We start from the raw sequence: 54,440 nt of genomic DNA on the forward strand, positions 1-54,440 counted from the left end.
AAGAACAGGTGAGCCGCCGCCTGCAATACGGCTCGGCGGGTTTCTTCTGCCCGATCCTGCACGTGTGTTCCCTTGTCTGTCGGTGGAGCGCGAGAGGAATGTAGCCGTCCCACCGGCTGGGCACGAGGCCGCGCGTGCGGAACCAACAATTGTCTTATTAGCTGTATTACATGGACTCTCGGCAGCGGGCGCAGGGTGCTCAGGAATCGGTCGACGGGTGCGCCCGGCACGGTTCCGGAATCTGCTGTCCCTCGCTGAGTTGGTCCAGGACCGTGGACCGCGCATGGGTACACAGGATTTCGGTGGCCGAGGTCCTGCTGACGGATGTCCGCCGCTGCGGACCTCTCAGCTTCTGCGCGGCGGCCGCCTGGACCCGCTCGCACCCCACATTCCCCCGGGGGCGCGACGACCGGCACAGCCCGTGGATGGTCGTCGAGACGCTACGCCAACTCGGCATCTGCATTCCGCTGCGCCACTTCGGCGTGCCGCCCACGGCCCGCTTTCTGATCAGCGACCTGGCCTACGAACTCGACCCTGCGGCAGAGCCCAGGGCACCCCACGGCGCTAGCGAGATCACCTGTCGGGCAACCGTCGGCGAGATCCGCACCGACCGAAGCGGGACGACGGTGACCGGCCTGCGGATGCGGGTCGCGTTCCTCGCCGGGGACCGGTCGTTCGCGCACGCGGCCGGCGGGGCGCGGTTCCTCGACGCCGGACGGTACGCGGCCCTGCGATCCGGCGCCGTCACGACCGCGACGGCCAGCCGACGGCCTCGGCCCGAACCGGCCCTGCTGGGGCTCGAGTCGGCGTCGGACGTCGCCATCTCCCTGGAGGGCGAGGACGTCCTCCTGGATCCCGCCGATCCCCGCCATCCCTTCCTCTTCGACCACGGCGCGGACCATGTGCCGGGGATGGCCGTGCTGGAGGCGGCACGGCAGACCGTCGCCCTGCGCAGCGGAGGACGGCTGATCCGACCGATCTCCTGCCGTATGACGGCCCTGCGATTCACCGAACACACTCCGCCCGCCGTCATTCACTGCTCCGCATACGGCAGTTCCGTCCTCTTCCATTGCCGTCAGGGCGCCGAGCGGACAGTCCGGGGAATGCTGCGCTATCGCTGAGATGTCACCCACACGTGCGTATTGCGTCGGCAAATCTCCCCAACCTGTCAAACAGAGCGTAGCGTTCATTATGTTTCTGGTTCCGGACGCAATCGGGACCATCGCAGTGTGCGGTGCGCGACCTCCGCAGCAGTGAACGGGCGACCTCCGCACTGCACTTCACACTTTCCCGCAGTGAACGAAGTCCACCCTGCGTACCGGAACCTCCCCTTGGCGGATCGCCGCCTTCCGGCAGTTCCGTCCCGCACCAGAACGGCAAGCAAGCACATGACGACCCATCGCATCTTCGACTGGACACCCCAAGCCGTCGTCTTCGACTGCGACGGCACCTTGGTGGACTCCGAGCGCCACTGGCAACAGGCACGCGACATCGTTCTGCGTGACAACGGTGCCGCGCCCGACCCGGAGTTCACGCAAAGCAGCAAGGGTCTGCACTACACCGAGTGCGGCGCCCTCATGGCGCGCCTGGCCGGAAAACCGGAGGCCGCCGAGGAGATGACCCGCCAACTCCTGGCCGGCTTCCGCGCACTCGTGGCACAGTGCCCCGTGGCCGTGCGCGGAGCACCGGGCCTGGTGACAAGCCTGAGCCGGTTCGCTCCCCTGGCGGTCGCCAGCAACTGCCCGGCCGACGTCGTGGAGTTCAGCCTCCAGTCGGTGGGCCTGAGACAGCGCTTCCGGCACATCGTCGTACCCGGGCCGGGCGTTCGCCCCAAGCCGTCTCCGGACACCTACGTCGAGGCCGTACGGCGGCTGGGCGCGGAGTGCGGCGAAGCCCTGGCGGTCGAGGACTCCCTCAACGGCCTCAAGGCGGCCGTCGACGCGGGTCTGCGGGTGATCGGGGTCGGCCGGAATCCCGGCCCCAAGGCCCTCGCCCTCGCCGATCTGTGGGTGGACACGCTGGAGGACCCGACGCTGATGGCCTGGGCGAAGAGCCGGCCCACGGCCCCTCGGGACGAGGCGGACGGCACGCCGGTACGGCCGAAGGTTCCCCGGCAGGGCGGCCGGAACCAGTCCGGGACGAGGGCCGTTCCCTGACGGCGCCAGGGCGCTCCGGGCGAGCGCCTCAGCACTCCGGCGCCCGCCACGGGAACGCTCCGGCGCCCGGTCGGCCCGGGTGCGGCCCCCGAGCGCGACGGTGCGCACGGAGCGATGCGCGGCCCTGCCCGGCGGCGGACGGTCCGGACTCAGTCCGGCGCCGGGCCGGACGCGCCGGCGGGCAGCGGCTCGTGCACGTGCAGGTGGTAGACGCGAAAGGCCCGCCCGATGACCGGCTGGGCCACGTTGCGCACCTTGACACCACCACTGGTCATGCCGTGTTCCGTCCCGGCATGAGCGTGCCCGTGCACCGCGAGGTCGGCCCCGGCCGTGTCGATCGCCTCGGCCAGCAGATAGCTGCCCAGGAACGGGTAGATCTCCAGCGGCTCACCGGCCAGCGTCTCCGGCACGGGGGAATAGTGAGTGAGGGCGATACGCACATCACAGCCCTGCTCGTCCAGCTCCTCCAGGGCCCCCCGCAGGGCATCGGCGCACCGCCGTGAGCAGCGTACGAACTCCTTCATCAGCGGCTCACCGAATTCGCCGGCGCTGCGACCGACGAAACCGCCGCCGAATCCCTTGGTACCCGCCACGCCGACCCGGGTGTCCCCGAGGGTCAGGACGGTTCCACGACCCTCCAGGACCCGGGCACCCGCGTCCTCCAGGACGGCAGCGACCTCTTCGGGCCGCTCGTCGTGGTGATCGTGGTTGCCCAGCACCGCCACCACCGGCACCGCCAGGTCCTGGACCTCCTGTGCCACCACCCGGGCCTCCTCCGTGGTGCCGTGACGGGTGAGGTCCCCGGCCAGCAGCAGCACGTCGGCGCACTCGGGAAGGGACTCGAAGGCCGGACGCAGCGCGCCCTTGCTCTCCGGCCCCATATGGATGTCCCCGACCGCCGCCACCCGGATCATGCGAGTTCCTCCGCGTGGCCGGGCGCGGAGTTCTCCGCCACCAGGATGTCGCTGTGGACCGGGACTCCGGCCAGTTCCTCGCGCACCATGCGCAGGATCTCCTCACGGCACTGCGCGGAGGCGACCGTGCCGGTCAGCTTCACCGCCTCGCCGCGGACCTCCACCCGGACGCCCAGCTCACCGGGATGCCCGGCGGCAAGGTGCTCGATGAGGTGGGCGACTCGGTACTCCGTGTTCCCGGCTGCCGGAGCACCCGAGGGTGCCGGCCCTGCGCCGTGGCTGCTCATGGCGCCTCCTTCCGGGGGGCGATGACGTTCAGGCGTTCGAGAAGAAAGAAGAAGGCGGCGGGCATCGGCTCCTCCCCGCAGTCCCGCCGCACCTGCTCCCAGTCGACCCTCTCGCGCAGCGCGCGGGCGACGGGGAGGACCGCGCCGAAGTCGCAGTGATGCTCGGAGAAAGCGGCGATCAGGCTCCACACCAGATCGGTGGGCGACAGCACGGGCATCCGCACCGAGGCGACGGGGAGTTCCTGAGCCCGGCCGAGCATCTCCGTGGTGACCGGCCGGTGCGCCAGCTCGAAGATGACGTCGATGTCCTGGTCGAAGCACTTGGCCTTCAGCAGCCAGTCCTCCGGCGGCTTGTAGACCGTCAGGCCCGCGTTGTCCAGCGTGGCCGCCACCGCCTCGGCGTCCTCGGGCCGCACGCAGAAGTCCGCGTCGTGCTGAAGGTGCTCGCTGCCGCCGTGGGCGTAGACAGCCACGCTTCCGGCCAGCGCGAACATGTGCCCCTCCCGCTTCAGCAGGGCGCCCACGCGCTTCGTCGCCTCGAGGATCGCCTGGCTGTGATCGGGGGGCAGGTCGTGCAGCTGCGGCGGCCGCGGGTGGCACGCCTGCTGCTCCGCCGGCCGCGCCGCCAGACGGAGTTCAGGTGTCTCGGCCTGCCGGGCGGGCTTCACGTCGTCCCCGTTCTGCGTCATGACCACTCCATATGCCGCACCGGGCAGCCCCTGCCCGGCTGTCCGGTCCCGGACCCCTTGGGTGCTCCTCTGAGTACCCGATACCCCCTCTTCGACACCGCACGTCCCGACCGGGGCGCGTGGGGGGCCGGCGGGCGCCCGGTGGGCCCTCTCGCGCCCCGTTCGAGACCGTCTCGCGCCCGCGTACGGCGACGTCTCGGAAGGAGTCAGGTGCCGACGAGCGAGGGGCCTCGGCGCCGGATGGCGATGGCCGCGGCGTCGTCCCCCAGGCGGCCACGGGCATGAGCGACGAGGTCGTCGCGCAGGCAGCCCAGCAGCCGGTCGGGGGGCTCGTCACCCCAGGCGCGCACGCGGGCCGTCAGCGGGTAGAACTCACCCCGGGCATCCCGCGCCTCCAGGACGGCGTCGGTGTACAGGAGCAGCAGGTCACCGCGCGCGAAGGGGAAGGTCTCCACCTCGTAGTCGCAGTCGCCGCACAGATCCCCCCTACCCAGGGGCGGTGCGGTGTGCCCCACGAGGAGCGGTCCCGCCCAGTCGTCGCCGAGGAGCAGGGGCGGCGGGTGACCGCACGTCACGAGGTGCAGCGCCGACTCGTCGTCGGGGATGTCCTGAAGAGCAGGGCCCCGACGGCCAGGCCGCTGATCGCGGTGGTCAGCCGGGGTCCTGCGAACGCCGCGGTGACGGCGGGCGCCGCGACCAGGAGCGGGCCCAGGTGGATGTCCGGTGGGGCCAGCACGTCTCCGGTGCACACGACGACGAGTGCCGACGGGATGAGCACGAACGCCGGGCCGGATCGCGAACCACGCAGGTCCAGCAGTCGTCCAAGGGCCACACGTCTTGACCTCACCACCGCCGGGACCCCACCACTACCCGGATCGGTACGGTGCCGGAGCCCGACGGTCAGTGCGGGGACGGACGGTCAGTGCGACGAGGGCTGACCGGCGACGCCGGGGGTGGGGAACAGGGCCAACTGATCCATGATCCAGGCGTCGTACGTCCCCGGCCGGTCCCCGACCCAGTGGCCGGCCATCGCCAGCTGGTCCGCGACCCACGGGTCGATGCGACCGTTCACCCGCACATGCCCGGCGGCGTCACCGTGGGCGCCCTGGACCACGACGGCCCGGGCGGGGGTGTGCCCGGCCGACTGGGGGGTGGCCGCCGAAGCGGGGCCGCCGGTGGCGAAGAGAGCGCCTCCGACGAACACCGCGGAAACGCCCGCGGTGGTGATGCCCCGCACGAGCTTGTTCATGGTCTTTCCTCCTTGCACCGCCCGGCGTTCCACGACTGTGGCCGCCGGCGCCTGCCGTTGTTCCGGCGTGTGCCAGGCTACGCACGCGGCATGTAGTTGAACAATGAACTACCGAGGTGAGACGCGTCACCCGCCGGGCTTCACCGGGCACCGAGTGTGTGCCGCCGAGCGGGCGGCGCGAGTGCCTGCCAATCTGAAAGACGACCCGGTCGTCCGGCATTCCCCGGCCGACGGGAGCACTGGGCGGTCGGCACGGAGCACCGGTCGAACGGAGGGGTGCGATGACCACTCCAGACGAGGTGCCGGGCAACGGTGGCGTCCCGGCGACCCCGCGGGCGAGAGTCCTCCTGGACTCCGACGGCCTGATCACCGAGTGGAGCGAGGGGGCCGAGGCCCTGCTGGGGTACGGCCCCGAAGAGATGGTGAGCCGACCCCTGTGGTCGCTCCTCGTCCGGCCCGATCCGGCCGCCGAACCAGCCGGTCCCGACGCGCCGCCGGCCGGTGACGACCGCCTGGTGCTCCTGCGCGACCGGGCCGGCCGGCCGGTCGAGACCACATGGCACATGTACCCGCGCCTCACCCCCGAAGGCCCCCTGACATGGGTGGTCCTCCTCGCACGGGCGGACGCAGCGGACCCGGGCGACTTCGACTGCGCCGTGCTCGACGCGCTGCTGACCGAGGCACCGATCGGACTGCACCTTTTCGACACCGACCTGAGGCTGGTGCGGTTCAACACCGCCTCACCCGGTATGCGCCACGTCCGCCCCGAGGACGTCATCGGGCAGCGGGGCGCCGTTGTCGCGCCCCGCCTGGTGACCGGCGACCTCGAGGAGCTGCTGCGGCACGTACTGGACACCGGACAACCACTCATCGACTTCGTCCAGCAGGGTTATCCGCCGGCCGACCTCGGCCACGAGCACGTCTTCTCGATGTCCGCCTTCCGGCTGTGCGACCGCAGCGAACAGGTCCTCGGAGCGGGACCCTCGCCATCGACGTGACGGAGCGCCACCGGGACCGGGCTCGCCTCGAACTGCTCCACGACGTCGGCACGCGCATCGGCACCACCCTGGACATCACCCGTACCGCGGACGAGCTCGCCGAGGTCGCCGTCGGCCGCGTGGCCGACGGCGTCGCGGTGGACGTGCTCGACTGCGTCTGCCAGGGTGAGGCGCCCGAACCTGGCCCGGTACGGGACGAGATCACCTTCCAGCGCGTGGCCTTCCGGTCGACCCAGGCGGCCGGCCTGCCGCCCGCCTACCCCGTCGGCCAGAAAGCCTCCTACGGCTTCCCGTCGCCGCTCACCCAGACCCTGGCCGATCTTCGACCCCGCCTGATCCAGCGGATCGACGAAGCCGACGACTGGCTCACGCACGATCCGGTCAGAGCGGACCGCATCCGCGCCGACCGGGTGCACTCGCTGGTCGTGGTACCACTGGCCGCCCGCGGGACCGTGCTGGGCGTGGCGAGCCTCTACCGGTCCGTGACGTCCGCGCCCTTCGACGAGGACGACCTGACCGTCGCCGCGGAACTCGCCGCGCAGACGGGGCTGTGCGTGGACAACGCCCGCCGCTACACACGCGAGCGGAACGCGGCCCTCACCCTCCAGAACAGCCTGCTGCCAAGGCACCTGCCCGCGCAGAGTGCCGTCGACGTGGCGTTCAGCTATCTGCCGGGACACGCCAGCGGAACCTGGTACGACGTCATCCCGCTGTCCGGCGCGCGCGTGGCGCTCGCGGTCGGCGACGTGGCGGGCCAAGGCCTGCGCGCCGTCGCCACCATGGGCCGGCTGCGCGCCGCGACCCACAGCCTGGCGGCCCTGGACCTGGCACCCGAGGAGATGCTCGCCCACCTTGACGATCTGATGGTCCGACTGGTCGACGAGGGCCGGTCGGACGCCTGCCCACCCGTGGACGGTCAGCCCTCCACCGCCGGCTGTGCCTATGTCGTCTACGACCCCGCGAGCCGCCGCATCGACGTGGCCTGCGCCGGGCACCCGATCCTCCTCCACCCCGACGGCCATGCGCAGCCGGTGGACGTGCCCTGCGGGCCACCCCTCGGCAGCGGCGGTCCGCCACACGACACCTGGGAGACCCGGCTGCCCGAAGGGAGTCTGATCGCCCTCTACACCAAGGGGCTCGTCGGTGCGCGCGGCCGACGGCGTCTCACGGCTGACGAGCCTCCTCGGCCAGCCGCACGCGAGCGTGCAGGAGGCGTGTGACGCGGTCATCTACTCCGAGCTGTCCGGGCGGCCCGACGAGGACGTCGTGCTGGTGCTGGCTCGCACACGCGTCCTGAGCGACGACCAGGTCGCCTCGTGGATCTTCCCCAGCGATCCGGAGATCGTGTCCACCGCCCGCACCTGGTCGACCGCCAGCTCGCCTCCTGGGGGCTGTCCGCTCTGTCCTTCACGACCGAACTGGTGATCAGTGAGCTGGTCACCAACGCCATCCGCTACGCGCGCGGCACGATCCAGGTACGGCTGATCCGGGACCGCTCCCTGATCTGCGAGGTCACCGACGGCAGCAGCGCGGCCCCGCACCTGCGCCACGCGCGCGCCACCGACGAGGGCGGTCGCGGACTGCTGCTCGTCGCCCAGCTCGCGCACCGCTGGGGCACCCGCCACACCGACCGGGGCAAGACCATCTGGGCCGAGCAGACGCTGCGCTCCGAGCCGGACGACGAGCTGACCGTCACCGCGGACGCCTGAGCCGAGCGGTGTGCCCAGGCATCGCCCGCGGTTCCCTACGCGTCGTCCCGCGAGTCCGGTGGCTCGGAGGAGTCCTCGTCGGCGACGACCCCGGCGTCGAGGTGTGCGCCGGGCTGCCCGCCGTCGCGCGGCAGTGCCTGCTCGGCCCAGATCACCTTGCCCTGCGGCGTGTACCGGGTGCCCCAGCGCTCGGTCATCTGCGAGACCAGGAACAGGCCCCGGCCTCCCTCGTCGGTCGTCGCGGCGTACCGCAGGTGCGGCGAGGTACTGCTGCCGTCGGCCACCTCGCAGATCAGTGTGCGGTCACGGATCAGCCGTACGTGGATCGGCTCGGAGCCGTAACGGATCGCATTGGTGATCAGCTCGCTCAGGACGAGTTCCATGAGGAAGCCGATCTCGGTCAGGCCCCACTCGTCGAGCTTCTCGGACACGGCCTCACGCATCCGCGCGACGGCGGCCGGGTCGAGCGGTACGTCCCAGTCGGCGATCCGGTCGGGCGACAGCGGGCAGGTGCGGGCGATGAGCAGGGCGACGTCGTCCTTGGGCCGATCGGGCAGCAGGTCGTCCAGGACGGCCTGGCAGCTCTCCTCGGGCGAGCGTTCGGGATGGCCCGCCAGCGCCTCGCGCAGCAGTTCCATACCCACGTCCAGGTCCCGGGCGCGGTCCTCGATGAGGCCGTCGGTGTAGAGGACGAGCTGGGTCCCCTCCGGCAGGGCCAGCTCGGCCGTCTGGAACGGCATGCCGCCGAGGCCGAGCGGCGGCCCGGCCGGGAGGTCGGCGAAGGTGACGCTTCCGTCCGGATGAACCAGCGCGGGCGCCAGATGGCCCGCGCGCGCCATGGCGCAGCGGCGCGCGACAGGATCGTAGATCGCGTACAGGCAGGTGGCACCGACCACGCCCGCGGCGCTCTCCTCACCCGACTCGTCCTGGTCGATACGGCCGACCAGATCGTCCAGGTGGCTCAGCAGCTCGTCCGGTGGCATGTCGAGGGTGGAGAAGTTGTGCACCGCGGTACGCAGCCGGCCCATTGTGGCGGCGGCGTGCAGACCGTGGCCGACCACGTCCCCCACGGCCAGCGCCACCCGGCTTCCCGACAGGGTGATGACGTCGAACCAGTCGCCGCTCACACCGGACTGGGCGGGAAGGTAGCGGTAGCCGACCTCGAGGGCGGTCTGCTCGGGCAGGGCCCGCGGCAGCAGGCTGCGCTGGAGCGTGACCGCGAGGGCGTGCTCACGGGTGTAGCGGCGGGCGTTGTCGATGCTGACCGCGGCACGGGCCACCAGCTCCTCCGCCAGCGACAGCTCCTCGTCGTCGAACGGTTCGTGCTGCTTGGAACGCCAGAAGTTGGCCATGCCGAGCACGACGCCCCGGGCCTGGATGGGCGCGGCGATGAGGGAGTGGATGCCGTAGTCCATGATCTCCTTGGTCCGCCTGGGGTCCTGCGCGTGCCAGCCCGCGGCGGTCGACAGATCCGTCACCAGCACCGAGCGGCCGCTGCCGTAGCCGCGCGCCTGGGGTGTGGAGGGCAGGAAGTCGATCAGCCGGCCCTTCTCGTACAGCGGATGGTCGTCGCGCACTCCGGCCACGGCGACGCGTCGCATGGCCGTGGCCGCACCGCCCGGCTCCTCGCCGTGCAGCACGGCGTCGGCGAGGTCCACGGTGACGAAGTCGGCGAAGCGGGGCACGGCGACCCGGCCCAGCTCGTCAGCGGTGCGGACCACGTCGAGCGTGGTGCCTACGCACAGCCCGGCGTCGTACAACAGCTTCAGCCGCTCGCGTGCGACCTGCGCCCGGCCCGACAGCGCCTGTAGCTCGGTCGTGTCGCGCAGCGTGACCACGGTCCCCATGGGGCCTTGGCCGCGGTCCGTGGGCCGCTGGTTGACCGCCAGCAGCCGCTCCCCGGCGAAGTGCACCTCGTCGGTGGCCTCCCGGCCGGAGGCGAGCAGCGCGGTCGTTTCCGGGTCCAGGCCCGACAGCTCCGACACATGCCGCCCCTCGACGTCCGGGGGGAGCTCCAGCAGCCGCCGGGCCTCGTCGTTGGCCAGCAGCAGCCGTCCGTCGTCACCGATGATGAGGACCCCTTCCCGTACGGAGTGCAGCACCGCGTCATGGTGCTCGTACATCCGGGTCATCTCGTCCGGGGCGAGGCTGTGGGTCTGCCGTTGCAGCCGTCTGCTCATCAGTGCCGTCCCGCCGGTGGCCACGGCGAGCGCCCCGGCCCCGGCGCCGAAAATGATCGGCAGCTGGCGGTCCACCTCACTGACCACGTTCTTGACCTTGAGGCCCGCGGAGACCAGGGCCACCACCTTTCCCTGGGGGTTCTCGACGGGGACGATGGCCTGGACCTCGTGCCCGAGCGGGCCGTTGACGCTCTCGGTGTAGACCTTGCCCGCGAGCGAGGGCTCGATCGTGCCCACGAACCGCTGTCCGATCTTGCTCGGCAGGGGGTGGGTGTAGCGAATGCCGTGGGTGTTCATGACCACGATGAAGTCGACTCCGGCGGACTTGCGCCCGGCCTCGGTCATGGGCTGGAGCACTTTCGACGGATCGGGTGTCTGGAGCGCCGCGAGAAGGCCCGGGGAATGCGCGAAGGTCTGTGCCACGGCCACGGAACGGCGCTTGGCCTCGGCGCTGGTGTCGCGCTCCGATTGCAGGACAAGGGCGATCACGGCACAGGCCACGAGTAGCACGACCAGCGCCACCTGCAGAACGAAGACCTGCCCGGCGACGCTTCGCGGGCTTTTGCCTGTCAGTGACCGCAGCGACACGCGTCGGAACCGGGCGAAACGGTCCGCCATGGGACCTTTGTAGCACTGGTGATCCCAGGTGGCCATGGCCGGGACCTGAGGAGGGGCCCCCGGGCGCGTGACCCGCGGGTCACGCGCCCGGGCGCACGGTCCGTGCCAAGGCCTGGTCGCGGCGGGTGGTCAGAGGGCGATCTCGTCCAGGAGCCGGGGGCCGTCGTTGTGCACGTCGTTGACCGCCGTGGAGACCGGACGGGCGTCCAGGCGGCCGTCCCCGGGCCGGGTGAGCAGGGCGCGGAGGCCGTCGGGATCCCTGCGGTGCGGGTCGAGCCAGGCGTCGTAGTGCTCCGGGGCGATGGCGAGCGGCATGCGCGGGTGGATCCGGCCGGCCGCGTCGGTGGCATCGGTGGTGATGATGGTGCAGGTCGTCAGCCATGCGGCGGGGTCGTCGTCGTGCTCGACGGCCGGGTCGCGCCAGTACGCGTAGAGCCCGGCGAGCGCCATGACCCGGCCGTCCTCGGGGTGAACGAAGTACGGCTGTTTGCGGGTCCTGCCCCTCTCCTGGGCCCGCGTCTCCTGCCACTCGTAGAAGCCGTCGGCCGGGAGCAGACAGCGGTGCTTGACGAAGGCGCGGCGGAAGGCGGGTTTCTCGTGCACGCTCTCCATCCGTGCGTTGATCATCCGCGCGCCGCTCTTCACGTCCTTCGCCCAGGACGGGACCAGGCCCCAGCGCACCGGCCGCAGCTCCCGCCGCACCGGCGCCTCGTCGTCAGCGGTGCGCGGTGCGCGCTCGAGGACGGCCCACACGTCGTCGGTCGGGGCGACGTTCCAGCTCGGCGCCAGGGCCTCGTCGGGGCGCCAGTCGGTGACGTGGAAGAGCCGGGCCAGGTCCTCGGGACCACGGCTGGAGACGTAACGGCCGCACATACCGCCACTGTGCCATGGCCGTCGCGCGAGGGCCCGTCACCGCCTCGGGCACCCGCGCCGCCCGTTCCCCGGCCGCCGGCAGTCGCTCGACGTAGCGCTGGAAGTACCACTGGCTGCGGTGGCGCTCGGTCGGCTTGGGGAGCGAGGCGATGGCGTGCCGCCGCCGGTGCTCGAGCTGCCGGAGCGGCCGCCGTCGACCCGCTACGAGCGCACGCCAGGCGATCCCAGGACTATGTGCCCGACCACGCGGCGGGGCTGTGACGGGAACGGGTTCGCGGTCGGCCCCGGCCCGGGCGCCTTTCCCGGCCGGTCGCCGTTGTTCCGTCACTCCAGGCGACGCCGGTCCTCCTCGTCCCAGGCGCGGGTGTCGCGCGGCTCGGTGTACGGCTCCTGGTCGGGTGGAAGGCCACCGGCGATCGCCCGCTGCCGCGCGGCCTCGGCGTCGAACTCCAGGCCCAGCAAGATCGCCAGATTGCCGATCCACAGCCAGATCAGGAAGACGATGACGCCCGCCATGGTGCCGTATGCCTTGTTGTAGGCGGCGAAGTTGGTGACATAGACGGCGAACCCGGCGGAAGCGGCCAGCCAGATCACGAGGGCGAGGAAGCTGCCCGGGGTGATCCAGCGGAAGCCGGGGACCTTCGCGTTCGGCGCGGCCCAGTACAGGATCCCGATCATGAGTGTCACCAGCACGGCGAGGACGGGCCACTTGGCGATCGACCACACCGTGAGCGCCGTGTGCCCGATGCCCAGCGCCCTGCCCGCCTGGCGGGCCAGCCCGCCGGTGAAGACCACGATCAGCGCGCTGACCACGGCCAGCACCATGAGCACCACGGTGACGGCTACGCGGATGGGCAGCACCTTCCAGATGGGCCTGCCCTCGGGCATGTCGTAGACGGCGTTGGCGGCGCGGATGAACGCGGCGATGTAGCCGGACGCCGACCACACCGCCAGGGCCAGGCCTACGACCGCCATGACGGACCCGACGCCGCTGTGGGCCTGGAGTTGTTCCACGGCCCGCGTGATGATGTCCCGGGCCGAGCCGGGGGCGAACCTCTTGAGGTTGTCCAGCACCGTGTTGGTCGTCGACCGGCCCATGACGCCCAGCAGGGACACCAGCACCAGCAGGGCCGGGAAGAGGGACAGCACACCGTAGTACGTGAGGGCCGCCGCCCTGTCGGTCAGCTCGTCGTTCTGGAATTCGCGCAGCGTGCCCTTGAGCACCGCCCACCACGACCGTCCGGTCAGCTCGGTGGGCGCGTCCGGCGCCCTGCGTTCGACCTCCGGACCGGGGCCGGGTGACGCGTCCAAGGTGTCCGGGCCGGGCTCGGGCTCCCGGTCCTCCCCTGCCGATCCGGCCGCCGCGGCTGACGTGGCCGACCCTGCCGATCCCCGGCCGTGGCGGTCCTCGTGATCCTTGCGTGCCCGTTTCCGTAGCCATGTCATGCCTCGACGGGTATCCCGGACCCACATCCTCACTCGACTAGGGCGGGAACCGGCTTGCCGGCGGGGACGCCACGGCTCTTCGACGGGCTCGCCACAGCCCGGAGGCCGGGTCCGTGTGCCCAGGGCATGCTGGAGGGGTGATCGTCCTCGCCGCGCTGTTCGCCGTGGTCGGCGCTGCCAGTAACGCGATGGGCACCGCCTTTCAGCGCAAGGCGGCGTCCACGGTGGCGAGTGGTGGCGGCCTGCGGCTCGTGCTCGCACTCGCCCATCGACCTGCCTGGCTGCTCGGCATCGCCGGGGTCGTCGGCGCGGCGCTGTTCCAGGCGCTCGCCCTGGTGAACGGGCCGATGGCACTGGTGCAGCCCCTGTTCGTCCTGGAACTGCCGTTCGCCCTGATGATCGCCGCTCCCCTGATGCACCGGCGCCTGCCGAACGCGGGCTGGTGGGCGATCACGTGCGTGGTGACAGGCCTCGCGCTGGTCCTCGGCTCCGCCGCCCCTTCCGGCGCCCGGGACCAGGCGTCCATGGTCCGCTGGCTCCCGGTCCTGGTGCTCTGCCTGGGCAGCATGGGGGCGGCCGTCGCCCTGGCCCGCCCCGGGCGACCGCCCCTGCTCCGGGCCGCCGTGCTGGCCACGGGCTCGGCCATCGGCAACGCCCTGACCGCCGCGTTGCTGAAGTCCGCGACGGGCAGGTTCGCGGCGGGCGGGCTGCCCGCGTTCCTCACCTCCTGGCAGACCTACGGCTTCGCGCTGACCGGTGTCTGCGCCATCCTGCTGCTGGAGAACGCTCTCCAGGCGGGCCAGCTCGCGGCGTCCCAGCCGGCCCTCACCATCGGGGACGCCACGGTGAGTCTGCTGCTCGGCATCACGCTCTTCGGCGAGCGCGTCCGCACCGGCTGGTGGCTTCTGCCGGAGACCATCGGGGTGGGGCTCATCGTGTACGGCGTGGTGCGGCTGAGTCATGTGGTGCCCGGCATCCAGGAAGGGAGGCAGGGCAGCGGCGACACGCTGCGCCGCACCCCGCCGCACCCCGCCTCGTGAACGGTCGCCGCACGGCCGGCCTGGGCTGCCGCCACGCCGGGCCTCTCCGGCGTGAGTGCCGCGGTACGCGAGTTTGCCTGTGGGGCGCCAGGGCACTCGGGGCGCAGAAGGTGGTCACGTGCCCGGACCCGGGAAGCGACAGGTTACGCGTCCGGGTGCCGCCGGCTCACCGACGGCCTCGGTGGGAAGGAGGCAGGAGCGTGGAGGAGCCACGCTACGACGAGACGGGTGATGTGCCGCTCGGGGGTTATGCGCTCCTCGCCACGGTCTTCGCATCGGGAGCCGCGCTGTTCGCTCTCGCGGCGCGGCGCCGCGGGGTGCGGTTGCCCGCGCGAGTGCCGCCCTGGGACGTGGCGCTCCTGGGAACGGCGACGTTCAAGGCGTCCCGTCTGCTCACCAAGGACAAGATCACCAGCTTTCTGCGGGCGCCCTTCACCCACCGGGAGTCCGAGGGCACGGCGAGCGAGGTGCTGGAGCGGCCGCGCGGCAGCGGCGTCCGACGCGCCGTGGGCGACCTGGTGTCCTGTCCGTTCTGCGCATCCGGTTGGGTGGCCGGAGCCCTGGCCTGCTCCTACGTCTCCGCGCCACGGGCCACACGCGTGGTCTGTGCGGGCCTGAGCGCGCTCACGGTCGCGGACATGCTCCAGTTCGCCTGGAGCCGGACGGCCCAGCGGGCCGAAGGCTGAAGTCGCCTTGCGAGGGGACCGCCCTCGCTCTGCGTGAGTCACCCGGATGCCGTACACCACCGAGCCACCGGCGCCCGCCCGACGGACGCTGATCGGGTACTCGCCTGCCTTCCGCGACTCCAGCGATCCGGCGTCGGCAGCAGGGGCCCGACGCCCGGTCGCCCCACAGGGAGGAGACATGAATGGCCACCGCTCTCTCACGAAAATGGGAACACGCCGTCGTCACCGGCGGCGCGGGCTTCGTAGGGTCCCACCTGTGCGCCGCGCTGCTGGACTCGGGCGCGGCGGTCACCTGTGTGGACGACTTCAGCACCGGGCGGCGCGAGAACGTGGCCGCCTTGCTCGACCGGCCGCGATTCACCCTGGTGCAGGCCAATGTGGCGGAGGGGCTCGACATCGAGCGGCCGCCTGATCTGGTACTCCACTTCGCCTCCCCGGCGTCCCCCGCCGACTACCTGCGCCTGCCCCTGCACACCATGGACACCGGCAGCCTCGGCACGCGCCACGCGCTGGAGCTGGCCCGGCACAGCGGAGCCCGTTTCCTTCTGGCCTCGACCTCCGAGGTCTACGGCGATCCCCAGCAGCACCCACAGGACGAGCGGTACTGGGGCCATGTGAACCCGGTCGGCCCGCGGAGCGTCTACGACGAGGCCAAACGGTTCGGTGAGGCCCTCACCACCGCTCACGCCGAAGCCAAGGGCACCGACACCGCCATCGTGCGGCTGTTCAACACCTACGGTCCGCGGATGCGCGGCCACGACGGCCGGGCGGTCCCGACCTTCATCCGCCAGGCCCTGGACGGGGATCCCCTCACGGTCACCGGCGACGGACGCCAGACGCGGTCGCTGTGCTACGTCGACGACACCGTCCGCGGCATCCTCGCGGCAGCGGCCCACGGCATGCGCGGCCCGGTCAACATCGGCAACCCCACCGAGATCACCATGCTGGACCTCGCCCGCCTCGTCATCGAGCTCACCGGATCACGGTCGGAGATCCGCTTCATCGAACGGCCGACGGATGACCCGGCCGTCCGCTGCCCGGACATCACGCTGGCCCGCGACAAGCTCGGCTGGGAACCCCAGGTGCACGCCGAGGAGGGCCTGCGCCGCACGATCGAGTGGTTCCGTGCCACCGCCGGTCGCTGACCCGGCGCGAGCGTTCGCCTCCCGCCCGCACCGGCACCCTCCGGGATCCGGCCGGCTGCCGCCCGACCCGGCCCGCACCCGGCTTCGACCCGGACCCGTACCGACCGCCCCCCGGTTTCACTCGGACCGCACCGGCCCCGCCCCCACACCCCCACCCGTAGCCACCCCACCGCACTCCAGACCAGGACCCGTACCGGCCACCCCCGCCGAGATCCGACCCCCGCAGTTCACCGCGTCGTCGAAAGACCTGGGATCCCCCTATGCGCATCCTCGGAATCAACGCTCTCTTCCACGACCCCGCCGCCGCCCTGGTGATCGACGGCCGGACCGTCGCCGCCACCGAGGAGGAACGGTTCTCGCGGCGCAAGCACGGGAAACGGCCGGTGCCCTTCTCCGCCTGGGAACTCCCCGAGAAGGCCGCCGCCTGGTGCCTGCGCAGGGCGGGCCTGCGCCCCGAGGACCTCGACGCCGTCGCCTACTCCTACGATCCGCAGCTGGCCCGGCCCGCCGAGGCGATGGGGCTCGACGACCCCTGGGACCATCTGCGGCAGACCTACGCCCGCGAGGCGCCCCGCTTCCTCCAGGCCGCGCTGCCGGGCCTCGATCCCGGCATCGTCCGCTTCGTACCGCACCACATGGCCCACGCCGCGTCCGGTGCCTTCGCCGCGCCCGGGGCCGAGGACTCGTCCGTGCTGGTCCTGGACGGCCGCGGCGAGCGGGCGTCCCATCTCGCCGCCCGCCGCACCCGAGACCGGCTCGAACCCATGTACGCCCAGGAGCTGCCCCATTCGCTGGGCCTGGTCTACGAGGAGCTCACCGACCACCTGGGGTTCCTGCGCTCCTCCGACGAGTTCAAGGTGATGGCCCTCGCCTCGCACGGCAGGCCGCGCATGCTGGCGGAGCTGCGCCGTCATGTGTACCCCACGGGCGACGGTGGCTTCCGGGCCACCGCGGTGCCCTGGCACGAGCTGTGCCCGCCGCGCGGGGCCGAGGAGGCCTGGACACAGGACCACGCGGACGTGGCCGCCAGCGCCCAGGCGGTGCTGGAGGAAACGCTGCTGGACCTCGTGCGCTGGCTGCACGGGAAGACGCACCACAGTGTGCTCACGCTCGCCGGAGGCGTCGCCCTCAACTGCGTGGCCAACTCCCGCATCGCCCGGGAGGGACCCTTCGCCCGGGTGTGGGTGCAGCCGGCGGCCGGTGACGCGGGGACGGCACTGGGCGGCGCGCTGCTGCTGGCGGCCGGCCAGGGTGACGGCCCGGAGCCCATGACCGGCGCCGATCTGGGCCGGGACTGGTCCGACGCGGAGCTCGGGGCGTGGCTGAAGACGGCGGCCGTGCCGTTCGAAAGGCCGCCGGACATCGCCGCCACCGTGGCCCGGGTCCTCGCGGACAACGGGATCGTCGCCTGGTTCCAGGGCCGGTCCGAGTACGGTCCCCGGGCTCTCGGGCACCGCTCGCTGCTCGCCCACCCCGGCCACGCGGGCAACCTGGAACGGCTCAATGACGTCAAGGGCCGGGAGCAGTTCCGGCCGGTGGCGCCCATGGTGTCGGTCGACCGCGCCGCCGAGATATTCGACGGTCCGCTGCCCAGCCCGTACATGCTGTTCGTCCACGACGTGGCCAGGCAGTGGCGGGACCGCATCCCGGCCGTGGTGCACGTCGACGGAACGGCCCGCATCCAGACGGTGGACCCGGCGACGGAGCCGTTGGTGGCCCGGATGCTCGGCGAGTTCGAACGGCTGACGGGGCTGCCCGTGGTGGTCAACACCAGCCTGAACACGGCGGGCCGGCCCATGGTGGACGATCCCCGCGACGCCCTGGAGTGCTTCGGCTCCTCCCCCGTCGACCTGCTCGCCATCGGCCCCTACGCGGTCCGGCGCGGCGATCTCTTCCGCGGCGCCGAGGAAAGGGAGGTGTGATGGGCGGGAGAAGGCAGCGAACGGTGGGCCCCGACCTCGGTGACGACGCGTACGCGGTGGTCATACCGACGCTCGGCCGGCCCAGTCTGGGCGCCTGTCTGCGGGCGCTGGCCGAGGCCGGCGGCCCGCGACCGGTCCGGGTGGTCCTCGTCGACGACCGTCGCGGACCCGGAGACGCACCGCTCACGGTCGACGTGCCCGCCCCCTTGCGCGGGGTGACGACCGTCGTGCGGGGCCGTGCGCTGGGCCCGGCGGCGGCCCGCAACGACGGATGGCGGGCGGCCGGTGACGTGCCCTGGATCGTGTTCCTCGACGACGACGTGGTGCCCGGCCCCACCTGGGGCGACGACCTCGCCCTGGACCTGGCCGGGGCGACGGACGACACGGCCGCGTTCACCGCCCGTATCGACGTACCGCTGCCGCCCGACCGGCGGCCCACAGACTGGGAGCGCAACACCGCAGGGCTCGCCACCGCCTGCTGGATCACCGCCGACATGGCGTACCGGCGCGCGGCCCTGGAAGCCGTCGGCGGGTTCGACGAACGGTTCCGGCGCGCCTTCCGGGAGGACGCGGACCTGGCACTGCGGGTGGTCGGCGCCGGATGGACGGTGACCGCGGGCGCCCGCACCACGACGCACCCGGTACGGCCCGCCGACCGCTGGGTCTCCGTGCGCCTCCAGGCGGGCAACGCGGACGACGTACTGATGACGCGGCTGCACGGCCCCGACTGGTGGAGCCGGGCGGGCGCGCCGCGCGGGCGCCTGCCCGGGCACCTCGCAGTGACGGCGACGGCTGCGGCGGCGCTCTGCTGCGCCGTCCTGGGCCGCCCACGGGCCGCCGCGGTGTGCGCGGCGGCCTGGCTGGCCGGGACCGCCGAATTCGCCCTGGCGCGGATCGGCCCGGGGCCGCGCACCCGGGACGAGATCACCACCATGACACTGACCAGTGTGGCGATCCCACCGGCCGCCGTCTGGCACTGGCTGCGCGGGCAGATCGTGCACCGGCGCACACCGTCACTCGTCGGCTACGAGGCAGGTGCGCCGCCGCGGGTGCGGCACCGGCCGGTCCGGGAACGGGTGCGCCCATGACCGGACCTTCCTCGCTGCCCCGGCACCGGACGGCCGTCGCCCGCCCGGTGACCGGGCCCTGGCTGTCCGCCGGGCCGCGGCATGCTCCCGTCCTCCCGGACTCCCGCCCGGCCGCGGTGCTCTTCGACCGCGACGGCACGCTCGTCCGCGATGTCCCCTACAACGGCGACCCGGCGCGGGTCGAGCCGATGCCCACGGCGCGGGAGGCGGTGGACGCCCTGCGGGCGCGGGGCATCCCGGTCGGGGTCGTGAGCAATCAGTCGGGCGTGTCCCGGGGGTTGCTGACCCGCCACCAGGTCGAGGCGGTACGGCTGCGGGTGGAACAACTGCTCGGCCCGTTCGACGTGTGGGCGGTCTGCCCGCACGGGCCGGACGACGGCTGCGGCTGCCGTAAGCCCGCGCCCGGCCTGGTGACGGCGGCGTGCGCACGACTCGGTGTCCCGGTGGAGGGCACCGTCGTCATCGGCGACATCGGCGCCGATGTGGTGGCCGCACGTTCCGCGGGAGCCCGCGGTGTGCTGGTCCCGACGCCCGTCACCCTGCCCGAGGAGATCGAGGCCGCCGGCGTCACGGCCCATGATCTGCTCGCGGCGGTCCACCTCGTGCTGGAGTCCGGGGCCCCGGCCGTCCGGGGGGCAGGGCCCGCGTCGCCCGCGGCGGGTGCCGCGCCGCCCGGGGCCGACGGGACGCGGACGGCGGACCGCAGCGGGCCCGGGGGCCGCTGCGCGCCCCGGGACCGAAGCGAGACCCCGGAGCCGGCCCGGGATCCGGACTGGAGCCGGGACCGAAGCGAAACCCGAGATCCGGCCCGGGATCCGGACTCGTCCCGGGGCCCGAACGAGGCCTGGGATCCGGGCCGTACCCGGGACCGGAGCGAGACCGAGCCCGAGGGCGGCGTCGGCGGTCTCGGCCCGATCGGGGGCGAGACACGATGAGCGCCCCCCGTGTGCTCCCCCGCACCCTGGTCGTCCGCCTGGACAGCGCCGGGGACGTACTCCTGGCGGGGCCCGCCGTGCGTGCCGTAGCGGCCGGATCCGCGTACACCGCGCTGCTGTGCGGGCCACGGGGGGTCCAGGCGGGCGAACTGCTGCCCGGCGTGGACGAGGTGCTCGAGTACGACGCCCCGTGGGTGGGCCTCGAGCCTCCGCAGGTCTCCCGTACGGCGACGCGGCAGGTGCTCGAGGCGCTGACCGCCGGCCGTTTCGACCGGGCCTTGGTGCTGGTCTCGTATCACCAGAGCCCGCTGCCTATCGCGCTGCTGCTGAAGCTGGCCGGGGTCGGCTGGACGGCGGCCGACAGCGAGGACTACGCGGGCGCCCTGCTGGATCTGCGCCACCGCCGGCTGCCGAACCGGCACGAGGCCCTGGCGGCGCTGGACCTGGCGCGGGACGCCGGATTCGCGCTGCCGCCCGGCGACGACGGGGCGTTGCGGGTGAGGACTCCGCCGGACACCACGCACCTCACGGGTGCCGAGCCGTATGTGGTGGTGCATCCCGGTGCCGCGGTGCCGGCCCGGGCATGGAGCCCCGAACGCGCGGCGCGGGCCGCGGCCGCCCTCGCCGCCGAGGGCCACCGGGTGGTGGTCACGGGAGGCCCCGGGGAGCGGGACCTGACCGCCAAGGTGGCGGGCGACCACGGGCTGGATCTCGGCGGTGCCACGGATCTGCGGCATCTGGCGGGGGTCCTGGCCGGGGCGCGCGCGGCGGTGGTCGGCAACACGGGCCCCGCGCATCTGGCCGCCGCGGTGGGAACCCCGGTGGTCTCGGTGTTCGCGCCGGTCGTACCCGCCGAGCGGTGGGGGCCGTACGGAGTGCCCCATGTGCTGCTCGGGGACCAGCAGGCGGAGTGCGCGGGCAGCAGGGCACGCCGGTGCCCCGTACCGGGTCATCCGTGTCTCGACGGGGTGAGCGACGCCGAGGTGCTCGCCGCCGTGGCCGCGCTCTTGGAGAACCGGCCGGCCGGAGTGCCCTCCACGGGCCGGACACGAAACGACACACGTAACCCGACACGAAAGAAGAACCGGGCGAATCCTGACGCGGGTGGGCCGCCTGAGCCGGGGGACCTGCCCGGCCCGGGCGGCGGATCCGGAACGGAACGAGGAGCGACCGTATGAACATCCTGTTGTGGCATGTGCACGGCTCCTGGACGACGGCGTTCGTCCAGGGCCCCCACACCTACCTCGTTCCTGTGACACCGAGCCGCGACCCGGACGGGCTCGGGCGGGCCCGTACGTTCTCCTGGCCCGCCTCGGTACGGGAGGTGACGCCGGAGGAACTGCGGGACACCGAGGTGGACCTGGTCCTGATGCAACGGCCGCACGAGCTGGAGCTGGCCGAGCGCTGGCTCGGCGGCCGTCGTCCCGGCCGTGACGTGCCCGCCGTCTACCTCGAGCACAACGCGCCGGACGGAGACGTCCCCCTCACCCGGCACCCGTTCGCCGACCGGTCGGATCTGACGCTCATTCATGTCACCCACTTCAACCGGCTGTTCTGGGACTCCGGCGACACCCGCACCGAGGTGATCGAACACGGCATCGTCGACCCGGGTCACCGGTATACCGGCCGCCTGGCCCGCGCGGCCGTCGTCGTCAACGACCCGGTGCGACGCGGCCGTCACACCGGTACGGACCTGCTGCCCGCCCTCGCCGAGGCCGCTCCCCTGGACGTGTTCGGCATGGCCACCGAGGGCCTGGCCGCCCGCCTCGGCCTGACCGAGGAGCGGTGCCGCAGCGCCGATCTGCCGCAGGCGGAGCTGCACCGGGCGATGGCCGAGCGCCGGTTCTATCTGCACCCGGTGCGCTGGACGTCCCTCGGTCTGTCGCTGCTCGAGGCCATGCACCTCGGCATGCCCGTGGTGGCGCTCGCCACCACGGAGGTGGCCGAGGCGGTTCCGCCCGGCGCCGGCACCCTGTCCACCCGCCCCGACGTCCTGGCCCGCACCGCCCGGCACTATCTGCACGAACCGGAAGCCGCGGCCGCCGACGGGGCCCGCGCCCGGCAGGCGGCCCTCGGCCGGTACGGGCTCAAGCGTTTCCTCGCCGACTGGGAGCGCGTGATGACGGAGGCCCGCTCATGACCTCATCCCTCCGCCCCCTCGGTGCCGGCACCTTCGACCCGGAGGGCCCCGGCTCCCTCTCCGTGGCACTCGTCTCGGAACACGCGAGCCCGCTCGCCACGCTCGGCGGGGTCGACGCCGGCGGACAGAACGTCCACGTCGCCCATCTCGCCGGCGCGCTCGCCGACCGGGGCCATCGGGTGACCGTCTACACCCGCCGCGACGACCCCGACCTGCCGGACCGGGTGGCGCTACGCGACGGGGTCGAGGTGCGCCATGTTCCGGCGGGGCCCCCCGAGCCCATACCCAAGGACGAACTCCTTCCCCACATGGGGGAGTTCGGACGTCACCTCGCCAAGACCTGGCGGGTGAGCCCTCCCGACGTGGTGCACTCGCACTTCTGGATGTCCGGGATCGCCTCCCTGCGGGCCGTGCGCGAGCTGGGGCTGCCGCTGCTGCACACCTATCACGCCCTCGGAACCGTGAAGCGACGGCATCAGCAGCTGGCGGACACCAGCCCCCCGAAGCGCATCGCCCTCGAGACGGAGGTCGGCCTCGGCTGCGACCGCGTCATCGCCACCTGCCGGGACGAGGCCGTCGAACTGGGCCGCATGGGCATCCCCAGCGGCAAGATCAGCATCGTGCCGTGCGGGGTCGACGCCGAACTGTTCACCCCGCGCGGACCGGTCGCCGCGCCCGGTACCGCCCGGCATCGGCTGCTCCAGCTGGGCCGCCTGGTTCCACGCAAGGGCGCGGCGGTCTCCATCGCCGCGCTCGCCCTGCTCCCCGGCACCGAGCTCGTCGTCGTCGGCGGGCCTCCGGCGGACCGGCTCGACGACGACCCGGAGGTGCGCCGGCTGCGCCGTATCGCCGCGGACGCCGGGGTCGCCGACCGGGTGCGCTTCATCGGCGGGGTGCCCAGCCACGAGGTACCCGCGCTGCTGCGGGGGGCCGACGTGGTGGTGTGCCCAGCGGACTACGAACCGTTCGGCATCGTGCCGCTGGAGGCGATGGCCTGCGGCAGGCCGGTCGTCGCCAGCGCGGTGGGCGGCCAGCTGGACACCGTCGCGGACCCGAGCACCGGGCGGCTGGTGCCGCCCCGCGACCCGGACGCCCTCGCCCGGGCCGTCGGCGAGCTGCTCGCCGACCCCGGGACCCGTCAGGCGTGCGGCGAGGCGGGCCGCCGCCGCGTTCTGCGCAGGTACGGCTGGGGCCGCGTCGCCGCGGCCACCGAGGCGGCGTACTGCGCGGTCCTGGACGCCCAGCCCGCCGTCACGGGGGTGGTCTGACACGCTCCCCGCCCGCCCGGGCCGGGGCAGCGCGCCCGGCCCACGACAGCGTTCCCGACCGACCGCGGAGCACCGACGTCCGAAGGAGGTGCGGGTCCGGCCGCCGTCGCCCGCGACGCGGTACGCCCGAGCAACATGACGGAACCCACGGAATCCCCTGCACTCGATGCCGCATATCTGCACTGCCGGTCACTGGAGCGGGCGCTCGTCCGGCTGCGCCGGGACCACCTGCACCGGATCGCGGACTGGGGTGCGCGGCTCGCGGCCGTCCTCCCCGCCGGCGGCCGGCTGCTGGCGGCGGGCAACGGCGGCAGCGCCGCCCAGGCCCAGCACCTGACCGCCGAACTCGTGGGCCGGTACCGCAGGGAGCGGCCGGCCTTCTCGGCGATCTCCCTGCACGCGGAGACCTCCAGCGTGACCGCCATCGCCAACGACTACGGCTTCGACCACGTGTACGCACGTCAGGTGACGGCGCACGGCCGGCCCGGGGATGTACTCGTGCTCCTGTCCACCTCCGGCCGCAGCACCAATCTGATCACCGCGGCCATGGCGGGCCGGTCGGGCGGGCTGCGCGTCTGGGCACTGACCGGGCCGGGCCCGAATCCGCTGACGGAGGCGGCGGACGAGGCGCTGTGCATCGACGCCGAGACCACCGCGACCGTCCAGGAGGCCCACCTCGTCGCCGTGCATCTGCTCTGCGAGGGCTTCGACGCGGCACTCGCCGGGCCCGCGGGCAGCACGGGGCACCAGACGGCGCCCCGCCCGGTGGGAGCCCACCGGAGGGCGTCGTGAAGGGGCCGGGTCCGCTCGTGGTCGTAGGGGACGTGCTGCTCGACGAGGACATCGAGGGCGTCGCCACCCGGCTGTCCCCCGAGGCCCCCGCCCCCGTGGTCGACGTCACCGAGGACCGGCGCCATCCCGGCGGAGCGGGGCTGGCCGCCGCGCTGGCGGCCCGGGGCGGCCGGGAGGTGATCCTGGTCAGCGCGCTCGGCGACGACTCCGCCAGTGAGGCCGTACGCCGTGCGCTGCGCGGCCGGGTCCGGCTGGTGGAGATACCCCTCAGGGGCAGTCTGCCGGTGAAGACCCGGGTGCTGGCGAGTGGTCGACCCCTGGTCCGGATCGACCGGGGCGGCGGCACGCCCGGCGAACCGGACGGCGCGGTACGGGACGCGCTCGCGGGAGCCCATGCCGTGCTCGTCGCCGACTACGGGCGCCGCACGGCGAGCGCGGTCCGGGAGCATCTGACGGTCGTGGCCGCCCGCACGCCCCTGGTGTGGGATCCCCACCCGAGGGGCGAAGTGCCCGTGTCGGGAGCCCGGCTGGTCACGCCGAACGCGGCCGAGGCACGCGCCCTGTGCCCGGGCGAGGGCGAATCGCTGCGGGCCTACGCCGAGCGGGGGGTGGAACTCGCGGAGCGCTGGCAGGCGGTCGGCGTCGCGGTGACGCTGGGGGACCGCGGTGCCCTGCTGGCCAGGCCGGGCGCCGGCACGCCGATGCTGGTCCCGGCTCCCTACCGGGCCCAGGGGGATCCGTGCGGCGCGGGCGACTGCTTCGCCGCTACGACGGCGGCCGCGCTGGCCGACGGGGCGCTGCCGGAGGAGGCGGTGCAGCTGGGCGTCGCCGAGGCCGCCGCGTTCGTGGCGGCGGGCGGTGCCGGGAACCCGGCGCTGTGGCGGACGGCGCCCGCGCCGCCCGTGGACGTGCCACGGACCGACGCGTTCGCTCTCGCGGAGCGTGTACGCGCCCGTGGAGGCACGGTCGTGGCCACCGGCGGCTGCTTCGACCTGCTGCACGCCGGGCACGTCGGCCTGCTCGAGAGCGCGCGACGCATCGGCGACTGCCTCATCGTCTGCCTGAACTCCGACACGTCCCTCGCCCGTCTCAAGGGCCCGGGGCGCCCGATCAACCCGGTGGCGGACCGTGTCCGGGTCCTGGAGGCGCTCGGCAGCGTCGACGCCGTCGCCGTCTTCGAGGAGGACACGCCCGAGTCGCTGCTGGGGCGGCTGCGGCCCGATGTATGGGTCAAGGGCGGCGACTACTCGGTACAGGAGCTCCCCGAGGCCGAGGCCCTGCGGGCCTGGGGCGGGCAGGCGGTCGTACTGCCCTATCTCGACGGTCGCTCCACCACCCGTCTGGCACTGCGCGCGGCGCAGGCGGCCGTACCCCCGGGTTCCCCGGGGCCGTCGTAGGCCCGAAGCGGCCCGAGACCTCACTTCCACCCGCCCGCAGATCCGGAGAGGCATCCGTGGACGCAACGCCTCGGCAAGAAGCACCGACGCGACCTGTCCGGCCCCGGGCGCTGGTGCTGCGCGCGCTCGGGCTCGGGGATCTGCTGACCGTGGTGCCCGCGCTGCGGGCACTCCGGCGGCATCTGCCCCGGCACGAGATCGTGCTCGCCGCACCCGAGCGGCTGTCCGAGGCGGCCGCCGCGACCGGCCTGGTGGACCGGCTCCTGCCGGCGTCGGCGGCCGGCCGGGCGGTGCCCGCCGGCCTGGAGTGGGCCGGGCCGCCCCCCGACCTCGCCGTGGACCTGCACGGGAACGGACCGCCGAGCCATCTGCTGCTCCAGCGGCTGCGGCCCGGGCGGCTCCTCGCCTACGCGCATCCGGCGACGCCCGGCGTCCCCGGTCCAGAGTGGCGGGAGGACGAGCACGAACGGGAACGGTGGTGCCGGCTGCTGGGCTGGTACGGCATCCCGGCCGACCCGGAAGAGCTGAGGATTCCGGTGCCCGCGGTCCCCTCCCCCGCGCCGGGCGCCGTCGTGGTGCACCCGGGCGCCGACGCCGCCGCCCGGTGTTGGCCGAAGGAGCGGTTCGCGGCCGTGGCGAGGGAGGTGCGCCGGTGGGGCCACGAGGTGGTCGTGACCGCGGGCGCCGGGGAGGGTGAGCTCGCGCGGTTCGTGGCGGCGGAGGCCGGACTGCCATCGGCCGCGGTGCTGGGCGGCGCGGGCGACGTGCCGTTCGACCGGCTGGCCGCGCTCGTCGCGGGGGCCCGCTGTGTGCTGGTCGGGGACACCGGACTCGCTCATCTGGCCACGGCGCTCGGCACCGCGTCGGTGGTGCTGTTCGGCCCGGTCGCCCCTCGGCTGTGGGGGCCTCCGGCGGACGCCCGGCACCGGGTGCTGTGGCATCCCGCGGGCGACGACTCGCCCCGCCCGGGGGACGCGCACGGGCGGGTGCCGGACCACCGGCTGCTGAGGATCACGGTCGGCGAGGTCGTCGAGGCGGTCCGCGGGCTGCTGGAGCCTCAGCGGGGACCGGTCGCGGGCACCCGGCGCGAGGAGTCCGCGTCCGGCTCGGGCGCCGCCCTCACACCGGGCCTGCGCACCCCCGGCTGACAGCACTCGCCGCACCGCTCCGAGTCCCGCGGTCCCAGCCCGTGCCGGGGCCGGAAGGGGCGGGGGGCCGACGCCGCGCCTCGGCGGCCGGGGCGGACGGCAGCCGCCCCGGTCCATCCCGGTCAGGCGGTCTGGCCCAGTCCCGTCAGGCGGCCTGGCTCAGTGCCGGCCGCGCCGGGACGGCGTCGCGCGGCCCGGTGCGCAGGAGCACCGGCCGTGCGCTTCGGCGGCCCCGCAGCGCGAAGCCCGCTGCGACGGAACCGGCGATGATCAGCCCGCCGGCCACGAGGGCGCCGCGCGCTCCGGCCAGCTGCATCAGAAGGCCGAGGGCGGGCGGGCCGGCCAGGCCCCAGGCCGTGCGGATGGTGCCCCATACGCCGAGCACACGTCCGCGCAGATGGGCGGGCGGGTCGGTCTGAAGCACGGTCGTCCCGGCGGTGTCGGAGACGGTCTCCACCACGGCCATGGGCAGGACCAGCACCAGCAGGACGGCGAGCGACGGCGACACCCCGGCAACGGCCTGGAGCAGACCGCCGACGGCGGCCAGGGTGCACACGAGGCGCACGGACGGCCGGCGCAGCCGGGCGCCGAGGACCGCGCCGATGATGCCTCCGACGGCGAGGACGGTGGACACCGTGCCGAACGCTCCGGCACCACCGGCGAGCGGCCCGGTCACGAGCACGGCGAGGGTCAGGCCGTAGTTCCGTCCGAAGACCGCGCTGAGACCGGTGATACCGGCGAGGGCGACGAGCCGGGGCCGGCGCACGAAGAAGGCCAGTCCCTCGCGGACGGTCATGTCCTCGGCGGGGGCCCGGGTGCTGCGCTGCGCGGGGATCGCGGGTGCGCCCGGCTTCTCGCGTGGTCCGGCACCGGGGGCCGGACGGAGGAACGGGATGACCGACGCCACGAACAGGAAGGACACCCCGTTGGCGGCATAGGCGGCGGCCGTGCCGAAGAACCCGACCGCCACACCGGCGAGCGCGGTGCCGGCCAGCCGGCCCGCACTGTGCACGAGTGAGCCCACCCCGATGGCGGAGGGGACGTCCTCGGCCCGGACGAGGTCGTTGCCCAGCAGGGCGCACGCGGGAGCGTCGACGGTGGCGACGAGACCGGTGACGGCGGCCAGCGCCAGCAGCACCGGAAGGTCGAGCCGCCCGAAGGCGACCAGCAGGGCCGTCACGAAGGCGACGACTCCGAGCAGCGCCTGGCTGACCGCGGCCGTGAGCTTCCGGGGCAGACGGTCGACGGCGGCACCGCCCAGAAGGCTCACCAGCAGGGCGGGAGCGGCCTGCACGGAGATGGACAGTCCCGTGGCGGCGGCGGAGCCGGTGATCTTCAGCACCAGCAGGTTCTGCACGGTGAGCTGCATCCACGTGCCGGAGTTGGACACGAAGTTCGCGAGGGACCACCAGCGCATGCTGCGGTACCGCAGGGAACGCCACGGCGAGGCGGACTCGGTCGGCGGCGGTACGGGAGCGGACTCCGGGACGGAAGACGGCGGAAGGGAGGCAGGGCGGGGTATGGAAACGGCAGGGGAAGAAGGCACAGTGACGACTCGGTTACGGTCCCGGGGGACTTACAGAGAAGGAATCGGCGAGAGCTCGGGAAACCGGGCTGCGCTGCGCGGTCGCTCCACCAGATCTTGCGGTGTGCCGTACTCGGCTCTGCGCCCCTCGCGGAGGCCCCGCCGAATACGACCTGTTCATCGTGGGGAACGGACCACCGAGTCGTCCACCGAGTGGTCTCGGCCGGGGCGCACGAAGAGTGGCAAGTCCCCGACAGTGTCGGGGACTTGCCACTGCTTGTGCACTTGCTCACAAGGGGCGGCCGACCGCCGTGGGTCAGCCCTCCAGTTCCTCCTGGATCGGTGGCTTGGGGGTGTCACGCAGGTGCTGCGAGAGCCCTGGCTTGCCGCCCTCGCGTGCCTGCTCGGCCCGCTGGCCGGCGGTGTGTCCGAGGTCGGAGTCCGGGTCCACCCGGACCGACCGTGCCACGTCCTCCCGGCTGGTGTACTGCTCGGGCGGAATGCCGCGCAGTGCCTTGATCACCTCGTCGGAGGCGCCTGCCGAGCGGGCTGCCGTCAGCAGCTCGTCCTTGCCGGCCGGGAAGTCGACGTCCTTGATCGCGTCCAGCACCTCCGGGACGCTGGTGTGTGCCATGAGGGGTCTCCCTACCGGTCCTCGAAGTCCTCTCGCTTGATTCCCGCCTCGTCCATGGCCTCACGGATGGTGCGGCCCGAGGGCCCAGGGGTGGTGCGGGACTTCTCGTCCTGGTCGTCCCCCCGCTTCGAGACCACCTCGTCGGTTGTGTCCGTCTTCGGCCGGTTCTCCTCGGGAACAGTCATCGCGGCATTTCCTCACGTGTGCCTTCCTTGTCCTGCGCGAGGGCGAGTACCCGGGACCCGCCGCTGGAACCCCGGAGACATCGGGAACAGCGGAAACATCGGGAACACCGGTGGTGGCCCTCTCAGCCCCCGGCATCGTCCGCGGCGGTACCGACGTCCTCCTGACCGGCCTCGTCCGCCTCGCCCTCGGCCTGCGAAGGCGTGGTGCGCGGGGGCTGGTCGGCTTCGCCCATCTCGTCCGGGAACCGCTCGCCCTCCGCCTGGGAAGGTGTGCTCTCGCTCATCGGTGCCTCCTCCGGAACGTGGTCAGCCCGGGACGTGGTCAGCCCGGGACGTGGTCAGCCCGGGACGTGGTCAGCCGGCCAGGAATGTCTCCCGCGACTGCCGCAGGCGCAGATCCTCCAGCGTCCGCAGCTGTCTCACGGCTCGTTCGATCAGTTGGTCGAGCTGCTCGGGGTCCAGGCGTGCGTCACTGTCCGCGACCAGGCGCAGCGTCCGCCATCCGGCGGCCTTGCCCTCCACCCCGAGCCGGAGCAGCTCCAGCTCGACCAGCGTGGTGAGCGGTGAGCGGCCGACGAGACGGCCGTTGGGCTTCAGACGCCCCGCCAGCTCGAGCGCACCCGCCGCCCAGGTTTTGTAGCGGCGCGCCGGAACCCCGAGCCTCCTCATCAGCCGGAGCAGGGCCTCGCGGTCCTCCGCGATCTCGGCCGCGATCGGTTGCAGAGGCGCACCGAGCGGGGAGCCGCGCAGCGACCTGGCCAGGTACGCGGCACGGCGGGACCCGACGGTGGAGCCCGCCAGATGGTCGTTGAGATAGATGCCCAGCAGGTCCGTCCGGATCCGGCCGGCCTGGCGCGCGGCGTCCGCGCCGACGCTCCGTACATCGCCCATCCCGCCTCACCCCTTTCTCCACGGCGTGTCCGTGGGTGGATGCGGGCCCGTCGAGTACCCGCGCCACCTGCGCCCCATCCGCCCCCGGGCCGCTTTCGTTCGCCGTGCGCCATGGGCTGCGGCGGGCCGGCCGCCTTCGGCGATGCTCCGTTTGCGGGGAAAACCGACAGGTCACGCGCGGCGCGCCCGCTTCGGACCGCGCGACGGGCAACGGTGTCAGGGCGGCCGTCGGTGGCGCCGCGCGGGAGAGAGGAAGTGTCCGATGGAACCGGTCACCGTGCTGCCGCGAGCACTGAGCGCCGCCGCCGTCAGCCCGGGCAACCTGGACGCCGCACGGGCCCAGATGGGCTTCTCCCTGGCCTGGCACATCGTGCTGGCCTGTCTCGGCGTCGGACTGCCCCTGCTGACCCTGCTGATGGAGTGGTGGGGCGGACGTACCCAGGACCCCTCGTACCAGCTGCTGGCGCGGCGGTGGGCCCGGGCCATGGGGGTGCTCTTCGCGGTCGGCGCGGTCTCGGGCACGATCCTCAGCTTCGAGCTCGGCCTGCTGTGGCCGGGTCTGATGGGTATCTACGGTCAGGTCGTCGGGCTGCCGTTCGCCATGGAAGGCATCGCCTTCTTCATCGAGGCGATCTTCCTGGGCATCTACCTGTACGCATGGGACCGGCTGCCGCACCGCCTGCATCTGCTCACGGGAGTGCCGATCGTCGTCGCCGGAGTGGCGTCGGCCTTCTTCGTCGTGTCCGCCAACGCCTGGATGAACCAGCCCCGCGGCTTCACCCTGCGCGACGGCAAGGTCGTCCAGGTCGACCCGTGGGCGGCCATGTTCAACCCGGCGACTCCGCCGCAGACCACGCACATGATCCTCGCGGCCCTGATGGTGGCGTCCTTCCTGACGTGCAGCGTGTACGCGGTCGCGCTGCTGCGTGGCCGCCGGGACCGCTACCACCGCGTGGGTTTCACCGTTCCCCTGGCCCTGGGCGCGCTCGTCACTCCCGCCCAGCTGATCGTCGGCGACTGGGCCGCCCGCTTCGTGGCCCAGTACCAGCCGGTGAAGCTCGCCGCGATGGAGGGGGTCTACCGCACCGGGAGCCACGTTCCGCTGACTCTGGGCGGCATCGCCGGCCCGGACGGCCTGCAGTACGGGCTGGAGATTCCCAACGGGCTGTCCCTGCTTGTCGGCTTCAGCCCGGACACGGTGGTGAAGGGACTCGAGCAGGTGCCGCCCGCCGACCGGCCCCCGGTCACGGGGGTTCACCTCGCCTTCGACCTGATGGTCGGCTGCGGCATGTTCCTGCTCGTGGTCGGTCTGTGGCTGCTCCTGCTCGCGCTGCGCCACAGGCGCCGTCGCGGTCCCTGGCTGGTGGGCGCGGGCCGCCCGCTGCGGGTGTTCCTGGCGCTGGGGGCCCTTACCGGTCCCGCGGCGGTCGTGGCCCTCGAGTGTGGCTGGACGGTGACCGAGGAGGGGCGGCAGCCGTGGGTGGTGTGGGGCCTGCTGCGCGTTCACGACGCCGTGAACGTCGCCCCGGGACTGATGGCCGGGCTGTGGCTGGTGGTCGCCGTCTATGTGCTGATGACCGTCGGCACGGTGTACGTGCTGCGCCGTCTGACGCGGGACCGGCCCGTCCCTGTCGCGCCCCAGGAGAGCGACGTGGAGGAGTACCCCGTTGTCTGAGTCGTCCGACCGGTCACCCATCGGGTCCCTCCACACCGCCGGATCCACCCGCACCCCCGGATCCGCCCGCACCGAGACAGGAGGACGCTGATGCTCGCCGACACGACGCTGGCCGTCATGTGGGTCGGCCTGACCTGCTACGCCCTCTTCGCCGGTGCCGACTTCGGGGCGGGCCTGTGGGATCTTCTCGCCGGCGGGATCGCGCGCGGCAGAGCGCCGCGTCGCCTCATCGAGCACAGCATCGGCCCGGTCTGGGAGGCCAACCACGTATGGCTGATCTTCGTCGTGGTCCTGCTGTGGACGGGCTTCTCCCCGGTGTTCGCCGCCGTGATGTCCACGCTGTACATCCCGCTGACCCTGACCGCCATCGGGATCATCGCGCGCGGCGCCGCGTTCGCCTTCCGCAAGGCCAGCACGGAGGTGTGGCAGCAGCGGCTGTTCGGCGGCTGCTTCGCGCTCTCCTCGGTCGTCACGCCCTACTTCCTCGGCTCGGTCGCCGGAGCCGTGGCCTCCGGGCGTGTACCACCGGGCCTGGCGAAGGGGAACCTGATCACCAGCTGGCTCAATCCGACGTCCGCGCTCGGTGGCGTACTGGCGGTCCTCACCTGCGCCTATCTTGCGGCCGTGTATCTGAGCGGGGACGCCGCCCGGTCCGGCGACGCGCGGCTGTCGGCCTATTTCCGGCACCGGGCCCTGATCACGGGGGTGGTGACCGGGGTCGTGGCGCTGGCCGGCATCGCGGTCCTGCACGCGGACGCCCCGCAGCTGTTCCACGGTCTCACCCACCGGGCGCTGCCCCTGGTCCTGGTGTCCGCCGTGCTGGGCGCGGTGAGTCTGGGGCTGCTGCTGCGTGCCGAGGTGACCTACGTGCGGGTCACGGCGGCGACTGCCGTCGCCGCCGTTCTGTGGAGCTGGGGAGCCGCCCAGTACCCGTTCATGCTGCCCCCGTCGGTCACCGTCGGCGCCAGCGCCTCCGAGCCCTCCGTGCTCGGCACCAGCCTCGCTGCACTCGCGGTCGGCGCGGTGCTGCTGATCCCGTCACTGCTGTGGCTGTACGGCCTCTTCCAGCGCCGTCCCGCCGCCGCGCGCGCGGAGGACCGGCGTGACTCCTGAGCCTGCGGGGCCGCACCACACCTCGGGCCCCGGGCATCGGCCGTACGGGGGCCTTGACGAGAGGATCCGTTAGGCGGACGCCGGCCGGGGCACCCGGCGTCCGGGCCCCGTCGTAGGGCCGTCGTATCGCAGCGGAGGTGCAGAACATGGGACACGGAGGAAACGTCATCAACGAGCTGGTGACGGACCACCGGGAGGTGGAGGAGCTCTTCGGTCGCATCGAGGCTCTGCCGCCCGGGGACAAGGACCGCAAGGTCTACGCGGACCAGGTCACCATGGAGCTGGTGCGCCACTCGGTGGCGGAGGAGGCCTATCTCTACCCGGCCGTGCGCAAGTACCTGACCGACGGGGACGCCATCGCCGACAAGGAGATCGAGGACCACTCCAGGGCCGAGCGGATCATGAAGGACCTGGAGGGCCAGGAGGCCGACGATCCCGAATTCGACCGTCTCATCGGCATGCTCATGACCGAGATCCGGGCGCATGTGGCCGACGAGGAGGAGAACCTCTTCCCCAAGCTCCAGCAGGTGGCTTCCGCGGAGGCGCTGGACGATCTGGGGGAGAAGGTCCGGCGGGCCAAGAAGACGGCTCCGACCCGCCCGCACCCGTCCGCGCCCGACACTCCTCCGGCCAACAAGCTGCTCGCGCCCGGCGCCGGCCTCGTCGACCGGGTCCGCGACGCGCTCACCGGCCGCGGAAAGAAGGACTGACCCATTCCGCATCGTCCCGCCGGGGGGCGGGTACTCGCCCCCCGGCGCTTCTGCGGCGCCGACTCAACCGGAACACCGACCCATCTCACCGCCCTGGAGGAGCCATGGCGGATGTCAGCCCCACCGACCTTCAAAAAGCACTGTCGGGCGCGGAGTACCCGGCCGACACACAGCAACTGACGAAGGTCGCGCAGAACAACCATGCGCCCAAGGAGATCACCGAGCGCATCTCACACCTCGGCAAGAAGAAGTTCCAGAATCCGGCCGAAGTGAGCAAGGCCGTCTTCCAGAACGAGTGACCCGAGGGTGCGGGAAGAAGCGGCGGCCGGGGAGCGGTTCCCCGGCCGTCGCGCCGCTCGGCACGTCTCCGCCCCCATCCCGCCCCGGACAGACCGTCGACGGGTCGTCAGCCGACGTACCTGCGGGCCGGGGAGTGGCGCCGCGCCCGCTCCAGGGCCACCAGCCGGGCCTCGAGCTCGGCCGGCACCGGATCACGCTGCCGGAGCACCCAGGGAAGCCCCGCCAGCGCTCGTCCGAACGCGCGTACCGACGCGCGGTCCCGGGGCACGGTGCGTGCCAGATACCAGGTACGGCGCGCCGCGGACGGCCAGGGACGGCGCAGCCATGTGAACCAGAGCGTGTTGCGCAGGCCGAGGACGCGTCGTTCGGTGCTGTCCCGGACCGGGGACGCCGCGTGATGGATGGTCAGTTCGGGTACGTAGCTCAGCCAGTGACCCCGGCGGAGGAGGTCGGTCGCGAGGAGTTCCTCCTCGCCGCCCAGCCACAGCCCGGGATGGAAGCCCCCGACGGACCGGAAGGCGCTGGTGCGCATCACCGTCGCGGCGGCGAGGAACGATCCCAGGGCGGGGCCGGGCAGCCAGTCGGGACCGGTGAGGGGGGAGCCACGGAGTTCCGCGACGACGGGGTCCTCCTCCCCCGACGGCTCGACCACGATACGAGCCGTCACGGCGGCGAGGCCCGGGTGGGCGTCGAGGAGGTCCGCCGCCCGCCCCAACGAGCCGGGCTCCCACCAGGTGTCGTCGTCGCAGAACGCCACATAGGGCGTCCGCACGTACCGCACCGCGAGGTTGCGGCCGACGGCCCCCAGGTTCCGTCCGGGCCGTAGCAGCCGCACCTCGGGAAACTGCCGGGTGACGGCCTCCGGGGTGCCGTCGCCCGACCCGTTGTCCGTCACGATGACGTCGGGGCGCTCCGGGAGCTCCCGGAGGGTGCGCAGGGTACGCAGCAGTTCGGGGCAGCGGTCGCGGGTGATCACCACGACGGTCGTGCGGGGATCCGCGCGTCCGTCGCCGGGACCGGTCCGGGCTCCCCGCGCACGGCCGGTCCGCGCGCGGTCCTCGTGGGCAGGCGTGGCGCGTCGGTGGGTGGCGTCGTCGGTCATGTGCGCTCCGCTCCTCCTCGCTCGCCGTTGTCGTCGGCGGTCATGGTGCCGCCCGGTCAAGCAGACGGGCCGCGTGCTCCACGCGTTCGGGCAGCGCTTCGCGGTGCTTGACGGCAGCGGGAAGCCGCGCGAGCGCACCGCGCAGGGCCGCCCCGGCGTCGCGCTCGCCCCGGGCCGCCGCCGCGGCCAGGGCGGCGGTGCGGCGCAGGGCCAGCGTGAGGGGCCGCCGCATCCACGCGGTGAGCAACGCGTTGCGTCGCTGGACCGCCGAGCGGCCGGGCCGCCCACCGGGCTCGGGGTGGTGATGGGCCGTCACCGAGGGCACATGGGTGACCCCCCAGCCACGGGCCGCCAGGTCGTAGGCGAGCAGTGTCTCCTCGCCGCCGAAGAACAGCACCCGGTGATAGCCGCCGGCGTCCAGGAAGGCACCGCGGCGCACCACCGCCGCGCAGGCGAGGAAGCCCAGCACGGGGCGGCCGGGCAGGTCTGCTGCGGGTGGCAGCGGCGAGTTCGCGAGTACGGCGTTCAGCGGGTCCTCGGCACCGTCCGGGCCGACGAGGGTGCGCGCCGCGAGCAGGCCCAGCCTCGGGTACGCGTCGAAGAGGTCCGCGGCGGTCTCCAGGGCACCCGGGGCCCACCAGGAGTCGTCGTCGCTGAAGGCGACGTACGGGGTGGTGGCGTGTTGCACCGCGAGGTTGCGCCCGACAGCGCCCAGGTTCCGTCCGAGAGCCAGGACGCGAGGGCCCAGCGGATGGGCGCGCACCGCGGCCACCGTCACCTCGGAGGAGCCGTTGTCCACGACGATCACCGGGGGCCGGTCGGGCAGGTCGGCCAGCCGGTCCAGGGTGCGCAGTACGCTCCGGTAGCGATTGCGGGTGATCATCGCCACGGTGACCCGGCAGGAACGTCCGCCGGGTGTGGGAGTGCCGCAGTCGCCGGGGCCGGGCAGGGGCTCCTCCGGGAGGGCGGAGTGCGTCACCGGAGTGGTGCGGCGGCGGTCACCGGTGGCCCCGCCCTGCGGCTCCCCGGCCATCAGCATGGCGCCGACGGCCGGACCGTCCGGGAGGACGCCGCCCAAGGCCTCGGACACCGCGACCAGTCCCGTCACCGCGACCGCTCCCCCACTGGACCACAGCTGCCTGGCCTCGCGTCGGCGAGGGCCCGCGGGTCGCCGTGGACCTGTTCTCCGGTCACCCGGGTACGGCCCCAGTCGGGCCGGGTCCTGGATGTCGCGGAGAACGTCGTCGGCGTCATGCGTTGCGTTCTTCCTTCCGACCATGAGGATGCCTGCACACGGCGCCGGACCCGGTGCCCCGCCGGGCTCCCCGAAGGACGCCGAGGGTCCCGCGTGGGACCGCCCGGCCGCCGCTGCCGTGACGACAGCGGCTCGAGTGCCCCACCGGTCCCCTCTCATGCTCCGCCGGGTGATGCGCCTGCGCCACATGGGCCGTTCACCGGGCCACGGCGCCGCCGCGCCGGCTCCGGGCAGCGGCCGCATCGGGCAGCACTGCGCCGGACCGCGTCAGCGGGTCCGGCCGGGGGACGGCGCCGTCCCCCGGTCCACCGGGGGACTTCCGGTCCCGACCGTCTCCAGCGGCTCGGACAGGGCCGCGACCAGCCCGGCGGCGCTGTCCGCATCCGGTTCCTCCAGGAATTCACGGCGCACCTGCCGGGCCGCCACCCGGCCGGAGGTCAGGCACCACTGCCACCAGTGATCCAGCCGCCGGGTACTGAGACGGTCGACCGGCACCAGAGCGGGCCAGCCGCAGGCGTCGGCCTGGGCGGTGAGCTTCGCGCCGCCCGCCACCGGGTCCACGGCCAGGGCGGGCACCCCGCCGCGCAGGGCGAGCACCAGTCCGTGCAGCCGATCGGTGACCACGAGATCCATCCGCGCCAGCACGGACTGCACCTGGCCGGGGGTGGCGCACAGCCGCCAGTCGCGGCTGTCGAGCCGGGTCTCCAGCTCTAGGCGGGCGCAGTCCTTCTCCTTCAGCCACCGCGTGAGCTCCTCGGCGGCTTCACCGTGCCGTCGCCTCGCCCCGTATTCGTGCTGCCCGTGCGTGAGGATCACCCCGACGACGGGCGTCGCGGGTTCGGCGGGGGCGTGGGCGGCGAGGTCGGGCTCCGGCTCGGCGGCCGGGGCGTCCCTCGGCAGCACCCGGTGGAACCCGGTGACCGCCGGGTCCTGGACGTCGAGCACGGAGGTCCCGACGGCGATCCGTACGCAGTGCGCGAACCGCCGGTGCAGCTCCTTCACTTGGGATCCGTGCAACGGGCCGCAGACGAAGACCAGATGGGTGTACGCGAGCGGCCGCACATCGTCCAGGTGCAGCGCCGAAGGCCTGAAGCCCGCGCTCCAGGCCACGTCGTAGTCGATGCCCTCCTGGCGCAGCACATCCTCCACCCGCCGCAGGGCCAGTACGTCCCCTGCGGTGGCCTCACCGTCCAGGAAGCTGAACCACCCGGTCAGCAGAACCCTCTCTCGCACACTGCTGACGAGTTCCCCGCTCGTCCGTGCCCACTCCCCTCTTCCGTCCCGGTTCCGCCCGGGGGCGCCGGTCACCTTGCGGTCGGAACCGGCGCGCGGGCCGGGGCGTACGGTAGCGTCCGGGACCGAGGGGCATCGCCGAGAGAGGCGAGCGCGCTGACCACCGGGCATCGCTGAGGGAGGCGAGGCGTGCTGACCACGGAGGGTGCCGCCGCCGCCCGTTTCACCGGGCGCCCGGTGACGGGTGAACGCGCGGTGTCCGGGTCGCTCACCGAGGTCACTCTCGGCGGGGGCCTGGTCGTGATGGTCAAGCGCGGCGACGCCCCCGGCGCGCTGCGGGCCGAGGCGGCGGGGCTGCGCTGGCTCGCGGACGCCGGTACGGTCCGTGTTCCCGCTGTGCGCGGCCACGACCGCCACCGGCTGGTGATCGACCGTGTCCCGCCCGGCCGGCCGAACGCCGGCGCGGCGGTCCGCTTCGGCCGCGACCTCGCCGCACTGCACGCCGCCGGGGCGCCCGCCTTCGGCGCGCCGCCGCCCGGCGGCCCGGAGGACGCGTCCATCGGTCGGGCGCCCCTGCGCAATGTCCCGTGCACCGACTGGCCGGACTGGTACGCGGAGCACCGGGTGCTCCCCTATCTGCGGGCTGCCGTCGACGACGGCACCCTGCGCCCCGCCGAGGCGGCGGTGGTCGAAGACGTCTGCGAGCGGCTGCCCGAACTGGCCGGTCCCGCGCAGCCGCCCGCCCGGCTGCACGGCGACCTGTGGAACGGCAATGTGCTGTGGGGCGCCGACGGACAGGTCTGGCTCATCGACCCGGCCGCGCACGGCGGCCACCGGGAGACCGACCTGGCGATGCTCAGCCTCTTCGGGTGCCCCCGTCTCGACGCGGTCCTGGACGGCTACCAGGAGGCGGCACCTCTGGCCGACGGCTGGGCGGACCGCGTCCCGCTGCACCAGCTGTTCCCGCTGCTGGTCCACACGGCGCTGTTCGGCCGTGGCTACGGCGAGCAGGCTCTCGCGGCGGCACGGGCGGCGCTGAGCCGGTGACCCGGGTACGGCCGTGACCCGGCCGGACCTCGGCCGCCCTCGGGGTGGCACACACCCCGCCGCCGGCCGCCCCGTGTACGGTCGCCTGGCTTCCTAATTCTGTTGTCACATGGGTCTGTTCGCGAGGACGGGTTCTGGCTTGATCCCCGCGTGCGGATTTCAGCAGTTGTCTTCGACGTAGAGCATGCGGCGTCCCGGCTCGGTGCGGAACTCGTGAGCCAGGTATCGGCCGGTCGGCGACGTTCCGCCGGGGCCCTTGTACTCGTCTTTGATCCGGTCCCAGAGCATGGGACGTTCGGTGTCCGTCGTAAGCCTGGGGCTCGTACCGCCCATGTCCCCCCAGACCACAGGCGTGGTGACGTCTTCGACGAGTCGGCGGACGACGCGCAGGTCCAGCCGCTTGCGGTGAAGAACCCAGCTCGTCCCTTGGTCGTCGAGGAGGGTCAAGGGTTCGTTCACACTGTCGGGGTTCACGGGAAGCGGCTGCATACGAACGAGTCTTCCAGACGCCTTCACTGCGGAGGCACCGCAGACGGTCCTCCTCTGCAGCCCGTCAGCAGCTGAGCGGGCCCGTGTCCTGACGCGCGAGTCCGCCTCGGTGGACCCCGTGCGCCCGCCCTGCCGCTTCACCGCCCGGAGCACGACCTGCTGCTGTTTGAGTGCATGCCGCCCCCGTCCGCGCGTCGGCGGTGCGGAGGGGGACGTTCTCTTGCCTACGCTCCCGCTGACGGACCGTCGACATTCCGTCGCCACCTCCGGCCGGGCGTCACTCGCGCGGCCGCACGGCTTATCTGGGGAGAGATGTGTTCGGGCCCATTACTCGTTCTCCGCTGATCCGATCGGTGGTCGGCCTGGCCCTCGCCTCCGCCTGGCTGGCGGGCTGCACAAGCGGGGCCCCGAAGGGGCTGACCGACGGACCGCACGAGCCCGCGGCGGAGGACGGCCCCGCGGCCGCGGGCCTCGGCCCCCGGTTGCAGGACCCTCCGGAGCTGGTGAGCCACGACGGCGTGCTGAAGGTCCGCATCGTCGTGGAGCGGCGCAAGGTCCGGGTCGGCAACCGCCGGCTGTACGCCACCACGTACAACGGGGCGTATATGCCGCCGACCCTGCGGGTACGGCCCGGCGACCGTATCGACCTCACGATGACCAACAACATCGACGAGGACACCAATCTGCACACGCACGGGCTTCATGTCTCGCCGCGCTCCCCCTCGGACGACATCTTCATCGCCATCAAGTACAAGAAGTCGTACCACTACTCGTACCAGCTCCCGCGCAACCACCCGATCGGCACCTACTGGTACCACTCACACGCCGACATGTTCTCCGCCCCGCAGGTCGCCGGTGGCGAGTCGGGCGTCCTCATCGTCGACGGCCTTCAGCAGTATCTGCCGGCGTCGCTGCGCGGCATCACCGAGCACACGATCGCGCTCAAGGACTTCCAGGTGCAGGGCGACTCGATCAAGACTCGTCCTCTGAGCATCGGCGCGCCGACCCAGCGCACCGTCAACGGGCAGCAGACCCCTGTCATCACGCTCCGGCCGGGCGAGATCCAGCTGTGGCGACTGGCCAACATCGGCGCCAACATCTACTACCGGCTCCACCTTTCGGGCGCCCGCTTCCATGTGATCGCCCAGGACGGCATCCCCGTGCGCAAGGTCCACGCCGAGGACACACTGCTCATCCCGGCGGGCGCCCGCTTCGACGTCCTCGTCCAAGGCGGCAGTGCCGGCACCGCCCGGCTGGAGACCCTGCCCTTCGACAGCGGCCCGGCCGGGAACAAGTTCCCCCAGGCCGACCTCGCGACCGTCGTCACCAGCGGCACGCCCATGGCGCCGGCCACCCTCCCGACCGACTTCGCCCCCCACGAGGACCTGACCAGGGCGCCGATCGCGGCCCGCAAGACCTTCGTCTACACGGAGAACAAGGCGGGGACGAAGTTCTTCATCAACGGCCGGGCCTTCGATCCCCACCGGACCGACTTCACCTCGGACCTGGGCACGGTGGAGGAGTGGACGGTCCGCAACGAGGCGGACGAGGCCCACACCTTCCACGTCCACACCAACGACATCCAGCTGATGAGCACCAACGGGAAGGCACAGCCGCCCACCCACGGCTGGTACGACACCGTAAACGTGCCCCCGCGCGGGGTCGTCGTCCTGCGCGTCCACTTCACCGACTTCACCGGCAGGACCGTGCTGCACTGTCACATCCTGAACCACGAGGACGGGGGCATGATGTCCGTGCTCGACATCGTCAAGCCCCGCCCCAAAAGCCAGGAAACCCGCCCGGGGAGCCAGGCGCCCCAGGGGTCCCGCACGGGGTGACGGCGGCTGCCGGGCGCTCGCCGGTGCCTGAGGGCGGCCATGCGTCACGGCAGCAACGGGAGCTTTCCCACGATCTTGTTGACGCGGTTGCGCGGTCCGACGATGCTCACGGCGCAGTAGCGGAGGTCGTCGGCCTCGGTCTTGCCCAGGGCGGCCCGGTAGTCGGCGTACACGAGCGTCTCCTGGGCGAGGGCCGGCATGTCGGCAACGAAGGTGTCGGCGTACGAGGCCGCCTTGGTGCGGATGGCGCGCAGCGCCTCGGCGTCCGCGGCGAGCACCGAGCACCCCGCCCAGGGCAGCCCCGGGTGGACGCTGCCGTCGGCGTCGGTGCCCTCGTCGCCGAGCAGGCCCGTGACCGCGGACTGCGTCGCCGCCGCCGTGCAGATCGCCGCGTTCACCGCGCGTCCCGGCGGCAGCTCCCGGTCCACGACGACGACCCACTTCAGCCGGGCGGCGCGGGTCGAGACGGTCGGGTCCACCTCGTGGGGGGCGAAACCGATGGGGGTGCTGATCGTGCTGTCGTCGGCCATGGGAGCTGTCTCCTGAGCGTTTCTGCGGTCGGGCAGCGTGAGCCTAGGCAGATGAGCGCCAGGAGGACAGGAGCTCCGAATTTTCGGCCGCCAGGGCGGTGCACCGGGCGTCGACGGCGTACTTCATGCGGCGATCCGCAGCACCCGGCACAGGATGTGCGGGAGCGATGCCCCGCGTCCTCACCGGCCCCTTTCCCGGTCCCGTGGGCGATCGGCGGCAGGCTCGACACGACGGGTCCGGACGTGCTCGTAGGCCATGGTCGTCTGCACGTCGGCGACCTCGCGCCGTTCGGTCAGACGGTCGATCACGAAGGCGTAGACGCCGTTGACGTCCGGCACGGCGATGTGGATGAGGAAGTCGTGCGCGCCCGAGGTGACGAACAGGCCGATGACCTCAGGGAGTTGGGCGGCCCACTCGCGGAACCCCTCGATGACGGGACGGGCCGGCGGCCGGATGCGTACGGAGATGAGGGCCTGCACCGGGCGGCCCACCGCCTCCAGGTCCACGGCCGCGTGGTACCCCGTGATCACTCCGCGTTCCCGCAGCAGTCGCACCCGCTCCAGCGAGGTGGACGGGGACACGCCCGTCCTTGCGGCCAGGTCCCGGTTGGTCCGGCGGGCGTCGTTCTGCAACTCCCGCAGCAACGCGCGATCGAGGGCGTCCAAGTCCATGAGGTCCACGGTACGCCGTACGAAATTCGGCCGGAGTCCGCACCGACCGCACGGGCGCGCCTGTCACCGCGCCGAGCGGCGCGGGCCTTCCGGTCCCTGCTGCCGCCCCCGGCTCCGGGACGCGCCGGGTCGCACTACGTCACGTCTCGCAACTCACCGTGCCCGACGGCCGGGTTCGCGGTTGCGTCGCAGGTGGTCGTGCGTCTCTCGGGATGCGCGCGGCGTCATCTCGATGAAAGGTGAGGGAAGAGGTGGTGCCCCGCCCCCGGGACGACCGCGGGTGCCACCACCGCGGATCGACTCGCATAGGAGACACCATGTCGACGTCACAGCCTGATGCGTCCCGTCGGCCCTCCGATGACCGTGCCACGCCGGATGAACTGCTGCACGCCCTTCCGGCGGAGACCTCACCGGAGGACCTGGTCCTCGCCTCGGGCAGGGACATCACCCCCAGTACGCTCGCATGGGCGGAGCGCAAGCTCGCCGCCGAGGGACGAGCCGCGTTCGACAAACTGCTGCCCTAATGGTCCCGTCCGAAGGTCACCGCGCCGGAACGCCCGTGTCTCCGGCGCGGTGACCTTCGGACCGGCCCCTGCTCCGGGACGAGCCGCGCACACCCGACGACCCGCGTCAGACGGCCACCGGCAGACCGCTCTCACCGTCCGCCTGCTGCGCGGAGTCCTTCCCGACACCCGCGACGAGCAATGCGTCCGCGGCCTCCACGGCCTCGTGCACGGTGCGGGTCCCCATCATGACGCACAGCGTGTAGCTGACGTCCTCGAGTTCTCGTGCCCCTTCGGGTGTCTCCCTCTCGGCGAGTGCGATCCGCAGGGACGCGTACCGGGTCAGCAGCCCTCTGACCACCTTCAGATCCGGAACGAGCACAGCGAGGCCCTCTCTCTCGATTTTCGACCCGTGTGCCCCGCCACGCGCGGACCATGCACAACTCCGCCCACGTGAGCACTTTTTTGGCACGATCTCTACGCCCGGAGACAACGGAGGTCCCCTCGCTGGAAGGCGGTTCCTATCCGACGTTCCAGAGGAACCGATGGGTGTGGATGCCGAAGTAGGGGAAGGTCTGCACGCGTTCGACGCCCTCCGTCACCCGGACCACGTCGCCCACGAAGTCGAGCAGTTCGCGCGGCCCGGCACAGACGACTTCCACGAACAGATCGAACCCGCCTGACGTCAGGACCGAGTAGACCACTTCCGGGTGGGCGGCCAACTCGTCGGCGACGGCGCGCGGATCGCCGTCCGCCGTGACGCCGAGCAGGGCCATCGCCTGGCCGCCCATCCGCATCGGGTCGGTGACGCCGACGACTTGGACGACCTTGGTGTCGAGGAGCCGTTGCAGACGCTGGCGGGCCGCCGAGGCGGACAGACCGACCCGCGGGCCGAGGTCGGCGTACGCGATACGGCCGTCGGTCTGCAGCTCACGCAGGATGGCCCGGTCGATCTCGTCCACGCTCTTCCCTCCCGGCGGTCGTCGCCCAGCCTACCGATGCCGGTCAGGCGACCAGCTCGGACAGGGCGGCGTCGAACACCTCGGTGTGGGTGTCGACGTCCTCCTCGGTGGTCGCCGGACACATCAGCGCCATGTTGTGGAACGGGGTGAGCAGCACGCCCCGGTTGGCCAGGAAGAGATGGAGGTAGTCCTCCAGCTCGGTGTCGGAGGCGGCCGCCGACTCGGTGCCGGTGCGTGGTGCGGGGTTCGCGAAGCGGTACTCGGTACGGGCGCCGAGCCGGCTGACCGACCACGGGAGCTCCCGCCGTTCGATGCACGACCGCACGCCGTCCTCGAACCGCTGGGACAGTTTCACCATCCCGGCGAACGCCTCGTCGGTGAGGACGTGTTCCAGGGTTGCCCGGGTCGCGGCCACCGAGAGCGCGTTGCCCGCGAGGGTGCCTCCGACACCGCCCATGTCGACGAGGTCCAGGTCCTCCCGGCGGAGCAGCCGCTCCGCCAGCCCGGCGGACAGCCCGTAGGCACCTGCCGGGATGCCGCTGCCGATCGCCTTGCCGATGGTGAGCAGGTCGGGTTCGAGGGCCCAGGCGGCGGTGCAGCCGCCGGGGCCCGCCGAGAAGGTGTGTGTCTCGTCGTTGATCAGCAGGGTGCCGGTCCGCCGGGTCAGCTCCCGCACACCCGCGAGGTACCCGGGCTCGGGGAGCACGATGCCGATGTTGGTGAGTGCGGGCTCCATGAGGACCGCGGCCACGTCACCGTGTGCGAGCTCGGCTTCGAGCTGGTCGAGGTCGTTGAACTCGGCGACCCGGCTGGTCAGGGTGACGTCGCAGGGCGCCCCCACGTTGCCGGGCCGGGCCGTGCCGCGCCCGTCCGGTCCCACCACGATGAGCGACTCGTCGACACTGCCGTGGTAGCTGTAGCTGTTCACCAGGATCTTCGGGCGGCCCGTGACCGCCCGCGCGAGCCGGATCGCCCACCGGTTGGCGTCGGTCGCGGTCAGCGAGAAGCTCCACCGGGTGAGCCCGAAACGTCGGGTGAGCTCGGCGCCGACCCACTCGGCGTCCTCCGTGGGCAGCATCGCCGTCGCACCGCCCAACTCGGCGAACCGGCGGTGCACGGCCGTCGTGACCGCGTCCGGGGAGTGACCGGTCATCGCGCCGGTGTCGCCGAGGCAGAAGTCGATGTAGTCGTGGCCGTCGATGTCCGTGACCCGGGCGCCGCGTGCGGCGGCGAGGTAGCGCGGGAATGCGCCCGCGGTCTTGTTCATCCAGGTCATCGGGACCCGGCCGAAAAGGTGGTCGGCGCGTTCATAAGCGGCCCGCGAACGCGGGTTCCGCCGCTCGGCCTCGGCGCCCTCGCGGGCGAGGAGCTGACGCAGACGGGAGCGGTCCATGGCGTACCCCTTATGTCCGGCGACACATGATGGCCAGGACTGTACGACCGAAACCGTTGTCCAATCAACGCCAGACAGTTGAATCTGTTGTTTCCGCAGTCGATTCGAGCGTCCCCGTCTGTGGGAGGAGTGATGCGGCGATGCGGTGCGCCGCCACCCGCCAGAGGGGCATACGGTGGGACGAAGCGATCATGACCCCGCCGCCACCCCCCGTCCCGGCCCCGCGAGGTGCGTGACCACACTGGGAACCGCACCCGTCCCGATTCCACACAGAGTGACCTCATGGCAAAGTCCCCCACCGCCCCCGCCACGGCTCCCGACACCGTCTGGCCGGCGCGCGGGCGCCACCTCGGCCCAGGCGCCGAGGACATCGTCCGGCACCGGCTGCGGGAACTGAAGAACACCGCGGTCATCCAGGACCACCTGGAGTTCGAGGGCTCCCGGGGCGGTGTGCCCCACCGCGCCTTCGAGGCCCGCTGGCTCGTCGCAGACGACCTCGTCGTACGGGCCCGCCTGGACATCGAGGAACCCGACGAGAAGGACGGCACGCAGGAGTGGGTGCTGGTGGCGGAGGCGGACGGACCCTGGGACCTCGACTGGCCTTCACCCGTCACCGTCTTCTGGCCCGAGGACGGCGACGTGCCCTGGGACCACGACGTGGTCGGGAACCTGCGCTTCCGGGAGATCAACCGGCTGCCCGCGGAGGACCGGGCGCTGCGGCGCCTGCTGAAGGACTGCGCGCGCCACTCATGGAGCGTCCACGTGATCATCCACGAGGCGATGACGCCCGACGAGCGCGGGCTGCGTCCCCTCGCGCCGCTGCTGCCGCCCGGCCTGCGGCACCGGATCGTGGAGCACCGGGCTGCGCCCGAGCAGTTCCAGGTGGCCAACTGGGCGCTCTACGACCTCGGCGCGCGGGTACCCCGGGGAGGTGCCGTGGTGCTGCCCTCGGCACCGGCCGCCTCCGGTGTCGGCGATGACGGCTTCGCCGTACGCACCGTGTTCCTGGACGGTTCGGAACCGGTGGAGCTCATCGAGACCGTGTGCCGCTACGCCCTGGAGCCCCGACCGCTGCCCGAGGGCGCCGAGGAAGTGCTGTCCGATCTGCGCGCACAGTGGCATCTGACGACTCTGGAGGAGGAGTTGGCCGACGCGCGCCGCCGGCTCGCCGCCTACGCCGAGGCCTTGGACGCCATGACGAAGTCCCGGGACCTGTACCGGGAGGCGGCCGAGCTGGCCCACGAGGCGCTGGCGGCCTACCGGGACTCGGCAGGCACGCTGCCCTCACCGCGGCAGGAGCCGAGCAAGCGGGAAGGTTTCTCCCTGCGCACCCTGGCGAAGTCGCTGGAGCGCGTCCGGGACGGCGCCAAGCTGCTGCGCCCGCCGGGCACCGGGGAGCCCCGCGCCGCGGGCCCGGCCGACGGGGAGACCGCCACCGGCCGGGCCGCGCATCCGGACGAGGACGCCTCCGCGGCCGGCGGCCGGGAGCGGGGCGGGTGGGCCGAGGTCCCTTCACCTGCGAAGCCGTCCGACGGACGGAAGCAGGAGTAGCCGCCGCGCGCCGCCCCGGTCGGCAGCCACCGCCTGGGCGCACCCGCTCGCCCCGGTGCGTCGCGCTCGATGCCGCGCGCGGGGCGCAGGTCCACAATCCGCTGGTGTGGACGCGGTTTCGGAGGGTACTCGGTGCCGGACTCGCCGCCGGGGCACCGCTCCGGCGGCGAGAGGTTGATCACTCCCGGAGCTCGGCTCGCGGTGCATCCGCGGTCCGTCCCGGGGTAGGCGAGCCCGCGCACGCCGTACGTATGGGAGGACATTGTGTCGGCTGAGCAGACCCCCCTGTCCATCGAAGTGACGATGCCCCGGGAGGATGTGGCGCTGGTCATCGTGAAGGGTTTCCTGGACGTCGACACCGCGACGGAGTTGCATCACCACCTCGCCAACCAGATGCACCACGGTCGCCGCCATCTGCTGCTCGACCTCTCGTCGGTGCCGTTCATGGACTCGTCCGGTATCAACATCATTCTCAAGGCCTACAAGGAGACCCGGCAGGTCGGCGGCTCGATCGGCGTCATCGATCCGGCCCCGGCGGTCCAGCGGATCCTCGATCTGACTGGGGTGAGCCTGACGGTCCCGTCCTACAAGACCGCGGACGAGGCGCTCGACGAGACCGGCGGCGCGCTGAGCCGTCCCTAGCGGAACCCGTCGGCGGCGGGACGCGGACGCGTCCCGAGCCGGGCTCACGGTGATCGTCCCGCCCCCGGGTGGTCCCTGGGCGGGTGAACGCCCACCCGGGCGACCTTGTCGGCGACAATACTTGCCGTTTGACAACTGTAGCCGTCGGGCAACAAAGTGAAGGGCATCTAAAGCACGGAGGGAACTGGGATGTTGCGGTGGGCGGAGCCGGCTGCGCGCACCGGCCGACCGCGGCATGTGCCCGGTCCACGCACTGTGGGCACCTGCCCGCCCGCGGCTCAGGCCGTCCGGGCGTCGGTTCCGTCGTCCTCCTGGAGCTGTGCCGCCGCGGCGGCACAGAAGGCCTCCAGGCCCTGTAGGAGCGCCGTCCGCTTGGCCGCCGGCATCTGGGCGAGGACGGACTCCAGCGCGTGCTCACGCCGTTCACGCAGCTCGGCCAGGAAGGAGCTGCCCCGACGGCTCAGGTACAGGCGCAGCTCGCGCCGGCTGGTCGAGCTGACCGCGCGCTCGACGTACCCGACCGCCTGGAGGCGGTCGCAGAGTCGGCTCGTCGACGGCGGGGTCGACCCCAGCGCGTCGGCGAGCGTACGCAGATTGATGCCCTCGTGGTGCTCCAGTATGAAGAGCACCCGCAGCTGGGAGGCCGAGACGGGAGCCGTCGGGGCGCGCCCCCACAGGACTTCCAGCAGCTGCGCCGCCTCTGAGGTCACACGGGCCACCTCGCTGGGCTCGGGGCGCGGGCTGAAGGACGTCACCTACTCATTCTCCCAGGCTTCTCGAATCCTGTCGGCCTGCCGGGGCGACAGCTCACGCATAACGATAGATACGGGCACGGACACACGGCCGTCCAGGGCGTGGGTCCGGAATCGTACTAGTGGAAGAATGGCGTAACCGACATCGTGAACAGATTCGTCGCAGCCGAGAGGGCGCTCCGGAACGCGGCTCCCCACCGGTTGGTGGAGGCCCTCCGGGAAGTGTTGCGCAGCCAGTTCGCGGCCGAGTCCGTCGAATTCCTGATGGCCGACTACGGGCTCTCCGTCCTTCAGCCCGTCTCCGCGCAGCCCCACACCTGTGACCCCGTGGCGATACACGGCACCACGGTCGGCCGGGCCTTCGGCGCGCAGGACCCCGTTGTGGAGGAGAACGGCGACCTGACCCGGGCCCATCTGCCGGTGACGGTACGCGGTGACCGGCTCGGTGTACTGACGGTCACACTGCCGTCGGAGACGGCCGTCGAGGCCCTGCCCGAACTCATCGACGTCGCGGGCGTCCTCGGTCACGAGGTGATAGTGGCCGATCGGGACACGGACTTGTACCTGCGGGCCAGACGCCGGGACCGGCTGACACTCGGGGCCGAGATGCAGTGGCAGCTGCTCCCGGGCCGGTCGTGCGCCCGCCCGGAGTACGCGCTCGGCGCCCAGCTGGAGCCCGCCTACGCGATCTTCGGCGACAACTTCGACTGGTCGGCCGGGTCCGACCGGCTGATGCTGTACATCACCAACGGCATGGGCCAGGGCGTCGAGGCGACACTGCTGACCAACCTCGGCATCAACGCGCTGCGCAACGCCCGGCGCGCCGGGATCTCCATGGAGGACCAGGCCGCCCTCGCCGACCAGGCGGTCTACGCCCACTACCGGGGCGCTTCCCATCTGTCGGTGCTCCTGCTGGACTTCGAGCTGTCCACCGGGCGGGTGAAGGTCGTGGACGCCGGCTCCCCGCAGATGCTGCGCCTGCGCGGCCGGACCGTGGAACCGGTGGACTTCGAGGCCCAGCTGCCCCTCGGCATGTTCGAGGAGACCGACTACGTCACACAGGAGTTCTCCGTCCTACCGGGCGACCGGCTCGTCTTCGTCAGCGACGGCGTCTACGGCGCCGCAGCGCCGGGAGGTGAGACCTACGGCGAGAAGGCGCTGGCCAAGGCGATCGCCGCGACGCGGCTGCTCCCGGCCGCCGACGTGCCCGGCGCCGTCCTCAGAGAGCTGACGAGCCACCGGGGCGGGCCCGCCCCCGAGGACGACGCGCTCGTGGTATGCCTGGACTGGTTCGGGCGTCAGCAGGACTCGCAACACTAGCCAGGGGGTCGACTCGTCAGGCGCCTGGTCCGCTCCGACCGACGCCCCGGATACGGACGGCAGTCGGCCAGGTCCCCCATTCGTTGGACGATCTTCCAGGGGGGCGGCGGGTGTCGGGTGCGACCTCCCATGATTACAGTTGTCGCGCGACAATGAACCGCGCTCTCCGAGGTGGCTCCCTGGCGGCCGGGTGAGCAGACGTACGAAGGAGACAGGGACATGACGGACCAGGAGTCGGCAACGGACCGAGGAGAGTCGGCCCGAGTAGTGGGGGACTTCCTGCAACGCCGCCGGGAACAGATCTCCCAGCGCTGGGCCGACGAGACACTGTTCCGGACGGTCTTCACGGTCTCCCGTGACGAGGCGGTGGAAGCCGCCGGCGCCCTCGTGGAGGCGCTCGCCGTGGTGGCCGCCACCGGCCGGATCGAAGACCTCCGGGCCCCGGGCTTCTCCGGGGTGCGCGAACAGCTCGCCCGGATGGCCGCCTCCCGCGCGCGGGCGGGCGCCTCCCCCACCCATATCGCCGACGAGGTGGCGGCGCTGCGCCCCTCGGTCAGCGAGCTGCTGGCCGCCGATCTGGCCGAGGCGGACGGGGAGGCGACCGGCCCGTACCAGGTGACGCTAACCGTCCTGCTGGGCACCCTGCGCCTGGTCGTCATGGAGACGGCCCTCACCGCGGGCGAGGACATCATCGAGCGGCAGCACCTCCAGCTGCTCGAAGTGGCCACCCCCGTGATCAAGCTGTGGAACGGCATCGTCGCGGTCCCGCTGATCGGCACGCTGGACAGCGCGCGCAGCCAGGTTGTGATGGAGAGCCTGCTGGAGGCCGTCGTCACCCAGCAGGCACGGTACGCGATCCTGGACATCACCGGGGTGCCCACCGTCGACTCCCTGGTGGCCCAGCACCTGATGAAGACGGTCGCCGCGGCCCGCCTGATGGGGGCGGAGTGCATCGTCTCCGGCATCCGGCCGGCCATCGCCCAGACCATCGTGCACCTGGGTATCGACCTGGGTACGGTCGTCACCCGCGCGAGCCTCGCCGACGCCCTCGCCCACGCCCTCCACCAACTGGGTGCCGTGATCGTCGACCGGTCGGCCACCGGCGGGGGCCCACGGTGATCGGCGGCCTCGGCGGCCCGGAGGGCGCTCATGTCCCCGTACTCAAGCTCGGTGAGGTCCTGCTCGTCACGCTCCAGGGCGAACTTCATGACGAGGCGGCCGAACAACTCCAGCAGGACTTGGCGGCGGCCATTACCGACAGCTCCGCGAGCGGTGTCGTCATCGACGTCTCCGGAGTGGAGATAGTCGACTCCTTCCTGGGCCGCGTGTTCGCCGAGATCGCCGCGAGCGCCAGGCTGCTCGCCGCGGAGACCGTGGTGGCCGGTATGCGCCCCGCGGTCGCCATCACCCTGGTGGAACTCGGACTCACCCTGCCAGGCCTGCGCACCGCGCTGGACACCGACGAAGCCCTGCGGATGCTGACCCGGGCGTCCACCCCCCTGTCCCACGTTCCAGGACGCCAGGAGAACGCGTGACGGAGACATCGGGCCGCGTAGCCGCGTGCCTGCCCATCCGCTCGGACATGGATCTGGCGTGGGTACGACAGCATGTGCGGCAGGCGGCTGCCGAGATCGGCTTCGGCCTGGTGGAACAGACCAAGCTGATCACCGCGGCCAGCGAGCTCGCACGCAACACACTCGTCCACGGCGGAGGCGGGCAGGTCGAGTCCGTCGTCCTGGACAACGGCCGGGCCCGTGGCCTGCGGCTGACCTTCAGCGACGAGGGACCGGGCATCGCCGACGTCGAGCGGGCACTGACCGACGGCTACACCTCGGGCGGAGGGCTGGGCCTGGGGCTCGGCGGAGCCCGGCGGCTGGTCCACGAGTTCTCGATCGACACGCGGCCCGGCAGCGGTACCTCCGTCACCGTGGTCTGCTGGACGGCCGGACCGCCGCGCCCCCGTGAGGAGGCGCGATGACCCGCGTCTGGGACGTACCCGTGCATGACGCGACCCGGCTCCGGGACGTCCGGATGGCGACGGAGGAAGCCTGCGGCCACGCGGGGTTCGGTGAGGACCGGGAGGCGGCCGCCATGCTCGTCGCCACGGAACTGGCCACCAACCTGCTCAAGCACGCGGGCGGCGGCCAGATACTGCTCGAGACGGTGGACGCGCCGGCCGGCGCGGACACGGGCGGCGAGCCGTCGGCACTACAGATCGTCACGATCGATCACGGCCCCGGCATCCGGGACGTCTCGGCCGCGCTGCACGACGGCTTCTCGACCACGGCCTCGCTGGGTGCCGGTCTCGGCACCTGCCGGCGTCTGGCCGACGACTTCGACCTGCACAGCCGGCCCGGGCGCGGCACGGTGGCCCTGGCCCGGATACGCCGCTCGTCCAGGCTCCGGCGCGGGCGGCGCGACCGGCCCGCCGGGGTGCCGGCGGTGCGGGCCGGAGGGGTCAACATCCCCCTGGTCGAAGGCCATTCGGGTGACGCCTGGGCTTGCGCACGCAGCGGGGAGCGCCTCACGCTGCTCCTCGCCGACGGCCTCGGGCACGGCCCGCGGGCGGCCGAGGCCTCCGACGCCGCCGTCCGGCAACTGCGGCAGAGCCCCCATCTGACGCCGCCCGAGCTGCTCGGGGCGCTGCACACCGCGCTGCGCGACACCCGGGGCGCCGCCGTCGCGGTCGCCCAGCTCGACCTTGCCGCGGAGCGTCTGGAATTCTCCGGCATAGGCAACGTCGGCGCCCGGCTCCGCTCAGGCGACGACTGGCAGCCGCTCGTGTCCCATCCCGGCATAGTCGGCGCCCACCGCCCCGCGCGCGTCCCCCACCAGCGGCTGCCCTGGACCCCCGACTCCCTCCTCGTCCTGCACAGCGACGGTCTGCCCAGCCGGTGGTCGCTCCGCCCGGACGTGCCGGCAGCCGGCCTGGACCCCGGGGTGACGGCAGCTCTGATCGTGCGCGACTCCAGCAGTTCGGCCCGGCCCGTCCGTGACGACACCACGGTCGCCGTGCTGTCCCCCCCACCGCCGAATCGTGAACCATGACCCACATCTGGCAGATCACCACCGTCGTCGACGCGGCCCGGGCCCGGATCGCCACCGCCCGGCTCGCGGCCGAGCATGGTGTCCCCGTCCTCGACCGCACCCGCCTGGTCACCGCGCTCACCGCACAGCTGCGACAGGGCCTGACCAAGCAAGGCTCCTGGCGGCTGACCCTCACGACCACCGCGCCGTCCCCGTCCGAGGGCGGGCCCCGGCTGTGGATCACGCTCCGCCCCGACCCGGACGACGGCTCCGACGCCGACCTCACCTGGCAGGCATCGGCCCCCGCGACGGAGCGGGAGGGCAGTACCGGCACGGCCACGGTCCCCGCCCGTACGACGGCGCTCGCCGAGGCCCTGTTCAGCGCCGACGACGACACTGCGCGGGTGCTCGACGCCCTGACGGAGCAGGAGGCGCTGGTCGCCTTCCACCGTGAGGAACTGCACCAGACGAACCAGGGCGTCCTTGCCCTGCACGCGGAACTGGACGCCGCGGGGCGGGCCCAGCGGGAGCTGTTCGCCGCCGAGCGGGCCGCCCGCACCGAGGCGGAGCAGGCCCGTCAGCGGCTCACGTTCCTCGCCGACGCCAGCGCGGCACTCACGGCGTCCCTCAACCACGGGGAGATCGTCCGTCTGCTCCCCGACCTGCTGATCCCGAGGTACGCGCGGAGCGTCGACGTCTGGCTGCTCGGCGACGAGGAAGAAGCACACGGGCACGCGCCCCGTCCCGCCGCGGCCGTCGTGGCCGCGCGCACCGGACGTCCCCAGTACGCGGCGGCCCACCCCGGCGGCCTGCCCGGCGTGGACGACCGGCCGCCCTCCGCCCTGCACCCGACCCGGCCCCTGCTGTGCGTGCCCCTGTCGGCACGCCGGACGCCCCTGGGCGTACTCATCCTCACGCCGCCGGGCGACCGGTGGGATCCGGACGATGCCGTGATGCTGATCGAGCTGGCCCGCCGGGCCGGCATCGCGATCGACAACGCACAGCGCTTCGAGCACAACCGGGACATCGCCGAGACGCTGCAACGGGCCCTGCTCACCGACCTGCCCGTCACCCCGGGGCTGCGGCTGGCCGCCCGGTACCTTCCGGCGACCCACGGCCTCAACGTCGGCGGAGACTGGTACGACGCCTTCCGCCAGCCCGACGGGAGTCTGATCACGGTCATCGGCGACGTCACCGGCCATGGGCTGAACGCTGCGGTCATGATGAGCCAGCTGCGCACCGCCCTGCGCGCCTACGCCGTCGACGGAGGCACCCCGGGCCAACTTCTGACCCGGCTGCACCTGTTCCTGCACCATCTCCAGCCGGATCTGTACGCCACGGCGGTCATCGCCCGGTTCCGCCCCGGCGAAGCAGCACTGACCTGGGCTGCCGCAGGGCATCCACCCCCCGTGCTGCGCACGCCCGACGGCCGGGTCCACACTCTCGACGACAAGCCCGGGGCCATGCTGGGCATTCCGCTGCGCCAGGACATCGAGGACCACACCGTCCCGCTGCCGGCCGGGTCGACCCTCGCCCTGTACACGGACGGCCTGGTGGAGCGGCGGGCCCAGGGCATCGACCCGGGCATCCAGCGGCTCACCGAGGCCCTGTCCGCGCTCGCCCTGCCGGATCTGGCCGGCGATCTGGAGCGCGCCGCCGACGGGGTCCTCGATCCGATGCTGCGGGACTCGGAGGGCGACGACGACGTGTGCCTGCTGCTGTGCCACTTCGACAGCGGGCAGACGGCTCCGGCGCCCGGGACGCCGTCCCTACGGCGGTAAGAGCTCGGTTCGGCGGTCCGCCGCCCCCGACAGCTCCCCGCTCGGGGGTTCCACTGCCGTCCAGGGGCGCCGTACCGCCCGTGCCGCTACCCCTCCCCGTCCGGCTGTTCCGCTCGGGCCGCGCGGAAGGCGTGCAGTCCGTGTTCCAGCGCGGCCCGCCGGGCGGGTGTCATGGCGGCCAGCACATCGGCCAGGTTCGCGGACCGCCGTTCGGCGATGTCCGCGAGCGTTCTGCGCCCGTGAGCGGTGACCCGCAGCTGGAGCTCGCGCCGGTTGCGGGGGTGGGTCACCCGTTCCAGCAGCCCGGCGGCCTCGAGCCGGTCACAGAGTCTGCTGGCCGCGGGCAGCGCGATGCCCAGCGTCTCGGCCAGCGCCGTGAGGTTGGGCTCCGCACGCTGCCGGACGGCGGTGAGCGCCTTCAGCTGATGGCTGGAGAGCCGGGGGGTGACCGCTTCGGCCGCCTCGGTCCACAGCGCCACCAGGCTCTCCACCGCGTCCGCGACCTGTCGGGCCAGCGCCCGGGGCGTTGCTCCTGTGTCTTCTGCCTCCGTCACCTCACGGTCATCTCCCACCGCGCTTCTCTTGCCTGTCGCGCCGTCCGCCCCACAGCGGATGCACGAACGGTTCATC

The 54,440-nt window shown here is 72.8% G+C and carries 57 protein-coding genes and 3 pseudogenes (1 of these 60 cut by a window edge); 33 read left to right on the top strand and 27 right to left on the bottom strand.

Features of this window, described 5'->3' with window-relative positions; all coding sequences use genetic code 11:
* On the bottom strand, positions 1-62 hold the start of the coding sequence (locus ABZ823_RS10190) for a ScbR family autoregulator-binding transcription factor (protein WP_361656431.1). 652 nt of this gene lie to the left of the window's left edge; only the first 62 of its 714 coding nucleotides appear in the window; the start codon lies at positions 60-62; its stop codon lies beyond the left edge, outside the window.
* Positions 63-170: 108 nt separating this feature from the next.
* On the opposite strand from ABZ823_RS10190, the gene ABZ823_RS10195 reads away from it, so the two are divergent.
* On the top strand, positions 171-1,121 hold the full coding sequence (locus tag ABZ823_RS10195) for a ScbA/BarX family gamma-butyrolactone biosynthesis protein (RefSeq protein ID WP_361656434.1): 951 nt from the start codon (positions 171-173) through the stop codon (positions 1,119-1,121).
* 267 nt (positions 1,122-1,388) lie between these two features.
* Entirely contained in the window at positions 1,389-2,156 is a 768-nt protein-coding gene (locus ABZ823_RS10200) for an HAD family phosphatase (RefSeq protein WP_361656437.1), read from the top strand.
* 149 nt (positions 2,157-2,305) lie between these two features.
* Here the strand turns inward: ABZ823_RS10200 and ABZ823_RS10205 are convergent, their stop codons facing one another.
* The 6 genes from ABZ823_RS10205 to ABZ823_RS10230 form a co-directional block, all read right to left on the bottom strand.
* Positions 2,306-3,070 carry a metallophosphoesterase gene (locus ABZ823_RS10205; RefSeq protein ID WP_361656440.1) on the bottom strand — a complete coding sequence of 255 codons (765 nt, stop codon included), beginning with the start codon at positions 3,068-3,070 and terminating at the stop codon, positions 2,306-2,308.
* Positions 3,067-3,357 (bottom strand): BON domain-containing protein, encoded by a 291-nt coding sequence (locus tag ABZ823_RS10210; protein ID WP_361656443.1) that lies wholly within the window; start codon positions 3,355-3,357, stop codon positions 3,067-3,069. The genes ABZ823_RS10205 and ABZ823_RS10210 overlap by 4 nt, the downstream gene beginning before the upstream one ends.
* Positions 3,354-4,046 carry a nucleotidyltransferase family protein gene (locus ABZ823_RS10215; protein ID WP_361656446.1) on the bottom strand — a complete coding sequence of 231 codons (693 nt, stop codon included), beginning with the start codon at positions 4,044-4,046 and terminating at the stop codon, positions 3,354-3,356. Before ABZ823_RS10215 ends, ABZ823_RS10210 begins: the two co-directional genes overlap by 4 nt.
* A gap of 206 nt (positions 4,047-4,252) precedes the next feature.
* Positions 4,253-4,621 (bottom strand): PP2C family protein-serine/threonine phosphatase, encoded by a 369-nt coding sequence (locus ABZ823_RS10220; protein WP_361656449.1) that lies wholly within the window; start codon positions 4,619-4,621, stop codon positions 4,253-4,255.
* Complete coding sequence (locus ABZ823_RS10225; protein WP_361656452.1) at positions 4,618-4,878, bottom strand: hypothetical protein; 261 nt, start codon at positions 4,876-4,878, stop codon at positions 4,618-4,620. The genes ABZ823_RS10220 and ABZ823_RS10225 overlap by 4 nt, the downstream gene beginning before the upstream one ends.
* 87 nt (positions 4,879-4,965) lie before the next feature.
* Entirely contained in the window at positions 4,966-5,295 is a 330-nt protein-coding gene (locus ABZ823_RS10230; protein ID WP_361656455.1) for a hypothetical protein, read from the bottom strand.
* A gap of 281 nt (positions 5,296-5,576) precedes the next feature.
* Between ABZ823_RS10230 and ABZ823_RS10235 the strand changes: the two genes are divergently transcribed.
* The 3 genes from ABZ823_RS10235 to ABZ823_RS10245 all read left to right on the top strand — a co-directional run bounded on the left by ABZ823_RS10235 (position 5,577) and on the right by ABZ823_RS10245 (position 8,002).
* Positions 5,577-6,293: a PAS domain-containing protein gene (locus tag ABZ823_RS10235; protein WP_361656458.1), complete on the top strand. Its 717-nt coding sequence runs from the start codon at positions 5,577-5,579 to the stop codon at positions 6,291-6,293.
* Entirely contained in the window at positions 6,290-7,513 is a 1,224-nt protein-coding gene (locus tag ABZ823_RS10240; protein WP_361656461.1) for a GAF domain-containing SpoIIE family protein phosphatase, read from the top strand. Before ABZ823_RS10235 ends, ABZ823_RS10240 begins: the two co-directional genes overlap by 4 nt.
* 96 nt (positions 7,514-7,609) lie before the next feature.
* A complete protein-coding gene (locus tag ABZ823_RS10245; RefSeq protein WP_361656464.1) occupies positions 7,610-8,002 on the top strand; it encodes an ATP-binding protein in 393 nt (130 codons plus the stop codon).
* 35 nt (positions 8,003-8,037) lie between these two features.
* Here the strand turns inward: ABZ823_RS10245 and ABZ823_RS10250 are convergent, their stop codons facing one another.
* The 3 genes and pseudogenes from ABZ823_RS10250 to ABZ823_RS10260 form a co-directional block, all read right to left on the bottom strand.
* Positions 8,038-10,800: a SpoIIE family protein phosphatase gene (locus tag ABZ823_RS10250; protein WP_361656467.1), complete on the bottom strand. Its 2,763-nt coding sequence runs from the start codon at positions 10,798-10,800 to the stop codon at positions 8,038-8,040.
* A 129-nt stretch (positions 10,801-10,929) separates the two neighbouring features.
* A complete protein-coding gene (locus ABZ823_RS10255) occupies positions 10,930-11,673 on the bottom strand; it encodes an SOS response-associated peptidase (protein ID WP_361656470.1) in 744 nt (247 codons plus the stop codon).
* Positions 11,674-11,737: 64 nt separating this feature from the next.
* Positions 11,738-11,824 (bottom strand): annotated as a pseudogene (locus tag ABZ823_RS10260) (polyphosphate kinase 2); the annotation flags it as partial.
* On the opposite strand from ABZ823_RS10260, the pseudogene ABZ823_RS10265 reads away from it, so the two are divergent.
* Positions 11,822-11,934: pseudogene (locus tag ABZ823_RS10265) on the top strand (polyphosphate kinase 2); the annotation flags it as partial. The pseudogenes ABZ823_RS10260 and ABZ823_RS10265 overlap by 3 nt on opposite strands.
* A gap of 63 nt (positions 11,935-11,997) precedes the next feature.
* On the opposite strand, the gene ABZ823_RS10270 reads toward ABZ823_RS10265, so the two are convergent.
* Positions 11,998-13,119 carry a YihY/virulence factor BrkB family protein gene (locus ABZ823_RS10270; RefSeq protein ID WP_361656473.1) on the bottom strand — a complete coding sequence of 374 codons (1,122 nt, stop codon included), beginning with the start codon at positions 13,117-13,119 and terminating at the stop codon, positions 11,998-12,000.
* A gap of 137 nt (positions 13,120-13,256) precedes the next feature.
* Between ABZ823_RS10270 and ABZ823_RS10275 the strand changes: the two genes are divergently transcribed.
* The 12 genes and pseudogenes from ABZ823_RS10275 to ABZ823_RS10330 all read left to right on the top strand — a co-directional run bounded on the left by ABZ823_RS10275 (position 13,257) and on the right by ABZ823_RS10330 (position 26,680).
* Positions 13,257-14,159 carry a DMT family transporter gene (locus ABZ823_RS10275; RefSeq protein ID WP_361656476.1) on the top strand — a complete coding sequence of 301 codons (903 nt, stop codon included), beginning with the start codon at positions 13,257-13,259 and terminating at the stop codon, positions 14,157-14,159.
* Between the two features lie 200 nt (positions 14,160-14,359).
* Entirely contained in the window at positions 14,360-14,845 is a 486-nt protein-coding gene (locus ABZ823_RS10280) for a DUF1360 domain-containing protein (RefSeq protein ID WP_361656479.1), read from the top strand.
* Between the two features lie 182 nt (positions 14,846-15,027).
* A complete protein-coding gene (locus tag ABZ823_RS10285) occupies positions 15,028-15,990 on the top strand; it encodes a UDP-glucuronic acid decarboxylase family protein (protein ID WP_361656482.1) in 963 nt (320 codons plus the stop codon).
* Between the two features lie 260 nt (positions 15,991-16,250).
* Positions 16,251-17,912 (top strand): carbamoyltransferase C-terminal domain-containing protein, encoded by a 1,662-nt coding sequence (locus ABZ823_RS10290; protein ID WP_361656485.1) that lies wholly within the window; start codon positions 16,251-16,253, stop codon positions 17,910-17,912.
* Positions 17,912-19,000 carry a glycosyltransferase gene (locus tag ABZ823_RS10295; RefSeq protein WP_361656488.1) on the top strand — a complete coding sequence of 363 codons (1,089 nt, stop codon included), beginning with the start codon at positions 17,912-17,914 and terminating at the stop codon, positions 18,998-19,000. The genes ABZ823_RS10290 and ABZ823_RS10295 overlap by 1 nt, the downstream gene beginning before the upstream one ends.
* Positions 18,997-19,608: pseudogene (locus tag ABZ823_RS10300) on the top strand (HAD-IIIA family hydrolase); the annotation flags it as partial. The gene ABZ823_RS10295 and the pseudogene ABZ823_RS10300, both read left to right, overlap by 4 nt.
* Positions 19,609-19,931: 323 nt before the next feature.
* Entirely contained in the window at positions 19,932-21,113 is a 1,182-nt protein-coding gene (locus tag ABZ823_RS10305) for a glycosyltransferase family 9 protein (RefSeq protein WP_361656491.1), read from the top strand.
* Complete coding sequence (locus tag ABZ823_RS10310) at positions 21,110-22,075, top strand: glycosyltransferase (protein ID WP_361656494.1); 966 nt, start codon at positions 21,110-21,112, stop codon at positions 22,073-22,075. Before ABZ823_RS10305 ends, ABZ823_RS10310 begins: the two co-directional genes overlap by 4 nt.
* Positions 22,072-23,343 carry a glycosyltransferase gene (locus ABZ823_RS10315; RefSeq protein ID WP_361656497.1) on the top strand — a complete coding sequence of 424 codons (1,272 nt, stop codon included), beginning with the start codon at positions 22,072-22,074 and terminating at the stop codon, positions 23,341-23,343. The genes ABZ823_RS10310 and ABZ823_RS10315 overlap by 4 nt, the downstream gene beginning before the upstream one ends.
* 135 nt (positions 23,344-23,478) lie before the next feature.
* Entirely contained in the window at positions 23,479-24,135 is a 657-nt protein-coding gene (locus ABZ823_RS10320) for an SIS domain-containing protein (protein WP_361656500.1), read from the top strand.
* On the top strand, positions 24,132-25,532 hold the full coding sequence (gene rfaE2, locus ABZ823_RS10325; protein WP_361656503.1) for a D-glycero-beta-D-manno-heptose 1-phosphate adenylyltransferase: 1,401 nt from the start codon (positions 24,132-24,134) through the stop codon (positions 25,530-25,532). The genes ABZ823_RS10320 and rfaE2 overlap by 4 nt, the downstream gene beginning before the upstream one ends.
* A gap of 56 nt (positions 25,533-25,588) precedes the next feature.
* The gene (locus tag ABZ823_RS10330; protein ID WP_361656506.1) at positions 25,589-26,680 is read left to right on the top strand and encodes a glycosyltransferase family 9 protein; all 1,092 of its coding nucleotides are present in this window, start codon (positions 25,589-25,591) and stop codon (positions 26,678-26,680) included.
* A 145-nt stretch (positions 26,681-26,825) separates the two neighbouring features.
* Here the strand turns inward: ABZ823_RS10330 and ABZ823_RS10335 are convergent, their stop codons facing one another.
* From ABZ823_RS10335 to ABZ823_RS10355, 5 genes are all read right to left on the bottom strand, one after another.
* Positions 26,826-28,226 (bottom strand): MFS transporter, encoded by a 1,401-nt coding sequence (locus tag ABZ823_RS10335; RefSeq protein ID WP_361656508.1) that lies wholly within the window; start codon positions 28,224-28,226, stop codon positions 26,826-26,828.
* Between the two features lie 295 nt (positions 28,227-28,521).
* Positions 28,522-28,839 (bottom strand): DUF2795 domain-containing protein, encoded by a 318-nt coding sequence (locus ABZ823_RS10340; protein WP_361656511.1) that lies wholly within the window; start codon positions 28,837-28,839, stop codon positions 28,522-28,524.
* Between the two features lie 11 nt (positions 28,840-28,850).
* On the bottom strand, positions 28,851-29,024 hold the full coding sequence (locus ABZ823_RS10345; RefSeq protein WP_361656514.1) for a hypothetical protein: 174 nt from the start codon (positions 29,022-29,024) through the stop codon (positions 28,851-28,853).
* 122 nt (positions 29,025-29,146) lie between these two features.
* Positions 29,147-29,308: a hypothetical protein gene (locus ABZ823_RS10350; RefSeq protein ID WP_361656517.1), complete on the bottom strand. Its 162-nt coding sequence runs from the start codon at positions 29,306-29,308 to the stop codon at positions 29,147-29,149.
* A gap of 70 nt (positions 29,309-29,378) precedes the next feature.
* Complete coding sequence (locus ABZ823_RS10355; RefSeq protein ID WP_361656520.1) at positions 29,379-29,915, bottom strand: hypothetical protein; 537 nt, start codon at positions 29,913-29,915, stop codon at positions 29,379-29,381.
* Between the two features lie 262 nt (positions 29,916-30,177).
* Between ABZ823_RS10355 and ABZ823_RS10360 the strand changes: the two genes are divergently transcribed.
* From ABZ823_RS10360 to ABZ823_RS10375, 4 genes are all read left to right on the top strand, one after another.
* Positions 30,178-31,590, top strand: a complete 1,413-nt coding sequence (locus tag ABZ823_RS10360) for a cytochrome ubiquinol oxidase subunit I (RefSeq protein ID WP_361656523.1) — start codon at positions 30,178-30,180, stop codon at positions 31,588-31,590.
* Between the two features lie 90 nt (positions 31,591-31,680).
* A complete protein-coding gene (locus ABZ823_RS10365) occupies positions 31,681-32,703 on the top strand; it encodes a cytochrome d ubiquinol oxidase subunit II (RefSeq protein WP_361656526.1) in 1,023 nt (340 codons plus the stop codon).
* A 146-nt stretch (positions 32,704-32,849) separates the two neighbouring features.
* Positions 32,850-33,413 (top strand): hemerythrin domain-containing protein, encoded by a 564-nt coding sequence (locus ABZ823_RS10370; RefSeq protein ID WP_361656529.1) that lies wholly within the window; start codon positions 32,850-32,852, stop codon positions 33,411-33,413.
* A 104-nt stretch (positions 33,414-33,517) separates the two neighbouring features.
* Positions 33,518-33,712, top strand: coding sequence for a DUF2795 domain-containing protein (locus tag ABZ823_RS10375; protein WP_361656532.1), 195 nt, complete (start codon positions 33,518-33,520; stop codon positions 33,710-33,712).
* 107 nt (positions 33,713-33,819) lie between these two features.
* On the opposite strand, the gene ABZ823_RS10380 is transcribed toward ABZ823_RS10375, so the two are convergent.
* From ABZ823_RS10380 to ABZ823_RS10390, 3 genes are all read right to left on the bottom strand, one after another.
* Positions 33,820-34,815 carry a glycosyltransferase gene (locus ABZ823_RS10380; protein ID WP_361656535.1) on the bottom strand — a complete coding sequence of 332 codons (996 nt, stop codon included), beginning with the start codon at positions 34,813-34,815 and terminating at the stop codon, positions 33,820-33,822.
* Positions 34,816-34,855: 40 nt separating this feature from the next.
* On the bottom strand, positions 34,856-35,698 hold the full coding sequence (locus ABZ823_RS10385) for a glycosyltransferase (RefSeq protein WP_361656862.1): 843 nt from the start codon (positions 35,696-35,698) through the stop codon (positions 34,856-34,858).
* Positions 35,699-36,337: 639 nt separating this feature from the next.
* Positions 36,338-37,303: a polysaccharide pyruvyl transferase family protein gene (locus ABZ823_RS10390; RefSeq protein WP_361656538.1), complete on the bottom strand. Its 966-nt coding sequence runs from the start codon at positions 37,301-37,303 to the stop codon at positions 36,338-36,340.
* A gap of 189 nt (positions 37,304-37,492) precedes the next feature.
* Between ABZ823_RS10390 and ABZ823_RS10395 the strand changes: the two genes are divergently transcribed.
* Positions 37,493-38,350, top strand: coding sequence for a fructosamine kinase family protein (locus ABZ823_RS10395; RefSeq protein ID WP_361656541.1), 858 nt, complete (start codon positions 37,493-37,495; stop codon positions 38,348-38,350).
* Between the two features lie 159 nt (positions 38,351-38,509).
* Here the strand turns inward: ABZ823_RS10395 and ABZ823_RS10400 are convergent, their stop codons facing one another.
* Entirely contained in the window at positions 38,510-38,839 is a 330-nt protein-coding gene (locus tag ABZ823_RS10400) for a hypothetical protein (RefSeq protein ID WP_361656544.1), read from the bottom strand.
* A 353-nt stretch (positions 38,840-39,192) separates the two neighbouring features.
* On the opposite strand from ABZ823_RS10400, the gene ABZ823_RS10405 reads away from it, so the two are divergent.
* A complete protein-coding gene (locus ABZ823_RS10405; RefSeq protein ID WP_361656547.1) occupies positions 39,193-40,677 on the top strand; it encodes a multicopper oxidase family protein in 1,485 nt (494 codons plus the stop codon).
* Between the two features lie 44 nt (positions 40,678-40,721).
* Here the strand turns inward: ABZ823_RS10405 and ABZ823_RS10410 are convergent, their stop codons facing one another.
* Together ABZ823_RS10410 and ABZ823_RS10415 are read right to left on the bottom strand one after the other, a co-directional pair.
* Positions 40,722-41,207, bottom strand: coding sequence for a DUF2000 domain-containing protein (locus tag ABZ823_RS10410; RefSeq protein ID WP_361656550.1), 486 nt, complete (start codon positions 41,205-41,207; stop codon positions 40,722-40,724).
* 180 nt (positions 41,208-41,387) lie between these two features.
* Positions 41,388-41,879, bottom strand: coding sequence for an Lrp/AsnC family transcriptional regulator (locus tag ABZ823_RS10415; protein ID WP_361656553.1), 492 nt, complete (start codon positions 41,877-41,879; stop codon positions 41,388-41,390).
* Between the two features lie 317 nt (positions 41,880-42,196).
* Between ABZ823_RS10415 and ABZ823_RS10420 the strand changes: the two genes are divergently transcribed.
* Positions 42,197-42,403 carry a hypothetical protein gene (locus ABZ823_RS10420; protein ID WP_361656555.1) on the top strand — a complete coding sequence of 69 codons (207 nt, stop codon included), beginning with the start codon at positions 42,197-42,199 and terminating at the stop codon, positions 42,401-42,403.
* Positions 42,404-42,509: 106 nt separating this feature from the next.
* On the opposite strand, the gene ABZ823_RS10425 is transcribed toward ABZ823_RS10420, so the two are convergent.
* The 3 genes from ABZ823_RS10425 to ABZ823_RS10435 form a co-directional block, all read right to left on the bottom strand.
* Positions 42,510-42,764, bottom strand: coding sequence for a DUF5133 domain-containing protein (locus tag ABZ823_RS10425; protein ID WP_361656558.1), 255 nt, complete (start codon positions 42,762-42,764; stop codon positions 42,510-42,512).
* A gap of 139 nt (positions 42,765-42,903) precedes the next feature.
* Positions 42,904-43,344, bottom strand: a complete 441-nt coding sequence (locus ABZ823_RS10430; RefSeq protein ID WP_361656560.1) for an Lrp/AsnC family transcriptional regulator — start codon at positions 43,342-43,344, stop codon at positions 42,904-42,906.
* A 43-nt stretch (positions 43,345-43,387) separates the two neighbouring features.
* Positions 43,388-44,737 (bottom strand): transaminase, encoded by a 1,350-nt coding sequence (locus tag ABZ823_RS10435; RefSeq protein WP_361656563.1) that lies wholly within the window; start codon positions 44,735-44,737, stop codon positions 43,388-43,390.
* 282 nt (positions 44,738-45,019) lie between these two features.
* Between ABZ823_RS10435 and ABZ823_RS10440 the strand changes: the two genes are divergently transcribed.
* Both ABZ823_RS10440 and ABZ823_RS10445 read left to right on the top strand, forming a co-directional pair.
* Positions 45,020-46,288 (top strand): hypothetical protein, encoded by a 1,269-nt coding sequence (locus ABZ823_RS10440; RefSeq protein ID WP_361656566.1) that lies wholly within the window; start codon positions 45,020-45,022, stop codon positions 46,286-46,288.
* A 303-nt stretch (positions 46,289-46,591) separates the two neighbouring features.
* Positions 46,592-46,930, top strand: a complete 339-nt coding sequence (locus ABZ823_RS10445) for an STAS domain-containing protein (RefSeq protein WP_361656865.1) — start codon at positions 46,592-46,594, stop codon at positions 46,928-46,930.
* A gap of 278 nt (positions 46,931-47,208) precedes the next feature.
* Here the strand turns inward: ABZ823_RS10445 and ABZ823_RS10450 are convergent, their stop codons facing one another.
* The gene (locus ABZ823_RS10450) at positions 47,209-47,685 is read right to left on the bottom strand and encodes a MarR family transcriptional regulator (protein ID WP_361656569.1); all 477 of its coding nucleotides are present in this window, start codon (positions 47,683-47,685) and stop codon (positions 47,209-47,211) included.
* A gap of 144 nt (positions 47,686-47,829) precedes the next feature.
* Between ABZ823_RS10450 and ABZ823_RS10455 the strand changes: the two genes are divergently transcribed.
* From ABZ823_RS10455 to ABZ823_RS10480, 6 genes are all read left to right on the top strand, one after another.
* A complete protein-coding gene (locus tag ABZ823_RS10455; protein ID WP_361656572.1) occupies positions 47,830-49,002 on the top strand; it encodes a PP2C family protein-serine/threonine phosphatase in 1,173 nt (390 codons plus the stop codon).
* 219 nt (positions 49,003-49,221) lie between these two features.
* Positions 49,222-50,121: an STAS domain-containing protein gene (locus ABZ823_RS10460; RefSeq protein ID WP_361656574.1), complete on the top strand. Its 900-nt coding sequence runs from the start codon at positions 49,222-49,224 to the stop codon at positions 50,119-50,121.
* The gene (locus ABZ823_RS10465; protein ID WP_361656577.1) at positions 50,118-50,537 is read left to right on the top strand and encodes an STAS domain-containing protein; all 420 of its coding nucleotides are present in this window, start codon (positions 50,118-50,120) and stop codon (positions 50,535-50,537) included. The genes ABZ823_RS10460 and ABZ823_RS10465 overlap by 4 nt, the downstream gene beginning before the upstream one ends.
* Before the next feature lie 47 nt (positions 50,538-50,584).
* The gene (locus ABZ823_RS10470; protein WP_361656868.1) at positions 50,585-50,980 is read left to right on the top strand and encodes an anti-sigma regulatory factor; all 396 of its coding nucleotides are present in this window, start codon (positions 50,585-50,587) and stop codon (positions 50,978-50,980) included.
* Positions 50,977-52,050, top strand: a complete 1,074-nt coding sequence (locus tag ABZ823_RS10475) for an ATP-binding SpoIIE family protein phosphatase (RefSeq protein WP_361656580.1) — start codon at positions 50,977-50,979, stop codon at positions 52,048-52,050. Before ABZ823_RS10470 ends, ABZ823_RS10475 begins: the two co-directional genes overlap by 4 nt.
* Positions 52,047-53,810: a SpoIIE family protein phosphatase gene (locus tag ABZ823_RS10480; protein WP_361656583.1), complete on the top strand. Its 1,764-nt coding sequence runs from the start codon at positions 52,047-52,049 to the stop codon at positions 53,808-53,810. Before ABZ823_RS10475 ends, ABZ823_RS10480 begins: the two co-directional genes overlap by 4 nt.
* Positions 53,811-53,896: 86 nt before the next feature.
* Here the strand turns inward: ABZ823_RS10480 and ABZ823_RS10485 are convergent, their stop codons facing one another.
* Positions 53,897-54,364, bottom strand: a complete 468-nt coding sequence (locus ABZ823_RS10485) for a MarR family transcriptional regulator (protein WP_361656586.1) — start codon at positions 54,362-54,364, stop codon at positions 53,897-53,899.
* Positions 54,365-54,440 lie beyond the last annotated feature (76 nt).

This window comes from Streptomyces sp. NPDC047079, from assembly GCF_040643755.1.
Taxonomy (GTDB): Bacteria; Actinomycetota; Actinomycetes; order Streptomycetales; family Streptomycetaceae; genus Streptomyces.

Coding starts and splice junctions, on each gene's coding strand:
- ABZ823_RS10375 (WP_361656532.1), top strand. CDS start 33,518: ATGGCGGATGTCAGCCCCACCGACCTTCAAAAAGCACTGTCGGGCGCG.
- ABZ823_RS10385 (WP_361656862.1), bottom strand. CDS start 35,698: ATGATCACCCGCAATCGCTACCGGAGCGTACTGCGCACCCTGGACCGG.
- ABZ823_RS10340 (WP_361656511.1), bottom strand. CDS start 28,839: ATGGCACACACCAGCGTCCCGGAGGTGCTGGACGCGATCAAGGACGTC.
- ABZ823_RS10200 (WP_361656437.1), top strand. CDS start 1,389: ATGACGACCCATCGCATCTTCGACTGGACACCCCAAGCCGTCGTCTTC.
- ABZ823_RS10230 (WP_361656455.1), bottom strand. CDS start 5,295: ATGAACAAGCTCGTGCGGGGCATCACCACCGCGGGCGTTTCCGCGGTG.
- ABZ823_RS10370 (WP_361656529.1), top strand. CDS start 32,850: ATGGGACACGGAGGAAACGTCATCAACGAGCTGGTGACGGACCACCGG.
- ABZ823_RS10420 (WP_361656555.1), top strand. CDS start 42,197: ATGTCGACGTCACAGCCTGATGCGTCCCGTCGGCCCTCCGATGACCGT.
- ABZ823_RS10250 (WP_361656467.1), bottom strand. CDS start 10,800: ATGGCGGACCGTTTCGCCCGGTTCCGACGCGTGTCGCTGCGGTCACTG.
- ABZ823_RS10270 (WP_361656473.1), bottom strand. CDS start 13,119: ATGACATGGCTACGGAAACGGGCACGCAAGGATCACGAGGACCGCCAC.
- ABZ823_RS10295 (WP_361656488.1), top strand. CDS start 17,912: ATGGGCGGGAGAAGGCAGCGAACGGTGGGCCCCGACCTCGGTGACGAC.
- ABZ823_RS10195 (WP_361656434.1), top strand. CDS start 171: ATGGACTCTCGGCAGCGGGCGCAGGGTGCTCAGGAATCGGTCGACGGG.
- ABZ823_RS10470 (WP_361656868.1), top strand. CDS start 50,585: ATGGATCTGGCGTGGGTACGACAGCATGTGCGGCAGGCGGCTGCCGAG.
- ABZ823_RS10355 (WP_361656520.1), bottom strand. CDS start 29,915: ATGGGCGATGTACGGAGCGTCGGCGCGGACGCCGCGCGCCAGGCCGGC.
- ABZ823_RS10215 (WP_361656446.1), bottom strand. CDS start 4,046: ATGACGCAGAACGGGGACGACGTGAAGCCCGCCCGGCAGGCCGAGACA.
- ABZ823_RS10460 (WP_361656574.1), top strand. CDS start 49,222: ATGACGGACCAGGAGTCGGCAACGGACCGAGGAGAGTCGGCCCGAGTA.
- ABZ823_RS10440 (WP_361656566.1), top strand. CDS start 45,020: ATGGCAAAGTCCCCCACCGCCCCCGCCACGGCTCCCGACACCGTCTGG.
- ABZ823_RS10320 (WP_361656500.1), top strand. CDS start 23,479: ATGACGGAACCCACGGAATCCCCTGCACTCGATGCCGCATATCTGCAC.
- ABZ823_RS10255 (WP_361656470.1), bottom strand. CDS start 11,673: ATGTGCGGCCGTTACGTCTCCAGCCGTGGTCCCGAGGACCTGGCCCGG.
- ABZ823_RS10235 (WP_361656458.1), top strand. CDS start 5,577: ATGACCACTCCAGACGAGGTGCCGGGCAACGGTGGCGTCCCGGCGACC.
- ABZ823_RS10410 (WP_361656550.1), bottom strand. CDS start 41,207: ATGGCCGACGACAGCACGATCAGCACCCCCATCGGTTTCGCCCCCCAC.
- ABZ823_RS10400 (WP_361656544.1), bottom strand. CDS start 38,839: ATGCAGCCGCTTCCCGTGAACCCCGACAGTGTGAACGAACCCTTGACC.
- ABZ823_RS10290 (WP_361656485.1), top strand. CDS start 16,251: ATGCGCATCCTCGGAATCAACGCTCTCTTCCACGACCCCGCCGCCGCC.
- ABZ823_RS10315 (WP_361656497.1), top strand. CDS start 22,072: ATGACCTCATCCCTCCGCCCCCTCGGTGCCGGCACCTTCGACCCGGAG.
- ABZ823_RS10415 (WP_361656553.1), bottom strand. CDS start 41,879: ATGGACTTGGACGCCCTCGATCGCGCGTTGCTGCGGGAGTTGCAGAAC.
- ABZ823_RS10210 (WP_361656443.1), bottom strand. CDS start 3,357: ATGAGCAGCCACGGCGCAGGGCCGGCACCCTCGGGTGCTCCGGCAGCC.
- ABZ823_RS10435 (WP_361656563.1), bottom strand. CDS start 44,737: ATGGACCGCTCCCGTCTGCGTCAGCTCCTCGCCCGCGAGGGCGCCGAG.
- ABZ823_RS10365 (WP_361656526.1), top strand. CDS start 31,681: ATGCTCGCCGACACGACGCTGGCCGTCATGTGGGTCGGCCTGACCTGC.
- ABZ823_RS10285 (WP_361656482.1), top strand. CDS start 15,028: ATGGCCACCGCTCTCTCACGAAAATGGGAACACGCCGTCGTCACCGGC.
- ABZ823_RS10305 (WP_361656491.1), top strand. CDS start 19,932: ATGAGCGCCCCCCGTGTGCTCCCCCGCACCCTGGTCGTCCGCCTGGAC.
- ABZ823_RS10345 (WP_361656514.1), bottom strand. CDS start 29,024: ATGACTGTTCCCGAGGAGAACCGGCCGAAGACGGACACAACCGACGAG.
- ABZ823_RS10350 (WP_361656517.1), bottom strand. CDS start 29,308: ATGAGCGAGAGCACACCTTCCCAGGCGGAGGGCGAGCGGTTCCCGGAC.
- ABZ823_RS10445 (WP_361656865.1), top strand. CDS start 46,592: ATGCCCCGGGAGGATGTGGCGCTGGTCATCGTGAAGGGTTTCCTGGAC.
- ABZ823_RS10380 (WP_361656535.1), bottom strand. CDS start 34,815: ATGACCGACGACGCCACCCACCGACGCGCCACGCCTGCCCACGAGGAC.
- ABZ823_RS10360 (WP_361656523.1), top strand. CDS start 30,178: ATGGAACCGGTCACCGTGCTGCCGCGAGCACTGAGCGCCGCCGCCGTC.
- ABZ823_RS10480 (WP_361656583.1), top strand. CDS start 52,047: ATGACCCACATCTGGCAGATCACCACCGTCGTCGACGCGGCCCGGGCC.
- ABZ823_RS10475 (WP_361656580.1), top strand. CDS start 50,977: ATGACCCGCGTCTGGGACGTACCCGTGCATGACGCGACCCGGCTCCGG.
- ABZ823_RS10205 (WP_361656440.1), bottom strand. CDS start 3,070: ATGATCCGGGTGGCGGCGGTCGGGGACATCCATATGGGGCCGGAGAGC.
- ABZ823_RS10310 (WP_361656494.1), top strand. CDS start 21,110: ATGAACATCCTGTTGTGGCATGTGCACGGCTCCTGGACGACGGCGTTC.